52 protein-coding genes (2 of these 52 cut by a window edge) are annotated in these 55,290 nt (G+C 68.7%); 29 read left to right on the top strand and 23 right to left on the bottom strand.

Annotated features, from left to right (window positions below; all coding sequences use genetic code 11):
• The 4 genes from BLT64_RS10655 to BLT64_RS10640 form a co-directional block, all read left to right on the top strand.
• Nucleotides 1-428: the final stretch of a TAXI family TRAP transporter solute-binding subunit gene (locus tag BLT64_RS10655; protein WP_011747009.1), read on the top strand. Its footprint begins 574 nt before the window's first position; the window shows 428 of its 1,002 coding nt (coding positions 575-1,002); the start codon falls outside the window, past its left edge; its stop codon occupies nt 426-428.
• Between the two features lie 82 nt (nt 429-510).
• A complete protein-coding gene (locus BLT64_RS10650; RefSeq protein WP_011747008.1) occupies nt 511-2,577 on the top strand; it encodes a TRAP transporter permease in 2,067 nt (688 codons plus the stop codon).
• Nucleotides 2,578-2,766: 189 nt separating this feature from the next.
• Nucleotides 2,767-4,188 (top strand): alanine/glycine:cation symporter family protein, encoded by a 1,422-nt coding sequence (locus BLT64_RS10645; RefSeq protein ID WP_041530083.1) that lies wholly within the window; start codon nt 2,767-2,769, stop codon nt 4,186-4,188.
• Between the two features lie 366 nt (nt 4,189-4,554).
• Nucleotides 4,555-4,902: a DUF488 domain-containing protein gene (locus BLT64_RS10640; RefSeq protein WP_011747006.1), complete on the top strand. Its 348-nt coding sequence runs from the start codon at nt 4,555-4,557 to the stop codon at nt 4,900-4,902.
• Here BLT64_RS10640 and ggt read toward each other — a convergent pair.
• From ggt to BLT64_RS10605, 7 genes are all read right to left on the bottom strand, one after another.
• Entirely contained in the window at nt 4,896-6,638 is a 1,743-nt protein-coding gene (gene ggt, locus BLT64_RS10635; protein WP_011747005.1) for a gamma-glutamyltransferase, read from the bottom strand. The two genes, BLT64_RS10640 and ggt, sit on opposite strands and share 7 nt — an antisense overlap.
• A 208-nt stretch (nt 6,639-6,846) precedes the next feature.
• Entirely contained in the window at nt 6,847-9,402 is a 2,556-nt protein-coding gene (topA, locus tag BLT64_RS10630) for a type I DNA topoisomerase (RefSeq protein WP_011747004.1), read from the bottom strand.
• A 124-nt stretch (nt 9,403-9,526) separates the two neighbouring features.
• Complete coding sequence (locus BLT64_RS10625; protein WP_011747003.1) at nt 9,527-10,363, bottom strand: ferredoxin--NADP reductase; 837 nt, start codon at nt 10,361-10,363, stop codon at nt 9,527-9,529.
• Nucleotides 10,364-10,416: 53 nt separating this feature from the next.
• Nucleotides 10,417-10,788, bottom strand: a complete 372-nt coding sequence (locus BLT64_RS10620; protein WP_011747002.1) for a DUF934 domain-containing protein — start codon at nt 10,786-10,788, stop codon at nt 10,417-10,419.
• Nucleotides 10,785-11,516 (bottom strand): phosphoadenylyl-sulfate reductase, encoded by a 732-nt coding sequence (locus BLT64_RS10615; RefSeq protein ID WP_011747001.1) that lies wholly within the window; start codon nt 11,514-11,516, stop codon nt 10,785-10,787. Before BLT64_RS10615 ends, BLT64_RS10620 begins: the two co-directional genes overlap by 4 nt.
• Nucleotides 11,509-13,164, bottom strand: a complete 1,656-nt coding sequence (locus tag BLT64_RS10610) for a nitrite/sulfite reductase (RefSeq protein ID WP_011747000.1) — start codon at nt 13,162-13,164, stop codon at nt 11,509-11,511. The genes BLT64_RS10615 and BLT64_RS10610 overlap by 8 nt, the downstream gene beginning before the upstream one ends.
• The gene (locus BLT64_RS10605) at nt 13,157-13,486 is read right to left on the bottom strand and encodes a DUF2849 domain-containing protein (protein ID WP_041529766.1); all 330 of its coding nucleotides are present in this window, start codon (nt 13,484-13,486) and stop codon (nt 13,157-13,159) included. Before BLT64_RS10605 ends, BLT64_RS10610 begins: the two co-directional genes overlap by 8 nt.
• A 122-nt stretch (nt 13,487-13,608) precedes the next feature.
• On the opposite strand from BLT64_RS10605, the gene BLT64_RS10600 reads away from it, so the two are divergent.
• Entirely contained in the window at nt 13,609-14,091 is a 483-nt protein-coding gene (locus BLT64_RS10600; protein WP_011746998.1) for an Lrp/AsnC family transcriptional regulator, read from the top strand.
• A gap of 49 nt (nt 14,092-14,140) precedes the next feature.
• On the opposite strand, the gene BLT64_RS10595 is transcribed toward BLT64_RS10600, so the two are convergent.
• The 5 genes from BLT64_RS10595 to BLT64_RS10575 all read right to left on the bottom strand — a co-directional run bounded on the left by BLT64_RS10595 (nt 14,141) and on the right by BLT64_RS10575 (nt 18,838).
• Nucleotides 14,141-15,244: a pyridoxal phosphate-dependent aminotransferase gene (locus BLT64_RS10595; protein WP_041529765.1), complete on the bottom strand. Its 1,104-nt coding sequence runs from the start codon at nt 15,242-15,244 to the stop codon at nt 14,141-14,143.
• Between the two features lie 83 nt (nt 15,245-15,327).
• Entirely contained in the window at nt 15,328-15,564 is a 237-nt protein-coding gene (locus BLT64_RS10590) for an Lrp/AsnC ligand binding domain-containing protein (protein ID WP_011746996.1), read from the bottom strand.
• Between the two features lie 30 nt (nt 15,565-15,594).
• Nucleotides 15,595-16,971, bottom strand: coding sequence for an MATE family efflux transporter (locus BLT64_RS10585; RefSeq protein ID WP_011746995.1), 1,377 nt, complete (start codon nt 16,969-16,971; stop codon nt 15,595-15,597).
• A 56-nt stretch (nt 16,972-17,027) separates the two neighbouring features.
• Entirely contained in the window at nt 17,028-17,657 is a 630-nt protein-coding gene (locus BLT64_RS10580; RefSeq protein WP_011746994.1) for a L,D-transpeptidase family protein, read from the bottom strand.
• Entirely contained in the window at nt 17,654-18,838 is a 1,185-nt protein-coding gene (locus BLT64_RS10575) for a MalY/PatB family protein (protein ID WP_011746993.1), read from the bottom strand. The genes BLT64_RS10580 and BLT64_RS10575 overlap by 4 nt, the downstream gene beginning before the upstream one ends.
• 90 nt (nt 18,839-18,928) lie before the next feature.
• Here BLT64_RS10575 and def (BLT64_RS10570) point away from each other — a divergent pair, with 90 nt between their 5' ends.
• The 7 genes from def (BLT64_RS10570) to BLT64_RS10540 all read left to right on the top strand — a co-directional run bounded on the left by def (BLT64_RS10570) (nt 18,929) and on the right by BLT64_RS10540 (nt 25,211).
• Nucleotides 18,929-19,450 (top strand): peptide deformylase, encoded by a 522-nt coding sequence (gene def, locus BLT64_RS10570; RefSeq protein WP_011746992.1) that lies wholly within the window; start codon nt 18,929-18,931, stop codon nt 19,448-19,450.
• The gene (locus tag BLT64_RS10565) at nt 19,443-20,000 is read left to right on the top strand and encodes a peptide deformylase (protein ID WP_011746991.1); all 558 of its coding nucleotides are present in this window, start codon (nt 19,443-19,445) and stop codon (nt 19,998-20,000) included. Before def (BLT64_RS10570) ends, BLT64_RS10565 begins: the two co-directional genes overlap by 8 nt.
• Before the next feature lie 283 nt (nt 20,001-20,283).
• Nucleotides 20,284-20,784, top strand: coding sequence for a peptide deformylase (gene def, locus BLT64_RS10560; protein ID WP_011746990.1), 501 nt, complete (start codon nt 20,284-20,286; stop codon nt 20,782-20,784).
• Between the two features lie 304 nt (nt 20,785-21,088).
• A complete protein-coding gene (locus BLT64_RS10555) occupies nt 21,089-22,726 on the top strand; it encodes an alpha/beta hydrolase (RefSeq protein WP_011746989.1) in 1,638 nt (545 codons plus the stop codon).
• Nucleotides 22,711-23,589, top strand: a complete 879-nt coding sequence (locus BLT64_RS10550) for a dienelactone hydrolase family protein (protein WP_011746988.1) — start codon at nt 22,711-22,713, stop codon at nt 23,587-23,589. Before BLT64_RS10555 ends, BLT64_RS10550 begins: the two co-directional genes overlap by 16 nt.
• A gap of 26 nt (nt 23,590-23,615) precedes the next feature.
• The gene (fmt, locus tag BLT64_RS10545; RefSeq protein WP_011746987.1) at nt 23,616-24,509 is read left to right on the top strand and encodes a methionyl-tRNA formyltransferase; all 894 of its coding nucleotides are present in this window, start codon (nt 23,616-23,618) and stop codon (nt 24,507-24,509) included.
• A gap of 153 nt (nt 24,510-24,662) precedes the next feature.
• Nucleotides 24,663-25,211, top strand: a complete 549-nt coding sequence (locus BLT64_RS10540) for an HdeD family acid-resistance protein (RefSeq protein WP_011746986.1) — start codon at nt 24,663-24,665, stop codon at nt 25,209-25,211.
• A gap of 39 nt (nt 25,212-25,250) precedes the next feature.
• Here the strand turns inward: BLT64_RS10540 and hrpB are convergent, their stop codons facing one another.
• Complete coding sequence (gene hrpB, locus BLT64_RS10535) at nt 25,251-27,659, bottom strand: ATP-dependent helicase HrpB (RefSeq protein ID WP_011746985.1); 2,409 nt, start codon at nt 27,657-27,659, stop codon at nt 25,251-25,253.
• 98 nt (nt 27,660-27,757) lie between these two features.
• Between hrpB and BLT64_RS10530 the strand changes: the two genes are divergently transcribed.
• From BLT64_RS10530 to BLT64_RS10505, 6 genes are all read left to right on the top strand, one after another.
• On the top strand, nt 27,758-29,125 hold the full coding sequence (locus BLT64_RS10530) for a YcjX family GTP-binding protein (RefSeq protein ID WP_011746984.1): 1,368 nt from the start codon (nt 27,758-27,760) through the stop codon (nt 29,123-29,125).
• A 9-nt stretch (nt 29,126-29,134) separates the two neighbouring features.
• Nucleotides 29,135-30,244, top strand: a complete 1,110-nt coding sequence (locus tag BLT64_RS10525; protein WP_011746983.1) for a YcjF family protein — start codon at nt 29,135-29,137, stop codon at nt 30,242-30,244.
• Between the two features lie 84 nt (nt 30,245-30,328).
• Entirely contained in the window at nt 30,329-32,380 is a 2,052-nt protein-coding gene (pbpC, locus tag BLT64_RS10520) for a penicillin-binding protein 1C (protein ID WP_011746982.1), read from the top strand.
• Nucleotides 32,381-32,446: 66 nt separating this feature from the next.
• On the top strand, nt 32,447-32,878 hold the full coding sequence (gene arfB, locus BLT64_RS10515; protein WP_011746981.1) for an alternative ribosome rescue aminoacyl-tRNA hydrolase ArfB: 432 nt from the start codon (nt 32,447-32,449) through the stop codon (nt 32,876-32,878).
• Nucleotides 32,875-33,345, top strand: coding sequence for an NUDIX hydrolase (locus tag BLT64_RS10510; protein ID WP_011746980.1), 471 nt, complete (start codon nt 32,875-32,877; stop codon nt 33,343-33,345). Before arfB ends, BLT64_RS10510 begins: the two co-directional genes overlap by 4 nt.
• Nucleotides 33,342-34,766: an inorganic phosphate transporter gene (locus BLT64_RS10505; protein ID WP_011746979.1), complete on the top strand. Its 1,425-nt coding sequence runs from the start codon at nt 33,342-33,344 to the stop codon at nt 34,764-34,766. Before BLT64_RS10510 ends, BLT64_RS10505 begins: the two co-directional genes overlap by 4 nt.
• 10 nt (nt 34,767-34,776) lie before the next feature.
• Here BLT64_RS10505 and BLT64_RS10500 read toward each other — a convergent pair whose 3' ends face one another.
• Nucleotides 34,777-36,438: a thiamine pyrophosphate-binding protein gene (locus BLT64_RS10500; protein WP_011746978.1), complete on the bottom strand. Its 1,662-nt coding sequence runs from the start codon at nt 36,436-36,438 to the stop codon at nt 34,777-34,779.
• 151 nt (nt 36,439-36,589) lie between these two features.
• On the opposite strand from BLT64_RS10500, the gene smpB reads away from it, so the two are divergent.
• From smpB to BLT64_RS10475, 5 genes are all read left to right on the top strand, one after another.
• Nucleotides 36,590-37,060, top strand: coding sequence for an SsrA-binding protein SmpB (smpB, locus tag BLT64_RS10495; protein WP_011746977.1), 471 nt, complete (start codon nt 36,590-36,592; stop codon nt 37,058-37,060).
• 65 nt (nt 37,061-37,125) lie between these two features.
• Nucleotides 37,126-37,986 (top strand): 3-mercaptopyruvate sulfurtransferase, encoded by an 861-nt coding sequence (gene sseA / locus BLT64_RS10490; RefSeq protein ID WP_011746976.1) that lies wholly within the window; start codon nt 37,126-37,128, stop codon nt 37,984-37,986.
• Nucleotides 37,986-39,170: an amino acid aminotransferase gene (locus BLT64_RS10485; RefSeq protein ID WP_011746975.1), complete on the top strand. Its 1,185-nt coding sequence runs from the start codon at nt 37,986-37,988 to the stop codon at nt 39,168-39,170. The genes sseA and BLT64_RS10485 overlap by 1 nt, the downstream gene beginning before the upstream one ends.
• Nucleotides 39,171-39,312: 142 nt before the next feature.
• Nucleotides 39,313-39,759, top strand: a complete 447-nt coding sequence (locus BLT64_RS10480; RefSeq protein ID WP_011746974.1) for a hypothetical protein — start codon at nt 39,313-39,315, stop codon at nt 39,757-39,759.
• The gene (locus BLT64_RS10475) at nt 39,756-40,616 is read left to right on the top strand and encodes a TerB family tellurite resistance protein (protein ID WP_011746973.1); all 861 of its coding nucleotides are present in this window, start codon (nt 39,756-39,758) and stop codon (nt 40,614-40,616) included. Before BLT64_RS10480 ends, BLT64_RS10475 begins: the two co-directional genes overlap by 4 nt.
• Here the strand turns inward: BLT64_RS10475 and BLT64_RS10470 are convergent.
• The 3 genes from BLT64_RS10470 to ubiA form a co-directional block, all read right to left on the bottom strand.
• Entirely contained in the window at nt 40,613-40,939 is a 327-nt protein-coding gene (locus BLT64_RS10470) for a hypothetical protein (protein ID WP_011746972.1), read from the bottom strand. The two genes, BLT64_RS10475 and BLT64_RS10470, sit on opposite strands and share 4 nt — an antisense overlap.
• Before the next feature lie 30 nt (nt 40,940-40,969).
• Nucleotides 40,970-43,240 (bottom strand): OmpA family protein, encoded by a 2,271-nt coding sequence (locus tag BLT64_RS10465; protein ID WP_041530080.1) that lies wholly within the window; start codon nt 43,238-43,240, stop codon nt 40,970-40,972.
• A 62-nt stretch (nt 43,241-43,302) separates the two neighbouring features.
• Nucleotides 43,303-44,274, bottom strand: a complete 972-nt coding sequence (gene ubiA, locus BLT64_RS10460; RefSeq protein ID WP_011746970.1) for a 4-hydroxybenzoate octaprenyltransferase — start codon at nt 44,272-44,274, stop codon at nt 43,303-43,305.
• A 16-nt stretch (nt 44,275-44,290) separates the two neighbouring features.
• Between ubiA and BLT64_RS10455 the strand changes: the two genes are divergently transcribed.
• Both BLT64_RS10455 and BLT64_RS10450 read left to right on the top strand, forming a co-directional pair.
• Nucleotides 44,291-45,010: a 16S rRNA (uracil(1498)-N(3))-methyltransferase gene (locus BLT64_RS10455; RefSeq protein WP_011746969.1), complete on the top strand. Its 720-nt coding sequence runs from the start codon at nt 44,291-44,293 to the stop codon at nt 45,008-45,010.
• Between the two features lie 238 nt (nt 45,011-45,248).
• On the top strand, nt 45,249-45,443 hold the full coding sequence (locus BLT64_RS10450) for a DUF1127 domain-containing protein (protein ID WP_011746968.1): 195 nt from the start codon (nt 45,249-45,251) through the stop codon (nt 45,441-45,443).
• 120 nt (nt 45,444-45,563) lie between these two features.
• Here BLT64_RS10450 and BLT64_RS10445 read toward each other — a convergent pair whose 3' ends face one another.
• Together BLT64_RS10445 and msrA are read right to left on the bottom strand one after the other, a co-directional pair.
• A complete protein-coding gene (locus tag BLT64_RS10445; protein WP_011746967.1) occupies nt 45,564-46,433 on the bottom strand; it encodes a 50S ribosomal protein L11 methyltransferase in 870 nt (289 codons plus the stop codon).
• Nucleotides 46,434-47,018: a peptide-methionine (S)-S-oxide reductase MsrA gene (gene msrA / locus BLT64_RS10440; protein WP_011746966.1), complete on the bottom strand. Its 585-nt coding sequence runs from the start codon at nt 47,016-47,018 to the stop codon at nt 46,434-46,436. It lies immediately after the preceding gene.
• Nucleotides 47,019-47,157: 139 nt separating this feature from the next.
• Between msrA and BLT64_RS10435 the strand changes: the two genes are divergently transcribed.
• On the top strand, nt 47,158-48,141 hold the full coding sequence (locus BLT64_RS10435; RefSeq protein WP_011746965.1) for a P1 family peptidase: 984 nt from the start codon (nt 47,158-47,160) through the stop codon (nt 48,139-48,141).
• Between the two features lie 3 nt (nt 48,142-48,144).
• On the opposite strand, the gene glmS is transcribed toward BLT64_RS10435, so the two are convergent.
• The gene (gene glmS, locus BLT64_RS10430; RefSeq protein WP_011746964.1) at nt 48,145-49,962 is read right to left on the bottom strand and encodes a glutamine--fructose-6-phosphate transaminase (isomerizing); all 1,818 of its coding nucleotides are present in this window, start codon (nt 49,960-49,962) and stop codon (nt 48,145-48,147) included.
• 1 nt (nt 49,963) lies between these two features.
• On the bottom strand, nt 49,964-51,304 hold the full coding sequence (glmU, locus tag BLT64_RS10425; RefSeq protein WP_011746963.1) for a bifunctional UDP-N-acetylglucosamine diphosphorylase/glucosamine-1-phosphate N-acetyltransferase GlmU: 1,341 nt from the start codon (nt 51,302-51,304) through the stop codon (nt 49,964-49,966).
• Between the two features lie 104 nt (nt 51,305-51,408).
• Between glmU and BLT64_RS10420 the strand changes: the two genes are divergently transcribed.
• Nucleotides 51,409-52,083 carry an HAD-IA family hydrolase gene (locus BLT64_RS10420; RefSeq protein WP_011746962.1) on the top strand — a complete coding sequence of 225 codons (675 nt, stop codon included), beginning with the start codon at nt 51,409-51,411 and terminating at the stop codon, nt 52,081-52,083.
• A gap of 59 nt (nt 52,084-52,142) precedes the next feature.
• On the opposite strand, the gene bfr is transcribed toward BLT64_RS10420, so the two are convergent.
• Both bfr and BLT64_RS10410 read right to left on the bottom strand, forming a co-directional pair.
• Nucleotides 52,143-52,628: a bacterioferritin gene (bfr, locus tag BLT64_RS10415; protein ID WP_011746961.1), complete on the bottom strand. Its 486-nt coding sequence runs from the start codon at nt 52,626-52,628 to the stop codon at nt 52,143-52,145.
• Nucleotides 52,576-52,866, bottom strand: a complete 291-nt coding sequence (locus tag BLT64_RS10410) for a (2Fe-2S)-binding protein (RefSeq protein ID WP_011746960.1) — start codon at nt 52,864-52,866, stop codon at nt 52,576-52,578. The genes bfr and BLT64_RS10410 overlap by 53 nt, the downstream gene beginning before the upstream one ends.
• 121 nt (nt 52,867-52,987) lie before the next feature.
• Here BLT64_RS10410 and queA point away from each other — a divergent pair, with 121 nt between their 5' ends.
• Both queA and BLT64_RS10400 read left to right on the top strand, forming a co-directional pair.
• Nucleotides 52,988-54,043 (top strand): tRNA preQ1(34) S-adenosylmethionine ribosyltransferase-isomerase QueA, encoded by a 1,056-nt coding sequence (gene queA, locus BLT64_RS10405; RefSeq protein WP_041529764.1) that lies wholly within the window; start codon nt 52,988-52,990, stop codon nt 54,041-54,043.
• Nucleotides 54,043-55,290, top strand: partial view of an MFS transporter gene (locus tag BLT64_RS10400; protein ID WP_011746958.1) — the 5' portion only. It continues 3 nt past the right edge of the window; only the first 1,248 of its 1,251 coding nucleotides appear in the window; it begins with the start codon at nt 54,043-54,045; its stop codon lies beyond the right edge, outside the window. The genes queA and BLT64_RS10400 overlap by 1 nt, the downstream gene beginning before the upstream one ends.

Genomic DNA, 55,290 nt, shown 5'->3' with positions numbered 1-55,290 from the left:
ACCGGATGCGCGACGGGGCGATGGACGCCTTCTTCTTCGTCGGCGGCTATCCTGCGGGCGCCATCGCCGAGCTGTCCAGCCAGCATGACGTGGTGCTGGTGCCGATCACCGGCCCCGAGGTCGACAAGCTGCGCGAAACCTACAGCTTCTTCGCCACCGACACCGTTCCCGCCGGAACCTATGAAGGGCAGGATGCCGACGTCGCCACGATCTCGGTCGGGGCGCAGCTGGTGACCAGCGCCGACCAGCCCGAGGAACTGATCCACGGCATCACCCAGGCGCTCTACAACGAGAACACGCAAAAGCTGTTCGCCGCCGGCCATGCCAAGGGCAAGCTGATCACGCTGGAAAGCGCGACCGAGGGCGCGGGCATCCCCTTCCATCCGGGCGCCGAGCGTTTCTACAAGGAAGCCGGCAAGCTCGAGTGAGCATGGCCAGAAGCTGACGAAAGGACGCGGCCGGACCCCGGTCCGCGTCCTTTGGCCCTGAACCGAACGGCAGGAAAACCGCATGACCGAGACCCCACCCCCGCTTTCCGACGACGAGCTTCGCGCACTGGAAGAGGAATACGATCCCGAGGCGCGTTTCCGCACCGTGACGCGCCCGATCGCCATCCTGTCCGGGGTCGTCCTGTTCCTGCTCTCGGTCTATCACTTCTACACGGCCGGCTTCGGCATCCCGCGCGCCACCACGCATCGCGGGCTGCATATGGGCGTGTCGCTGTTCATCGTCTATCTCAGCTTTTCCTCGCTGGCGCGCAACCGCCACAAGACGGACGGCTTCGCCGTCCTGGGCGTGCCGGTAACGGACTGGATGCTCGCCATCGGCGGCGCTGTCAGCGCCTTCTATGTGCCATGGATCTATAGCCAGCTGGCCTTCCGCGTCGGCAATCCGCTGCCCATCGACATCGTCATGGGCACCGTGCTGCTGGTGGCGCTGATGGAGGCGGTGCGCCGCTCGATGGGCTGGCCGCTGCCGGTCATCGCAGCGCTGTTCATCGCCTATGCCTATTTCGGCAAGTCGATGCCGGGCATCCTGGTGCATCCCGGCGCGGACTGGGCCAATATCGTCAACCACCTCTACCTGACCTCGCAGGGCATCTACGGCACCGCGCTCGGCGTGATCGCGACCTATGTGTTCCACTTCGTGCTGTTCGGGGTGATGGCGCAGAAGATCGGGCTGGGGCAGCTGTTCATCGACCTGGCCACCGCGCTGGCCGGCCGTTTCGCCGGCGGGCCGGCCAAGGTCTCGGTGGTTTCCTCGGCCATGCTTGGCACGATCTCGGGCTCGTCCATCGCCAATACCGTGACCACCGGCGCCCTGACCATCCCGGCCATGATCAAGATCGGCTTCAAGCGCCACTTCGCCGCCGCGGTCGAGGCCGCCTCCTCGACCGGCGGGCAGATCACGCCGCCGGTGATGGGCGCGGTCGCCTTCCTGATGGTCGAGTATCTGGGCATCCCGCTGCGCACCATCCTGATCGCGGCCGTCGTCCCGGCCTTCATGCATTTCTTCGGCGTGCTGGTCCAGGTGCACCTGGAGGCCAAGCGCCTGGGCATCCGCGGGCTGCGCCAGGAAGAGCTGCCGAAAGCCGCCAAAGTTTTGCGCGAGGGCTGGCTGTCGGTCTTTCCGCTGATCCTGCTGGTCTGGATGCTGATGTCGGGCCGCACGCCCTTCCTGTCGGCCTTCTGGGCCATCGCCGCCTGCATGGTCGTCTACCTGATCCAGCGGGTCATGGCGGCCGGTGCCATCGAGGGCATCAAGGAAACCGCCGCCGGCATCTATGAAGGCTTCGTCGCGGGCGCCCGGCAATCGCTGGCCGTGACCGCGGCCGCGGCGCTTGTCGGCGTGGTGATCGGCGTCGTCACCCTGACCGGTGTCGGCTTCAAGATCGCCTTCATGGTGACCAGCGTGGCGCAGGACTGGGCCACCTCCTTCCATGGGGTGCTGGCGGTGCTGCCGTTCGAACTGTTCACCATCCAGACGCTGACGCTGCTGTTCACGCTGCTGATGACCGCGGTCGTCTGCGTGCTGATGGGATGCGGCGTGCCGACGACAGCGAATTACATCATCATGGTGGCCGTGGCCGCGCCGGTCCTGGGCATGATGAACGTCGAGCCGCTGGTGGCGCATTTCTTCGTGTTCTATTTCGGCGTGCTGGCCGACGTGACCCCGCCGGTCGCCCTGGCGGCCTATGCGGGCGCCGGGATCGCGGGGGCCAACGGCTTCAAGGCCGGGAACACGGCCTTCCGGCTGTCGATGGGCAAGGCGCTGGTGCCTTTCGTCTTCGTCTTCTCGCCCTCGCTCCTGCTGGTCACGCAGTCCTTCACCCTGCCCGACTTCCTGCTGGCCTTTGCAGGCGCGGTGCTGGGCATCGTGGCGCTGTCGGCGGCGATCACCAACTGGCTGCTGGGGCCGCTGCTGCTGGTCGAACGGATGCTGCTGCCCGCCGCGGCGCTGATGATGATCGCGCCGGAGCTCGTCTCGACCCTGATCGGCGCGACGATCCTCGGCGTGGTGCTGCTGCGGCAATATCTCGCGGGGCGCTCCGGCCCCACCCCTGAGCCGGCCACATAAGCCGGGGCCTGTCCCGCCGTCCCGGGCGGCCGGCGCGCGGATCGCGCCCGGCCGCCCGTCATTGATCCCGGCAAAGCCGAAGGGCCGGCGTCCCGAAAGACCATGGGAATTGCCCCGTCACCAAACGCAGGCTTGCCTTTCCAGGCAGGCGTCAACCATATCCATCCCGCCCGAACCGGAGAACCCAAGGTGACGACAGTTATCGGCTTTCTGAACACGATCTTCTGGGGATATGTCCTGATCTACGGCCTTCTTGCCGTCGGGGTCTATTTCACCATCCGGCTGCGCTTCCAGCAGATCCTGCATTTCCGAGAGATGATCCGCTCGATCACCGCCGCCCCTGCGGCAGACCGACAAGGGATTTCCCCGTTCCAGGCGCTTTGCACAAGCCTAGCGTCGCGGGTGGGAACCGGCAACATTGCCGGGGTCGCGGTAGCGCTGGTCCTTGGCGGGCCGGGGGCGATCTTCTGGATGTGGATGGTCGCCCTGGTCGGCATGGCGACCGCCTATGCGGAATCGACGCTGGCCCAGCTCTACAAGGTCAAGGACAGCCGCGAGCCCGACGGCGTCTATCGCGGCGGTCCCGCCTTCTACATCGCGCGCGGCCTTGGCCTGCCCTGGCTTGGCGGCGTGTTCTCGGTCTGCCTGATCCTGTCCTTCGGGCTGGTGTTCAACGCGGTGCAGGCGAACTCGATCGCGGATGCGATGGAGGGGGCCTTCGGCATGCCCAAGCTGGCCACCGGGCTTGCCATCGCCGCGCTGACCGGCGTGGTGATCTTCGGCGGCATCCGGCAGATCGCCACCGTGGCGGAATATGTCGTGCCCTTCATGGCCGGCATCTATCTGCTGGTCGCGATCATCGTCGTGCTGATGAACCTGGGCGCGGTTCCGGGGATGCTCGGCCATATCGTGTCCAACGCCTTCGGCCTGACCGAGGCGGCCGGCGGCATCACGGGCGGCATCGCCGCCGCCATGCTGAACGGGGTGAAGCGCGGGCTGTTCTCGAACGAGGCCGGGATGGGCTCGGCGCCGAACATCGCGGCGGCGGCGACGCCCAACCCGCACCATCCCTCGAGCCAGGGCTTCGTGCAGGCTTTCGGCGTCTTCATCGACACCATCCTGATCTGCACCTGCACCGCGCTGATGATCCTGCTCTCGGGCGTCTATGTGCCGGGAGGCGAGCTGACCGGCACGCAACTGACCCAATCCGCCCTGGCGGACCATATCGGAACCGCCGGCCCGTTGTTTGTCGCGGTGGCGATCTTCTTCTTCGCCTTCACCTCGATCATCGGCAATTACGCCTATTCGGAAATGGCGATGACCTTTCTTGGCATCGGCAACAAGGCCGGGCTTACCGCCCTGCGGTGCCTGGTGCTGGTCATGGTGCTGTGGGGGGCGTTGCAGGCCGTCACGACGGTGTTCGATCTTGCCGATGCCTCGATGGGGCTGATGGCGACGATCAACCTGATCGCCATCGTCGCCCTGTCGGGAACGGTGGTGGCGCTGACGCGGAACTATTTCGCGCAGCGCGAGGAAGGACGCATCCCGAGGTTCAGCATTCGCGAGCATCCCGAAATGGCAAAGGGCGTCGATAGCGATATCTGGTCCTGATCTGGACGCTCGATGAGACAGGCCCGTCGGTTCCGATTGCTGGAACCGTCGAAGGCTGGTCCGACCGTGGTCCGGCGGCAGGGTCGGGAAGGATGGAACCACTTCGACGCCATTCCCGTCCGCGCCCTGCATGGGCGCTGGATCGGCCTTAAGCCGCCTGCGCCGCAATCACGAGATCGCAGCGAATCCCTGTCGGATTGGCCGGCGCTGCCCCGTGCGGCATATCGTGCCATCCCGGTCATGCGGTTTGGTGGATCAGCCGGATAGGCCGCCCCTGCGCCCCCGCGACCATGCCGGTCCCGAAAACGGGACGGACATGGAACCTGACCGCCCGCCCGGGAATTTCCTTGCGAAAGAGGCTTCGCCATGACCGACATCTCTCTTCGCCGCGCCTATGATCCACCCCTGCCGCAAGAGGGCCGCAGGGTGCTGGTGGACCGGCTCTGGCCGCGCGGGATCAGCCGCGAGACGCTGGGGGCGGATCTCTGGCTGAAAGAGATCGCGCCCTCGGACGAGTTGCGGCACTGGTTCGGCCACGACCCCGAGAAATGGCCCGAGTTCCGCCGCCGCTACGGCGCGGAACTGGACGCCAATCCCGGCCCCCTGCACGAGTTGCGGGCGCTGATCCGCAAGGGTCCGGTCACGTTGCTTTATGGCGCGAGGGACACCCAGCACAACAATGCCGTCGCCCTGCGCGACTACCTGGCTCAGTAGCCCAGCGTCGCCGCATCCGGCCGGCGCGGGTCCGAGGCGCCGTAAAGCGTCCCCGTCGCCGGGTCGCGCATGATCGACTGGGTCGAGCCCATCGCCTCCTTGACCGCGACGCCGTGCCCCTTGGCCTGAAGGATGCGTATGGTGTCCAGGCTGATGCCCTCTTCCACGCGCAATTCGTCGGGCAGCCACTGGTGATGGATGCGTGGCGCGGTCGAGGCTTCGGCCACGTTCATGCCGTGGTCGATCATGTTCATGATCACCTGCAACACCGTGGTGATGATGCGCGCACCGCCGGGAGAGCCGGTGACCAGCCAGACCTTGCCGTCCTTCAGCACCATGGTCGGCGTCATCGACGAAAGCGGCCGCTTGCCCGGCTCGACCGCATTGGCATCGCCGCCGACCAGGCCGAAGGCATTGGGCACGCCGGGCTTGGCCGAGAAATCGTCCATCTCGTTGTTCATCAGGACGCCCGTGCCCTCGGCCACCAGCCCCGAGCCATAGTTCAGGTTGATGGTATAGGTGTTCGAGACCGCGCTGCCGTCCTTGTCCACCACCGAGAAATGCGTGGTCTGGTCGGATTCGTAAGGCGCAAGGTCCGCCGGCTTGATCATCACCGAGGGCGTGGCGAAATCGGCGCTGATCTTGCGGCGCATCTCGACCGCGTAATCCTTGCCGGTCAGCGCGGCGACAGGCACATCGACGAAATCCGGGTCGCCCAGATATTCCGAGCGGTCGGCATAGGCCAGCTTCATCGCCTCGGCCATCAGGTGGATGGTCTCGCCCGAGTTCTGCCCCAGCGCACCGATCGGATAGCCCTCCAGCGCATTCAGGATCTGGATCAGGTGCACCCCTCCCGATGAGGGCGGCGGCATCGAGACCACCTCATGGCCGCGATAGGTGCCGCGCACCGGCTCGCGCAGGATGGGCTGGTAGGCCGCCATGTCCTCGACGGTGATCAGCCCGCCCGCTTCCTGCACCGAACGCGCGATGGCCTCGGCCACCTCGCCCTTGTAGAAGCCGTCCGGTCCCTCGGCGGCGATCTTCTTCAGCGTCGCCGCCAGATCGGCCTGCACCAGCCTGTCGCCGGGCCGATAGGCCGCCCCGCCCTCCTTGAAGAAGATCTTCGCACTCGACGGGAATTTCTCCAGATGCTCGCGCTCGGCCTCGATGCTGTCGGCCAGTTCCGGGGTGACGGTGATGCCCTCCTCGGCCAGCCGGATCGCCGGGGCGATGACCTCGGCCCAGTCCATGCTGCCATATCTGTCCAGCGCCAGCTTCATTCCCGCCACGGTCCCCGGCACTCCCGAGGCCGCGCCGCTGTAAAGCGACTTCTCGCTGTCGGCCTCGCCCTTCGCATCCAGGAACATGTCGCGCGAGGCGCCCCGAGGCGCCATTTCGCGATAGTCGATGGCGTGGGTCTGGCCGGTTTCGGCATCATGCACCAGCATGAAGCCGCCGCCGCCGATATTGCCGGCGCGCGGCAGGGTGACGGCCAGCGCAAAGGCCACCGCCACGCCGGCATCGACCGCGTTGCCGCCCCTGGCCATGATGTCGCGGCCGATCTCGGCGGCCAGGCGCTCCTGTGCCGAGACCATGCCGCTTTCCGCCCAGACCGGATGAATCCGGTCCATCACATCGAAGATCGCGGCGTCCTGCGCCGCGGCTGGAACCCCGATGCAGCCTGCCGCCAACACGATGGCCGCCGCACGGCCCATCCCGACGATTCGATCCTTCATGGCGCCCTCCGCTCAACCCTTGCAGGTCGAGCCTATCAGCAGAACGGCCCGGATCAAAAAGCCAAAACCGCGGCGTTGCCCCAGCGTCCTGGCCGCGTCATGAGTATTTAGGGAACGAAGAAGCACGCACTTGCCTTGAAAATCAGGCATCGCACGAGGTCTTCTTCGTTCCTCAAATACTCAAAATGCAACCGCGAAGCCCGGCGCCCTACCCGGCCTTCTTCGCCTTGGCCGCAGCCGGCTTCTTCGCAGCGGGTTTCTTTGCGGCCGGTTTCTTCGCGGCAGCCTTCTTCGCCGGCTTCTTGCCCGATTTCGCGGCTTTCTCGGCGATCAACTCCAGCGCACGCTCAAGCGTGACTGCGCCGGGCTCCAGGTCACGGGGCAGCGTCGCATTGACCTTGCCCCATTTGACGTAAGGGCCATAGCGGCCGCTCATCACCTGCACCGAACCGCCTTCGGGATGCTCGCCCAGTTCCGCCAGCGGCGCGGCCACCGCAGCCCTGCCCCGCACCTGTTTCGAGGCCAGAACCTCGACCGCGCGGTTCATGCCGATGGTAAAGACCTCGTCCACATCCGGCAGGTTGGCGTATTTCGCGCCATGCTTCACATAGGGGCCGTAGCGGCCGATGCCGGCCTCGACCGGAACGCCGTCCTCGGGATGCGAGCCGATCTCGCGCGGCAGCGACAAGAGCGCCAGCGCCCGCTCCAGATCGACCGAGGCCAGGTCCCAGCCCTTGGGGATCGAGGCGCGCGGTGGCTTCGGATTCTCCGCCGTGGCCTCGCCGCGCTGCACATAGGGTCCGAAGCGGCCGTTCTTCAGGCTGATCTCATCGCCATTGTCCACGCCCAGCACGGCATCGCCCACCACTTCGGCATCGGGCGAGCTGATCGGCCGGGTAAAGCGGCAATCGGGATAGTTCGAGCAGCCGATGAAGGCCCCGCCCGAGCGCGCCGTCTTCAGGTGCAGCCGCCCCTTGTGGCAAAGTGGGCATTCGCGCGGGTCCGAGCCATCGGCCCGCGGAGGGTAGAGATGCGGCGCCAGCGCCTCGTCGATAGCGTCGAGCACCTCGGTGATGCGCAACTCGGACGTGCCCTCCAGCGCGGCGGTGAAGTCCCGCCAGAAGCGGCGCAGCACTTCGCGATAGGCACGCTCGCCCGAGGAGATGTCGTCGAGCTCCCCCTCCAGGTTGGCGGTGAAATCGTAGCTGACATAGCGCGGGAAATATTTCAGCAGGAAGATGGTGACCAGCCGGCCCTTGTCCTCGGGGATCAGGCGGTTCTGCTCCTTGCGGACATAGTCGCGGTCCTGAATGGTGGTCACGATGCTGGCATAGGTCGAGGGCCGGCCGATCCCCAGTTCTTCCATGCGCTTGACCAGCGTCGCCTCGGTATAGCGCGGCGGGGCCTGGGTGAAATGCTGCTCGGGCGTGACGGAGCGCTTCTCGGCACGCTCGCCCTCCTCGATCGAGGGCAGGCGGCGGCTGTCCTCGTCCTCCTCGTCGTCTCGACCCTGGTCGTAGACCCGCAGGAACCCGTCGAACAGCATCACCTGCCCGTTGGCGCGCAGGCCCACCTGCCCGTCCGCCGAGCCGATCTCGACCGTGGTGCGCTCCATCCGCGCCGATTCCATCTGGCTGGCGATGGTGCGCTTCCAGATCAGGTCGTAGAGCGCCTTCTGATCCTTGTCCGAAACCGGCAGCCGGTCGGGCGACAGCATCATGTCGGTCGGCCGAATGCATTCATGCGCCTCTTGCGCGTTCTTGGCCTTGTTCTTGTACATGCGCGGCGATTTCGGCAGGTATTCCGCCCCGAAGCGCGCCTTGATCGCGTCGCGTGCCGCCATCACCGCCTCGGGCGCCATGTCGATGCCGTCGGTCCGCATATAGGTGATATGGCCCGCCTCGTAGAGCCGCTGCGCCGCCGACATGCAGGCCCGCGCGCCCAGGCCCAGCTTGCGGCTGGCCTCTTGCTGCAAGGTCGAGGTCATGAAGGGCGGCCAGGGATTGCGGCTCGCGGGCTTGGCAGCAACGCTGGCGACCCTGAGGTCGCGCGAGGTGATCGCGGCCACGGCCAGCTTTGCCTGCTCCTCGCTGGCAATGTCGAAGCGTTCCAGCTTCTTGCCACCGAAGACGGTCATGGTTGCGTCGTATTCGTCGCCGCGCGGTGTCGCCAGCCGGGCATGGACCGACCAGTATTCGCGGGCCTTGAAGGCCTCGATCTCCATCTCGCGATCGACGATTACGCGCAGGGCGACCGATTGCACCCGGCCGGCAGACTTGGCGCCGGGCAGCTTGCGCCACAAGACCGGCGACAGGTTGAAGCCGACCAGATAGTCCAGCGCCCGGCGGGCCAGATAGGCATCGACCAGCGGCTGGTCGATCTGGCGCGGATTGGCCATCGCCTCGGTCACCGCCGCCTTGGTGATGGCGTTGAAGGTGACGCGGCTGACCTCGGCGCCCTTCTTCAGCGCCGGCGCCAGGGTTTCCAGCAGGTGCCAGGAAATCGCCTCGCCCTCGCGGTCGGGGTCGGTGGCCAGGATCAGGTTCGGATCCGCGGCCAGCGCGTCCCGGATCGCCTTGACGTGCTTTTTCGATTCCGAGGCGACTTCCCATTTCATGGCGAAATCCGCCTCGGGATCGACGCTGCCATCCTTGGGCGGCAGGTCGCGCACATGCCCGAACGAGGCCAGAACCGTATAGTCGTCGCCCAGGTATTTGTTGATCGTTTTGGCCTTGGCCGGGGACTCAACGACGACGACGGGCATGAAGATTCCTTCGCTTGATTCGGCGCCGGAACATGGGCATCGCCCGACGAACTGTCAACGCCGGGCTTTTTCCGTTTCGCAAAATACCCCGGGGGGTCCGGGGGTGCGAACCCCCGGAGCGACCTCAGATCCCGTCGCCGACAAAGGCCTTTTCGACCACGAATTCCTTGGGATCGCTGTTGGCGCCCTCGCGCAGGCCGAACCCTTCCAGAACCGTCTTCACATCCGTGTTGAAGGCCAGGCTGCCGCAGATCATGGCGCGGTCATTTGCCGCATCCATGGGCGGCAGGTTCAGGTCGGCGAACACCTTGCCCGAGGTCAGGTTGTCGGTGATCCGGCCCATGTATGGCGTCTCTTCCCGCGTCGTCGTGGGATAATACAGCAGCCGGCTGGCGAATTCCTCGCCGTAAAGCTCGCCCAGAAGCGGATCGTGCCTCAGGTTCTCGACCAGTTCGCGGCCATAGGCCAGCTCGTCGGCGGTGCGGCAGGTGTGCATCATGACGACCTGCTCGTAACGCTCATAGGTCTCGGGGTCGCGCATCAGGCTGGCGAAGGGCGCAATGCCGGTGCCGGTGGCCAAGAACCACATGCGCTTGCCGGGCAGCAACGCGTCCAGCACCAGCGTGCCGACGGGCTTGGGGCGCAGGATGATCTGATCGCCCGGCTGGATGTTCTGCAAGCGCGAGGTCAGCGGCCCGTCCGGCACCTTGATCGAGTAGAATTCCAGTTCCTCGTCCCAGTTGGGCGAGGCGATGGAATAGGCGCGCAGGATCGGCTTGCCGTTGTCGTCCGGCAGCCCGATCATCACGAACTCGCCCGAGCGGAAGCGCAGGCTGGCGGGCCGCGTCACGCGGAACGAGAACAGCCGGTCGGTCCAATGCCTGACCGAGGTCACGGTCTGCGCATCGGGCAGCGTCTTGGCGGGTTTGGCGGCAATGTCCACAGAGAGATCCAGCGTCATTTCGGAGTCCCGGTTTATCTAATGCATGGGGAGGCGGGGCGAAACCCCGGGTTTCAGCCGGCGAGCCGCGACCGATGGTCCCAGTCCTGCCAGTCGGCGCGATAGAGCCATTGCTCCTGCGGCTGGCGAGCGGCAAGCGCGGCGGGGATGCGCACCTCGTCGAAGCCGACCCGGCGGGCCATGGCATACTGGTCCGAGATCAGCCCGCCCACGGCGCGCAGCCGGCCCTTGTAGCCCTTTTCGCGCAGGATGCGGGCCAGCGAAAAGCCGCGCCCGTCCGTCATCGCCGGAAACTCGATGGCGATCAGCTCATGGTCCAGATAGTCGCCCAGCGAGGCCGGATCGGTATCCGGCGCCAGGCTGACCGGCTCGGCCCCGTCATCGGGGTGGAAGCCGTCATCGCGGACAAGGAAGAAATCGCTCATGCCTTCGCTCCTGCGCGGACCATGCGCCCGCCGATGAAATGAATGCCGCATTCGGTCTTCTGGCTGCCCCGCCAGCGGCCGGCGCGCGGATCCTCGCCCGGTTTGATCGGCGAGGTGCAGGGCGCGCAGCCGATCGAGGCGTAGCCCTTGGCCACCAGGGGATGGCGCGGCAGGTTGTTCTCGGCCATGTAGTCCTGGACGTCCTGAGGACGCCAGTGGGCCAGCGGGTTGATGCGCAACCGCGAGGGCGGCTCGGATTCGAAGAACTCCAGCTGCTGGCGCTCGCCGCCCTGGAACCGCTTGCGGCCGGTGATCCAGGCATCGAATTTCGACAGTTCGCGCTCCAGCGGAACGGTCTTGCGGAAATCGCAGCAGGCGTCGGTGTTGAACTGGTGCAGGGTGCCGTCCGGGTCGTTCAGCGCCACTTCGCGCTCGGTGGCGCGGATCACCCGAACGTCGGTCAGCCCCAGCTTCTGGGTCACGTCCAGCTGGTAGTCCAGCGTCTCCTGGAACAGCATCATCGTGTCGATGAACAGCACCGGCGTCCCCGGCGCCACCACCGAGACCATGTGCAGAAGCACCACCGATTCCGCCCCGAAGGACGACACCAGCGTGGTCGAGCCCAGGTCGGGGTCGCGCAATGCACGCCGCAGCACCTCGGTCGCGGCGTGGTGGCGATAGCGGTCGTTCAGCCGCGCCGCGCGGGCATCCAGCGTCTGGTCAAGCATCGGCCGGATACAGCGCCGCCTTGAACGGAGCCACTCCCAGACGGCGATAGGCGTCGATGAAGCGCTCCTCGGGCGATTCGCGCAGTTCCAGATAGGCATCGATCAGCCGGTCGATGGCCGGCACGACCTCTTCGGCCGGGAAGCCCGCACCGGCGCGCTGGCCGATGGCCGGGATGTCGTAGCCGTCGCCGCCCAGCGTGATCTGGTAGTTCTCGACCCCCGCACGGTCCAGGCCCAGGATGCCGATATGGCCCAGGTGGTGGTGGCCGCAGGCGTTGATGCAGCCCGAGATGCGGATGTTGAACTGGCCGATCTCTTCCTCGAGGCCGCGGGCGCGGAAATGCGCCGCGATGTCCTGGGCGATCGGGATCGAGCGGGCGGTGGCCAGCGTGCAATAGTCCATGCCCGGGCAAGCGACGATATCGCTGATCAGGCCCGCATTCGCGGTGGCGAGGCCGGCGGCCTTCAGCTCCTGATAGACCGCGAACAGGTCGGACTTGTGGACATGCGGCAGCACCACGTTCTGCTCGTGGCTGATGCGCAGGTCGTGATGGCCGAAACGCTCGGCCAGGTCGGCCAGCAGGCGCATCTGTTCCGCCGAGGCATCGCCCGGCGTCTGGCCCGGCGCCTTGAAGGTCACGGTGACGCTGGCATAGCCCTCTTGCTTGTGGGCCGACAGGTTGGTGTCGGTCCAGCTACGGAAGACCGGGTCGGCGGCGCGGCGCTGTTCGTAGTCGCCCTCGGGCTCGTTGCGGAAGGCGGGCGGGGCGTAGAGGCTTTTCAGCGCCGCCAGCAGGTCCTGGTCGACGCCGGTAAAGGCTTCGCGGCGACGCAGGAACTCGGCCTCGATCTCCTCGCGCATCACGTCGAGGCCACGCTCGGCCACGGTGATCTTGATGCGGGCCTTGTACTTGTTGTCGCGGCGGCCCGAGAGGTTGTAGGCCGCGATGATCGCCTCGACATAGGGCAGCAGGTCGGCCTCGGGCAGGAACTCGCGCACCACCTGGCCCAGAAGCGGCGTGCGGCCCAACCCGCCGCCGATCCAGACCTGATAGCCCAGCTCGCCCTTGTCGTTCCCAACCAGCCGCAGGCCGATGTCATGGGCAGCGATGACGGCGCGGTCCTTCTTGCCGCCCGAGACGGCGATCTTGAACTTGCGCGGCAGGAACTGGAATTCGCCGTGGTCGGTGGACCATTGCCGCAGCAATTCGGCATAGGGACGCGGATCGGCGACCTCGTCGGCGGCGGCGCCAGCAAAGGCGTCCGTCGTCACGTTGCGGATCGTGTTGCCCGAGGTCTGGATGGCGTGCAGGCCGACATCGGCCAGCGCATCCAGCATGTCGGGGATATCGACCAGCTTCGGCCAGTTGTACTGGATGTTCTGCCGCGTGGTCCAATGGCCGTAGCCCTTGTCCCATTTCTCGGCCAGAAGCGCCAGGGTGCGCATCTGGTCGGGGCTGATGGTGCCATAGGGAATGGCCACCCGCAGCATATAGGCATGCAGTTGCAGATAGACGCCGTTCATCAGGCGCAGCGGACGGAACTCGTCCTCGGTCAGGCTGCCGTCCAGCCGGCGCTCGACCTGCTGGCGGAACTGCTGGGCGCGGTGGCGCAGATATTCGTTGTGCTGGGGACGCGCGTCAAACATTGCTGGCCTCGAATTCGGCTTGCTTGCCATGGAAGTAGTTGGAGGGCCCCCGGCGGCGGAACGCCTCGCGGAAATGCGTCGGCTGGGGGCGGCCGTCGGGGCCGCGCCTGGCCTCGGCCAGATAGGGACCGACGACGATATTGGCCTGCGCGATGGCGTCGAGCAGGGCCAGTTCGGCGATGGCCTCGTCCTCGAACAGCTCGGCCTCTCGCGGGTCGGCCGTCCAGGCACCGTCGCGCATCCACACGCAATGGCCCATGCGCAGGTCATTCGCGGTGATGACGGCGGGGGTCGCGGGGGATGGGGTGAAGCCTTTGGACATGGCCTTTGCCTTTCGTTTCCTGTGGTATCTATATAGAAAAAAATCCCCCATATTGACGAGTAGGGCGGAAAAATAAGAAACATCTTCGCATGTCAGCGCGACAGCAAGGACCAGGTTTCACGATGAGCGACAACAGACAAACACCCATCCGGCTGGACGATACCGACCGCAAAATCCTGTCCCTGCTGCAAGAGGACGCCACCCTGTCGCTGGACGACATCGCAGCCCGAGTCGGCGCCTCCAAGACCCCGGTCTGGAACCGGATTCGCAAGCTGCGCGAGGCGGGGGTGATCCGTGGGCAGGTGGCCTTGCTGGATCCCGATGCGCTGGGGCTCGACGCCTGTTTCTTCGTGCTGATCCGCACCAGCGAGCACGACCCGGAATGGGCGCGGCGCTTCCTGGCCGCCGTGCGCGCCCGGCCCGAGGTGATCGAGGCGCATCGGCTGGCCGGCGACATCGACTATATCCTCAAGGTGCGGGTGCGCAACGCGCGCGCCTATGACCGCTTCTACCAGGCGCTGATCTCGGAGGTGAAGATCCACAACGTCACCGCGCTGCTCTCGATGGAGGAGCTGAAGGCGACCACGGCGCTTCCCCTGGATTGACCTGCCCCGGCGGCACGGTCCTTTGAGTATTTTCAGAACGAAGAAGCCGTCAGGCCAGTGTCCCGATCGCCTTGGGCAGCGCCTCGGCGAAGGCGGCGAGTTCCGGCGCGGGGCCGCAAGAGACGCGGATGCAGCGGTTCATCGGGGCCGCGCCCGGCATGCGGACGAAAACGCCCTGTTGCGCCAACCCGTCCAGCAGGGCCTGGGCAAAGGCGCCATCGCGGCCGCAATCGATGGCGACGAAATTCGTGGCCGAGGGCAAGGCGGCCAGCCCGTTCATGCGGGCGATGTCGCCGATACGGTCGCGGGCGGCAGCGACCTCGGCCCGGATATGGGTCAGCCAGTCCCGATCCCCGAGCGCCGCCAGCGCGCCGACCTGGCCGATGCGGTTGATGCCGAAATGGTTGCGGATGCGGTCAAAGCCGGCGATCAGTTCGGCCGGGCCGATGGCATAGCCGATCCGCGCGCCCGCCATGGCATGGGCCTTGGAAAAGGTGCGGAAACGGATGACGCGCGCATCCTCGGGATCGATGCGCGGGATGGCGTCTTCCGGGGCGAATTCGGCATAGGCCTCGTCCAGCACCAGCAGGCTGCCCTGCGGCAGATCGTCCAGCATGGCCTCGATCCGCGCGCCGGAATGCCAGCTGCCCATCGGGTTGTCGGGATTGGCCAGATAGACCAGCCGCGCCCCGGTCTCGCACGCCGCGGCGACCAGCGCATCGGGATCCTCGGCATCCTCGCGATAAGGCACCTTCACCAGCCGGCCGCCGAAGCCCGCGACATGATAGTTGAAGGTCGGATAGGCCCCGTCCGAGGTCACCACCGCCTCGCCCGGCGCGACCATCAGCCGGACCAGCAGGCCCAGGAGCCCGTCGATCCCCTCGCCGACCATGACGTTCTGCGGCGCGACGCCGTGATGCCCGGCCAGCGCATGGCGCAGGTCATGGCTGTCGGGATCGGCGTATTTCCATGCCTCGGCCGCCGCCCGCTCCATGGCCTCGACCGCACGGGGCGAGGGGCCGAAGCCGTTCTCGTTGGCCCCCAGACGGGCACGGAACGGCGCGCCGCGGCGACGCTCCAGCGTCTCGGGGCCGGTGAAGGGAACCGTGGCGGGCAGCGCGGCGGCGATCGGGGCGAAGCGAAAGCGGGTCATGCCGCCACAGAAACCGCAAAGCCGGCCCGCGCGCAAGGGCATCCGCTGCCCGCACCGCTTTCGTCACCCATGCCGCTGAGCGCCTAGAACGCCTTGAAGGTCATCGTGGTCAGCGTCCGCACGATATGCGGGATGTCGAACAGCTTTTCAGAGAGGTAATGCCCGACATCCTGGTCCTCGGGCACATAGATCTTGGCCAGCAGGTCGTAGTCGCCCGAGGTCGAGTAAAGTTCGCTGACGATCTCTCGGTCGTAGATGGCGTCGGCGACCTCGTAGGTCTTGCCGGGCGAACAACGGAACTGGACGAAAACCGGGCGCATGACGGGCCTCCTGACTTCTGCGCGGCCAAACTAGACCGCCGGCGCCTCGCCGGTCCAGTCCCCGCGCGCAAGCCCGCGCCAGAAGCGGTGCATCAGCAGCGCAGCAGCGCAGGTCAGCCCCGCGACCAGGCCCAGCCACAGGCCGGCCGGGCCGATCCCCGCCACGAAGGCCAGGCCGTAGGCCACCGGGATGCCGACCAGCCAGTAGCTTACCGCCGCGATCACCATGGGCACCCGGGTATCCTGCACCCCGCGCAGCAGCCCCAGCCCGATCACCTGCATCGCATCCGTCAGCTGGAACAACCCGGCATAGAACAGCAGGCCCGCCGCGATCCCGATGATGGCCGGGGTCTCGGGGTGGGCGGCGTCAAGGTAGAGGCCGACGAGTTGGCGCGGGAACAGCTCGAACGCCGCCATCGCCAGCGCGGCGATGACCGCCGAGACCGCCGTGACCGTCACGCCGGCATCGCGCATCCAGCGGCCGTCGCCCCGGCCCCTCGCCTGCCCGATGCGCACGGTGGCGGCATTCGACATGCCCAGATGCAGCATGAAGGTGATCGAGGCGAGTTGCAGCGCGATGCCATGCGCCGCCAGCTCGCGCGTGCCGATCCAGCCCATCATCACGTTCGAGCCGACGAACAGCCCGCCCTCGGCCACCATGGTCAGGCCGATGGGCAGGCCCAGCATGAAGACCGCCCGCATCCCGGGCCAGTCCGGGCGCCAGAAGCGCTGGAACAGCCGGTATTTGCGCGCCGAGGGCAGCCAGGCCGCATAGGCGGCGATGGCCAGAAGCTGGCTGAACTGCACCGCGATGGCGGCGATGGCGGCACCGCGCACCCCCAGCGCCGGAGCGCCCAGGTTGCCGAAGATCAGCACCCAGTTCAGGAAGATCACCAGCGGCAGCCCGGCCAGCGTGATCCACAGCACCACCTGCGGCCGCTCCATCGCGGCCAGATAGCTGTTGAGCGTCAACTGGCACAGCATCGCGATCAGGCCGAAGCCGGCGATGCGCAGGTAGTCCTGCGCCAGCCGCGCCACCGCCGGTTCCTGTCCGATGGCCAGCAGGATCGGCTCGGAATGCCACATGGCGGGGACGACCGCCACGGCAAAGGCAAGCGACAGCCACAGCGCCATGCGGGCCGAACGGCGCACCTCGACCTCGTCGCCGCGGGCGATGGCGGTCGCGATCAGCCCCATGACGCCGATGCCGAAGCCCATGCCCAGGAAGAACAGGATGTTGAAGAACGACACCGCGATGACCAGCGCCGCCAGTTCCGTGACGCCATACCAGCCAACCATGATGGTATCGGCGACGTGAATGGCCATTCGTGCCAGATGGCTGCCCACGAGCGGCAGTCCAAGCGCGAGAGTCGCGCGCAGATGGGGGGCATAGCGGTTGAACGTCATGGCCCTGCCTTATCCTTGGGCACAGGCCGCGGCAAGTGTGGCCGAAAGGCCGCGATTCAGGGCAGAATCTCGACCTCGGTGCCGATGCGGGCATGGGCGAAGATCTCTTCGATCTCGGCATTGTCGACGGCGATGCAGCCGGCGGTCCAGTCGCCCTTGACGCGATAGCCGTCGGGCACCTGGTTCGGCTGGCCGTGGATCATGATGTCGCCGCCGGGGCTGAGGCCCAGCCGGCGCGCCGCCTCGCGGTGGTGCTTCTGCGGATAGTCGATGCCCAGCGACAGGTGATAGGCGCTCTGCCGGTTCAGGCGGTCGATGCGGAAGATGCCCTCGGGCGTGCGGCCGTCGCCCTCGCGGCTCTTGTCCCCCTCGGGCGAAAAGCCCAGCGCGATGCGAAAGGTCCGGGGCGGGCCGCTTTCCTGATAGACGGTCATGCGGCGGGCGGATTTCTCGACCAGGATGCGCCGGACGGGCGAGGCGATGGGCGCTTCCGGCTGCACCGGCGGTCGCTGGAAGATCGGCGGCAGGGTGATGCGCGGCAGCCGGAACTCGGGCAGACCCGGCCAGTGCCAGCCCGCCGCCGGCGGCTGCGGTAGCGGCGTGGGCTGCGGCGCCCAGAGCATCCACAGCCCCCAGAGCACCGCCGCGAGGCAAAGCGCCGAGAAGATCCCGCCCAGCCGCTTCATTGCAGGTCGCGGAACGCCTCTTGCAACCGCGCAACCGCCTCGGCCACGCGGGCGCGGGGCGTGGCGATGTTGAAGCGCAGGAAGTCCTCGCCCCCGGTGCCGAAGGTGCCGCCGTGGTTCGCGGCAATGCGGGCGCCCTGCTCGACGCGGCGGGTGAACTCGGCCCGCTCCATCCCGGTTCCCGAGAAATCGACCCAGGCGAGGTAGGTCGCCTGCAAGGGCATCGAACGAATGCCGGGAATCGCGTTCACCCCCTGGTCGAACAGCCGCCGGTTGCCGTCCAGATAGCCGGTCAGCGCATCGACCCAGGCCGCGCCCTCGGGTGAATAGGCGGCGGCGACCATGCCCGGCCCGAACAGCCCGGGCGAGATGCCCAGAGCCATCAGCCGGGTCTGCAGGCGCTTGCGCAGCCCTTCGTCGGCCACGATCAGGTTGCCGATATGGGCGCCGGCGATGTTGAAGGTCTTGGTTGCGGCGGTCAGCGTCACCAGGCGCGGCACGGCCTCGGGCACGGCGACCGCCAGCACGGAATGGCGCGGGCTGCCGGGCATGACCAGATCGTGATGGATCTCGTCCGAGACCAGGATCAGGTCATGGGCAGCGCAGAAATCGGCGACCTGCCGCAATTCCTCGGCGGTCCAGACCCTTCCGCCGGGGTTGTGGGGCGAACACAGGATCAGCATCCGCTCGCGCCCGGTCAGCAACTGCTGCCAGCCCTCCCAGTCCATGCGATACTGCCCGTCATGGATGGCCAGCGGGAACTCGGCCACCTCGCGGCCGGACGCGCGGATGACGCGGGCGAAGGCGTGATAGACCGGGGTCATGACGATCACCCGGTCGCCCGGCTGGGTGAAGGCATCGACGCAGATCGCCGTGCCGTTGACAAGCCCGTGCGCCGAGAGGATCCATTCCGGCTGGACCTCCCAGCCATGACGGTTCGCCATCCACCAGCGGATCGCCTCGACATAGGCCGGATTGGCGCCGGGATAGCCATAGACGCCATGCGCCGCGATCCGCTCGACCGCGCGCTGGACCGGGGCCGGCGGGCGGAAGTCCATGTCCGCGACCCACATCGCGATCCCGTCCCCGGGCGAGACGCCATAGACCGCCTGCATGTCGTCCCACTTGTTGCAGCCGGTGCCGGTGCGGTCGATGATCTCGTCGAAATCGGGCTGGGCCATGTTTCCCTCGTTTTCCGTTCGGGCGCTTTCTGTTCGCAGGCAGCATAGCGGCTTGTTGCGCAAGGCCAAGGCTTGCCCTAGATCACGGTCATGACATTGCGCAGCATCATCCTCCACCCCGATCCGCGGCTGAAGAAGATTTGCGAGCCCGTGGCCCGCATCACCCCCGAGATCGAGACGCTGGCCGCCGACATGCTGGCCACCATGTATGACGCGCCGGGCGTGGGCCTGGCCGCGCCGCAGGTGGGCGTGCTGTCGCGGCTTTATGTCATGGACTGCGAAAAGGACCCCGAGGCGCCGCGCAATCCGATCGTCATGGTCAACCCCGAGGTGACATGGACCTCGGAAGCGCTGAACACCTATGAGGAAGGCTGCCTGTCGATCCCCGAGCAATATGCCGACGTGACGCGCCCCGCCGAGGTCAGGGTGCGCTGGCTGGGCCTTGACGGCAAGACGCATGAGCGCGAATTCGAGGGGCTCTGGGCCACCTGCGCCCAGCACGAGATCGACCATCTCGACGGCAGGCTGTTCATCGACCATCTCGGCCCGATCAAGCGGCAGATGATCACCCGCAAGATGGTCAAGCTGAAGCGCGAGCGCGGCCGTGCCTGAGCCCCTGTCGGGCGAGGACGCCGCGCAGGCGCCCAAGGGGCCGGACCCCGCCGGGCTTGCCGCGCAGGGGCGCGTCCGCCCGATCCTGATCCATCCCGACCCGGCGCTGCGCGTCATCTGCGAGCCGGTCGGACGGCTGGGCTGGGACGAGATCGCCCGGCTTGCCGCCGATCTGCTGGCGACAATGTATGACGCAGGCGGCCGCGGCCTTGCCGCGCCGCAGATCGGCGAGGGCTGGCGCATCTTCGTCATGGACCACGGCTGGAAGGAAGGCACCCCCCTGCCCCGCGTGGTCATGGACCCCCAGATCGCACCCTTGGGCGGCGAGGTCGGGACCATGGAGGAAGCCTGCCTTTCGATCCCCGGCCGGCCGGTTTCGGTGACGCGGCCGGTCACCATTTCGATGCGCTGCTTCGATCTGACCGGCACGCTGCAACTCCTGACCCTGACCGGGATCGAGGCCCGCATCGCCCAGCACGAAACGGATCATCTCGACGGCCGGCTGATCCTCGACGCACCGAAGGGCCCGGAAGATTCCGACGCGCGTTAAGCCTGCCTTAGACTTTTCGCGCTAAGCCGGGGCAAATGCCCCTGCGAGGAGTTGTCGCTTGTCCGTCCTGTCTGCAATCCTGTGCTTTCTTGCCGGTCTTGGGCTGGGAAGGCTGCTGGCCCCTGTCCGCGCGCAGCGAAGGGATGATCCTTGCAATCCCGGGCCAGGCCAAGGCCCCGCGATCCATATGCGGCGCGATGGCAGGCGGGCGGAAAGCCCGGGCCGGATTTACCTTCATTCGCCACCGTGATAGCCGGGCGGGCATTCCTGACAAGGCCGCCCGATGACCGTCCGCCCCTTCCTGCCCTATGCCGACCGCCGGCTGCACCTGCCGGCCGAGCCGGTCCCCGCGATCACCGAGACCGTGCGGATGATCTGGGACGACATGATCGACACGATGGAGGCGATGCCGGGCGTCGGCCTGGCCGCTCCGCAGATCGGCATCATGCAGCGGCTGGCGGTGGTGGACGCCTCGGAAAAGCGCGGCCAGGCGGTGCGCATGGCCAATCCCGAGGTGCTGCATGCCAGCGTGCAATTGCGCGCCCATGAGGAGGCGAGCCCGAACCTGCCCGGCGTCTCGGCCCGGATCGAGCGGCCGCGCGCCGTCACCGTGCGCTTCCTGAACGCCGATGGCGAGATCGAGGAACGGGATTTCGTCGGCCTCTGGGCGACCTCGGTGCAGCATCAGATCGACCATCTGAACGGCCGGCTCTATGTCGATTACCTCTCGCCCCTGCGCCGCAAGATGCTGGTGGCGAAATCGGCCAAGTTCGCGCGGCGCTGAACCGGCCTCGCTCGCGGGATGCGGACCGCGCGAACGGCCCGCCCAAGGGCCGGATCGGTCGGTATGCCGGGGGCGGATACCCCCATGCCCGCGGCGGATGGGCTCCACGTATCGCTGACCGTGGCGATCGGCCTGATCCGAAGCCTTTTCTTTGCCGCGGCGGCCCCTTAACCTCGGCCGCGAACGGGGTGGAAGCGGGCCTTGCGGGTGGCCCATGGCCTTCCGCATCCCGCAGCCGATGCCCCGTTCTCGCTGAAACCCGCCCGCCGCTCGCGCGGGCATAGCCTCGGACGATAGGCCACAGATGTTTTCCGTGCTGCCCCTTCTTGCCGGCCTGTTGTTCCTTGCGGCCTCGCTCACCCCCTCGCTGATCCCGCGCGACTGGCTGATGCAGGGCGTGCTGGCCGGGGTCTCGATGGCGGCGGGCTATGTGATGACCCAGTTCCTGCTGGCGCTGTGGCGCGCGCTGGAGCTGCCGGTGATGAAGGGCCGGCCCGCGCGCATCGCCCATGCCGTTCTGGCCGTTCCTGTGCTGGTGCTGCTGGGTCGCGGGGTGATCCTGTCGGGCACCTGGCAGAACAGCATCCGCGCCCGCATGGGCATGCCGGACCTGGAGGTCAACAACACCGCCAAGATGCTGGCCCTGGCGCTGGCGGTGTTCCTGGTGCTGTTCGTGATCGGCAAGGCGATCCAGGCGCTGTTCGACCTGCTGCGGCTGCGGCTGGCGCGCTATATCCCGGTGCGCAGCGCCAATGTGCTGGGCCTGCTTCTGGCGGCGCTGATCGTGATCACGCTGACCCGCGACGGGGTGGTGAACTGGGCGATGCGCATCGCCGACAGCTCCTATGCCGCGGCCCAGCACCTGACCGACCCGAATGTCGCCCCGCCCGGCGAGCCGTGGCAATCGGGCTCGGTCGCGTCGGGCATCGACTGGGAGCTGATGGGCAAGCCGGGGCGCGACTTCGTGCTGGGCGGGCCGCGCGCCCGCGCCATCTCGGGCTTCACCGGCCGACCCGCCAGGGAGCCGCTGCGCATCTATGTCGGCCTGGCGCAGGACAAGGATCCCGACACCCGCGCCAAGGTGGCGCTGGACGAGATGCTGCGTGTGGGCGCCTTCGACCGCAAGGTGCTGGTGCTGGCAAGCCCGACCGGCACCGGCTGGATGGACCCGGCCAGCTACGATGCGCTGGAATACATGCATGGCGGCGACGTGGCGACGGTCGCGGTGCAATATTCCTATCTGCAAAGCCCGCTGGCCCTGATCTTCGAGACCGAAGCCGGCCTGGACCAGACCACGGCGCTGATGCGCGCGGTCTATGACCATTGGCGCCACCTGCCCCCGGATCGGCGGCCCCGGCTTTATCTGCACGGCATATCGCTGGGCGCCTGGTCGTCGATGTATGCCTTCAACCCGTTCCAGATGATGAACGAGCCGGTCGCCGGCGCCTTCTGGGTCGGACCGCCCTTCCCCTCGACGCTGTGGCGGCAGGCCAATGACGCGCGCCAGCCCGGCAGCCGCTTCGTCCTGCCCGAGCTGGATGAGGACGAGGTGATCCGCTATGCCAGCCAATACGCGCCGCCCGACCGCTCGGGCCGGGAATGGGGGCGGCTGCGCATCCTGTTCCTGCAATATGGCAGCGATCCCATCGTGTTCTACGACCCGGCCTCGCTGTGGCGGGCACCGGAATGGATGCGCGAGGCGCCGGCGCCCGATGTCTCGCCCCGGCTGCGCTTCACCCCGGTGGTGACGCAGCTGCAACTGGCGGTGGACATGCTGGTCTCGACCTCGGCTCCGCCGGGCTTCGGCCACACCTATCACGCCCGCGACTATATCGACGGCTGGGTCGCGGTCACCGCGCCCGAAGGCTGGACGGCGGCCGACACCGAACGGCTCAAGGCGATCTGCGGCCAGGACGGAAAGCTCGGATGCGCAAACGGCTGATCCTTTTGCTGGCGATGCTGGGGCTGGTGGCCCTGGCGCTGGGGCTGAACACGGCGCGCAACTACGCCGGCTGGCAGCCCGCGACCGACACCCCGGCCGAACGGCTGGCCCGGCTGGAGCCGCATTGGCGCCTCCTGCGGCCCGACGGCCCCGGCCCGCACCCCGCCGCGGTGCTGCTGTCGGGCTGCGACGGGGTGCATGACAACATGGACTATTGGGCCCGGCAATTCGTGGCCATGGGCCGGGCGGCGCTGATCCTCGACAGCCATGCGCCCCGGCTGCTGGACAAGGCGCAGGCCTGGCGCGCGCTCTGCGCCGGCCAGGTGCTGCCGGGGGCCGAGCGTGCCGGCGACCTGGCCGTGGCGCTGGCCGCGCTGCGCGGGATGCCGGGCATCGACGCCTCGGACGTGGCTCTGCTCGGCGCCTCGCATGGCGGCTGGACGGTGATGGAACTTCTGCGCCAACTCGGCGAGGACGAGCCGCCGCCGGGCCTGACCGCATGGCCCGCCCCGCCCGACAGCCTGGCCGCGCCGCTTGGTCCGGTCGTGCTGCTCTATCCCTATTGCGGCCTCTTGAACGGCGCGGCCAAGGGACCGTGGCCCGGCCATGTGCAGGGGCTGATGCTGCTGGCCGAGCTGGATTCGATCACCGATTCCGCCGATTGCCGCCAGATGGGCGAGGATCTGATTGCGCAGGGCGCCCGCCTGACCGTCACCACCTATCCCGGCATCAACCACGGCTTCGACCAGCGCGAGCGCTCGTCGCTCTCGCCGCTGGAATTCGACGCAAAGGCGCGGGCGCGGGCCACCCGCGACATCCGCGCCTTCATGCAGGGTTTTGCCGCGCCCGCGGCCGGGATATGAGGCCGCAAGGACAACGGAGGGCAGCGATGCGCGTCATCTTCATGGGCACACCCGATTTCTCGGTTCCCGCGCTGCGGGCCATCGCCGCGCGCCATCAGGTCGTCGCGGTCTATTCCCAGCCGCCGCGCGCGGCAGGGCGCGGGCAGAAGCCCCGCCCCTCGCCCGTCCATCGCGCCGCCGAGGAACTGGGCCTGCCCGTCCGCACGCCCGAGCGGCTGAAATCGCCGCAGGACCAAGGGGATTTCGCCGCGCTGCAAGCCGATGTGGCAGTGGTGGTGGCTTACGGCCTGATCCTGCCGCAGCCGGTGCTGGAGGCGCCGTGGCTGGGCTGCCTGAACATCCACGCCTCGCTTTTGCCGCGCTGGCGCGGCGCGGCGCCGATCCATCGGGCGATCATGGCCGGCGATGCGGAAACCGGCGTCGCCATCATGCAGATGGAGGCGGGGCTGGATACCGGCCCGGTCCTGGCCGAGGCGCGCACCACCATCGGCGCCGAGGACACCACCGCCGACCTGCACGACCGGCTGGCCGAGATGGGCGCGGCGCTGATCGTCGAGACGTTGCACCGCCTGCCCCTGCCCGCCGAACCGCAACCGGCCGAGGGCGTGACCTATGCGCAAAAGATCGACAAGGCCGAGGCGCGGATCGACTGGGGCCGACCGGCGGCGCAGGTGGACCGGCAGATCCGCGGCCTCTCGCCCTTTCCCGGCGCCTGGTGCCTGATCGGGGGCGAGCGGGTGAAACTGCTGCGCTCGCGCCTCGCCGCCGGTTCGGGTGCGCCGGGCCGGGTGCTGTCGGGCTTTACCATCGCCTGCGGCGAGGGTGCCGTCGAGGTGCTGGAGGCCCAGCGCGAGGGCAAGCGCCCGATGCCGGCGGCCGAGATCCTGCGCGGCATGGCCCTGCCCGATCGGCTCGATTGACGGCATTGTAGCAAATTCGCCACAAGTTTCGGTCGAGGGCAGGCGCGCAGGCCGTTCCGCTCAACCCCATGTTAACCTTTCCCTGCCAGACCGGATCCGAAGGCTTTTCGATCCGGCGATCCTGAAATGGGCCTGAAAAGGGAAACGACTATCATGGAAAACCTGATCCGTGTGATGGCCGATCATTGGTGGGTGCCGCTGCTCCGCGGCATCGCGGCGATCCTGTTCGGCCTGATGGCGCTGATCTGGCCGGGGCTGACCGTCTATGCCCTGCTGCTGGTCTTTGGCGTCTATGCGATCTTCGACGGGGTAATGTCGACCGTCGTGGCCTTCCGGCGCAAATCCTCGGACGACCGCTGGTGGGCCTGGGCTTTGGATGGCGCGCTGTCGATCCTCATCGGCCTGATGGCGCTGTTCTGGCCCGAGGCGACGGCGCTGGCCTTCATCATCTGGATGGCCGCCTGGGGCGTGGTCGCGGGCGTCTTTCGCATCATCGCCGCGATCCGGCTGCGGCACGAGATCGAGGGCGAATGGGCGCTTGGGCTCAGCGGGCTGTTGCTGGTGGCCTGGGGCGTGCTGCTGGCTCTGGTGCCGGCGGCCGGTCTGCTCAGCATCGCCTGGCTCATCGGGCTGTTCGCCCTGCTGATCGGCGTGGTGATGATCGTGCTGGCCTTCCGGCTGAAAGGCTTGCGGACCGCCTAGGCCGTGCGGCCGCATGAGTATTTGGAAACGGTGAAAGGGTCAGGTTCCGCGCGGCTTGGCCCTTGTGGTCGGGTCGGCCTCCAGCGGGTTTTCCGGCCAGGGATGGCGCGGATAGCGGCCGCGCATGTCCTTGCGGACCTCGCCATAGCCGCCCGCCCAGAAGCCCGGCAGGTCGGTCGTCACCGCGATGGGCTTGCCGCCGGGCGACAGCATGGTGATGCGCAGCGGCCGGCCGCCGACAACCGGATGCCGCGCCAGGCCGAAAAGCTCTTGCAGCTTCAGTTCGACCGAAGGCGTCTCGTGGTCGTAGTCGATAGGCACCTTGCGGCCCAGGGGCGTGACGAAATGCGCTGGCGTCGCCTGGTCCAGCCGGCGCTGGCCGTCCCAGCCGATGCGCGCCTTCAGCGCCTCGGTCAGATCCAGCGCACGCAGGTCGGCCAAGGTCCGCACCTTGCCCAGGTAAGGCAGCAGCCAGTTCGCGTCGGCAAGCAGGCTCGCGTCATCGACCGGACCCAATTCCGGGATCAGCGCCATCCGCGCCCGCAACCGCGCGGCGCCGGGGGTCCAGGTCAGCCCGTTGGCCCGCAGCCCTTCGAAGGCGGCGCGGGCTAGCGCCCGCGGGTCGGGATCGTTCAGCGCCCGGTCGGCCAGCGCCAGCGCGCCAAGGCGTTCCTGCCGGCGGGCAAGGATGCGGTTGTCGCGGCGGGACCATTCCACCACCTCGACGGTCTCGATACGGTCGGGGAACAGGGCGCGGATCTCGTCCTCATCGACGGCCACCGCCATGCGGATGCGGGCCTCTCGCGCATCGCCGTCAAGATCGGTCGCGACGATCAGCCGCTGCGCGGCCAAGGCGTCGCCTTCGGGCAGCACCGCGCCCTTGCCACCCGACAGAACGTGGCGCGGCTGGTCGCCCTTGCGGCGCAGCCCGATGCGGTCGGGATAGGCCAGCGCCGCCATGGCGCCAGGCGACAGGCCGACGCCCTCGTCCGCCATGCGGCGCAGGCGTTTTGCCTCGTCGCGGATGCGGTGCAGGACGCCGGGATTGACCGGCCAGGGGTAGCGGTCCTGATAGGCCCGCAGGTCGCGGATCGCCGCCAGCCGTAGGGCCAGGTCGGCGGGGGCGCCGGTCAGCGGGTCGCGCTCGGCCATCAGCGCCGCCAGATCGGCGGCGTCGCGCCCCGCCGTGACCAGCATATGCGCCAGCCGCGGATGCAGCGGCAGCGGCGCCAGCCGCCGGCCATGCGGGGTGATGCGGTTCTCCGCATCCAGCGCGCCCAGGTCGCGCAAAAGCGCCCGCGCCTCGGCCAGCGCGGCCTCGGGCGGCGGGGTCAGGAAGGCAAGGTCGCGCCCGTCCGAACCCCAGATCGCCAGTTCCAGCGCCAGCCCGGCAAGGTCGGCCACCGCGATCTCGGGCGGGGCGAAGGCCGGCAGCGCGCCTTCTTCGGCCCGCGCCCACATGCGATAGCAGATGCCCGGCGCGACGCGGCCCGCGCGGCCCCGGCGCTGCTCGGCCTCGGCGCGGCTGACGCGTTCGGTCACCAGCCGCGACATGCCCGAGCCGGGATCGAAGCGCGCCCGCCGCGCACGGCCGGCATCGACCACCACCCGCACCTCGGGAATGGTCAGCGAGGTCTCGGCGATCGAGGTCGCAAGCACGATCCGCCGTCGCCCGCCCGGGGGTTGCAGGGCCGCGCGCTGCGCCTTGAAATCCATGGCGCCGTAAAGCGGCAGCACCTCGGCATCCAGGTCCAGCATGGCCAGGACGCGGCGGATCTCGCCCTCGCCCGGCAGGAAGGCCAGGATGGTGCCGCCCGTCCCGCGCGTCGCCGCCTCGGCATCGGCGATCAGCCGCGCCGCCTCGGGGACCAGCCGGGCGCCCGCGGGCAGGGGCCGGTCCAGCCAGCGCGTCTCGACCGGAAAGGCGCGGCCTTCCGAGCGGATCACCGGGGCGCCGTCCATCAGCGCCGCGACCGGCTCGGCATCCAGCGTCGCCGACATCACCAGCAGCGCCAGGTCGGGGCGCAGCGCCGAGCGCGCTTCCCATGTCAGGGCCAGGCCCAGGTCGGCATTCAGGCTGCGCTCGTGGAATTCGTCGAAGATCACGCAGCCGATGCCCGAAAGCTCGGGGTCGGACTGGATCATGCGGGTCAGGATGCCCTCGGTCACCACCTCGATGCGGGTGCCCGCCACCGCCTCGCCGCGGATGCGATAGCCGACGGTCCGGCCCAGGGGCTCGCCCAGCGTCTCGGCCATGCGCTCGGCCGCGGCGCGGGCGGCAAGGCGGCGCGGCTCCAGCATGAGGATGCGGCCGGGGACCGCGGGCAGCAGCGCCAAGGGCACGCGGGTCGTCTTGCCCGCCCCCGGCGGCGCCATCAGCACGGCGCGGCCATGCGCGGCCAGCGCGGCGGTCAGTTCGGGCAATACGGCGTCGATGGGCAGCTGCATTCCCGCCTTATGGCAAAGCGTCGTCGGGGCGAAAAGGGCTGCCTCTACACATCCGCCGCCGGCCTGCCTATCTTGACCCGGCCAAAGCGAGGGACGGAATGGGTATCGCCGACGATCTGATGCAGGGCCTGGGAATGTCCGACCCGGTGATCCGGCTTGGGGTGACGGGGCTGTCGCGGGCCGGCAAGACCGTGTTCATCACCTCGCTGGTGGCGAATCTGCTGGATCGCGGGCGCATGGCGGCGCTGCGGGCCGCCGCTGACGGCTCGCTGAAGGCGGCGTGGTTGCAGCCGCAGCCCGACGACACCGTGCCGCGCTTCGACTACGAACGGCATCTGGCGGCGATGACCGGCCCCGACCCGCATTGGCCCGAGGGCACGCGCCATGTCAGCCAGCTGCGCCTGTCGCTGCGCATCCAGCCGCGCGGGCTGATCGCCGGCTGGCGCGGCCAGCAGGTGCTGCACCTGGACATCGTGGACTATCCGGGCGAATGGCTCCTGGACCTGCGGCTGATGGACAAGGATTTCGACCAATGGTCGCAAGAGGTGCTGGACCGCATGGCCGGCCGCCCCGGCGCCGAGGATTTCCGCATCGCGCTGGCCGCGACCGATCCCGCGCGCTTTGACGAAACCGCCGCGCAGGCGCTGGCCGAGGCCTATACCCGGCACCTGCATATGGCGCGCGAGGCGGGCTGGTCGGACTGCACCCCCGGCCGCTTCCTGATGCCGGGCGAACTCGACGGCTCGCCGGCGCTGACCTTCACGCCGCTGCCGCACGAGATGCGGGCGACGCCCTTGGGGCGCGAATTCGCGCGCCGCTTCGGAGCCTACAAGGCGCGGGTGGTGAAGCCGTTCTTTCGCGACCATTTCGCCCGCATCGACCGGCAGGTGGTGCTGATGGACGTGCTGGGCGCGATCCATGCCGGCCCGCCGGCGGTCGAGGACATGCGCCGCGCCATGGCCGACATCCTGACCGCCTTTCGCCCCGGCCGGGCCGGCTGGCTTGCGCAGTTGCTGGGTTCGCGCCGGGTGGGGCGCATCCTGTTCGCCGCGACCAAGGCCGACCATCTGCACCACATCCAGCATCCGCGCCTGACCGCGATCACCGCCGCCATGCTGCGCGAGGCCCGCGACCGCGCCGACTTCTCGGGCGCGCGGACCGAGGCCATGTCCATCGCCTCGCTGCGCACCACCACCGAAGAGATGATCCGGCAGGATGGCGAGGAACTGCCCGCCGTGCGCGGCACGCTGATGGACGGGCGGCAGGCGGCCTTCTATCCGGGCGAGCTGCCGGCCAATCCGGCCGAGCTGCTGGTCCCGGCAAGCCAGGGCGCGACGCGCTGGCTGGATGGCGATTATGCGATCATGGATTTCGCCCCGGCGCCCGGCACGCTGCGGCCGGGCGACGGGCCGCCGCATATCCGCCTGGACCGAGCGGCCGAGTTCCTGATCGGCGACAGGCTATAGGAGAGCGCCATGGCTGAACCTCCGAAACGGCGCGGGCCGGTGCTGATGGAAATGGGCGCGGAACCCCAGGCGCCGCGCTCCGAGCCCATGCCGGAGCCCCGCACCGACCAGCGCGACCGCAAGGCGCCGCGGGCCGAGTGGCGAGAGGGCGAACCCGCGCCCTCGCCCGCCGATGCGCCGATGATCGACGACGGGCTGGCCCCGCCGCTGCCGCAACCGCGCACCATGCAGCTTGTCGCGCGGCTGGTCGGGCGCGGGCCGTCGCGGCTGACGCGCTTCTTCATCAATACCGGCGTGGCGCTGTTCACCTTCCTTTTGTCGGTGGCGGCGCTGCGATATCTGACGGATCTGCTGAACAGCTATCCGCTGCTCGGCTGGATCGGCATCGCGCTGATGGTGCTGTTCTGCATCGCGGCGCTGGGGATGGCCTGGCGCGAATACCGCGCCTGGTCGCGCTTTGCCGCCATCGACGGCATCAACCGCGATGCCGGGGCGGCGCTGGCATCGGGCGACCTGAAGGCGGCGCAGCATGTGGTCGGGCGGATGGAGAGCCTTTACCGCGCCCGGCCGGAGCTGGAATGGGGCCTGACCCGGCTGCGCGAGCGCAAGGGCGACGCCTATGATGCCCAGACGCTGATCGCGCTGGCCGAGACCGAGTTGCTGGCGGCCCTGGACCAGCAGGCCCGGCGCGAGATCGAGGCCGCCGCCCGCACCGTCGCCGCCGCCACCGCACTGATCCCGCTGGCGCTGGCCGATGTGATCGCGGCCCTGGCGGCGAACCTGCGGATGATCCGCCGCATGGCCGAGATCTATGGCGGCCGCGCCGGCGCCGTGGGCGGCTGGCGGCTGGCGCGCACGGTGATGACGCATCTGATCGCCACCGGCGCGGTCGCGGCCGGGGACGACCTGATCCACACCGTCGCCGGGGGCGGGCTGCTGGCCAAGGTCTCGAAGCGCTTCGGCGAGGGTGTTGTGAACGGCGCGCTGACCGCCCGGGTCGGCATCGCGGCGATGGAGGTCTGCCGGCCCCTGCCCTTCATCCATCAGCCCCGGCCCAAGGTCGGCAACCTGATCGCCCGCGGGTTGAAGGGGCTGTTCGGCGAGGACGAGGCGAAGTAGGCGCGGATCGCGCGGTCGCATGAGTATTTGGGGAACGAAGAAGGTGAGGTTCTTTCCCGGCCGCATCTGGCGTATTGATCGGGCATGAGATCGCGCCGCTTCGCCCTGTCGCTGATGGCTGCCGTTCTGGTCCTGGGCATCGGGGCCGGGGCGCGGGATCGGTTCGACGATTGGGTCGATGCGACGGCGCTGCCGCGGCTGGAGGTGCCGGTGGGGGCCGAGGTCGTCGCGCGGGACGGCACCCTCTTGCGGGCGTTCCAGGTCGCGGACGGGCGCTGGCGGCTGGATGCGGGGCCGGTCGATCCGCTGTTTCTCGACATGCTCCTGCTGTGGGAGGACCGGCGGTTTCCGGGCCATTCCGGCATCGATGCACGGGCGCTGCTGCGCGCGGGCGTGCAGGCGCTGCGGCATGGCCGCGTGGTCTCGGGCGGCTCGACCCTGACCATGCAGGCCGCCCGGCTGATCGAGGACGGGCCGACCGGGCAATGGGCCGGCAAGGGGCGGCAGATGCGGTTGGCCCTGGCGCTGGAGCGGCGGCTGGGCAAGCGCGAGATCATGGAGCTTTACCTGCGCCTCGCCCCCTATGGCGCCAATGTCGAGGGCATCCGCGCCGCCAGCCTGCAATGGTTCGGCAAGGAGCCGCGGCGGCTGACGCCGGCGCAGGCCGCGCTGCTGGTTGCGCTGCCGCAATCGCCCGAGACGCGGCGGCCGGATCGTTTCCCCGAGAGGGCCACGGCCGCGCGCGACCGGGTGCTGGCGCGGGCGGCGCGGGCCGGGCTGATTTCGGATGCCGATGCGCGGGCGGCGATGGCCGAGCCGGTGCCGCGCGTTCGCCGGGCCTTTCCGGCGCTGGCGCCGCTGCTGGCCGCGCGGCTGGTGCGCGAGCATCCCGGCGCCTTGCGGATCGAGACCACCATCGATGCGCGCCTGCAGCGCCGGGCCGAGGAACTGGCCTCGCGCGCCGTGCGCGGCGCCGGGCGGCGGCTGTCGGCGGCGGTGGTGCTGGCAGATCACCGCAACGGCGAGATCCTGGCCGAGGTCGGCGCGGCGGACTGGACCGATGGCGCATCCGCCGGCTTCGTCGACATGGCGCGGGCCTGGCGCAGCCCCGGATCGACGTTGAAGCCCTTTGTCTACGGGCTGGCCTTCGACGACGGGCTGGCGCATCCCGAGACGCTGATCGAGGACCGGCCGACCGTCTTCGGCCGCTGGCAGCCGCAGAACTTCGACCATCATTTCCGCGGCACCGTCAGCCTGAAGAACGCGCTGATCTGGTCGCTGAACATCCCGGTGGTGAAGCTGGCCGATGCCGTGGGGCCGAACCGCGTCACGCAGGCGCTGCGCCGGGGCGGGGTGGAACTGCGCCTGCCCGGCGAGGTGCCGGGGCTGGCCGTCGTGCTGGGCGGTGCGGGCGTGACGCTGGAGGGGCTGGCCGAGGGCTATGCGGCGCTGGCCCGCGGCGGGCGGGGCATCACGCTGTCGGCCCTGCCGGGTGGGGGCGAGGAGCGGCCGGCGCCGATGTTCGGCCCGGTCGCCGCCTGGCAGGTCGGCAATATCCTCGGCCAGAACCCCGCCCCACAGGGCGTTCGGCAACGCGTGCTGGCCTACAAGACCGGCACCTCCTACGGGCATCGGGACGCGCTGGCGGTGGGGTTCGACGGCGCGCGGGTGGGCGCGGTCTGGCTGGGGCGGCCGGACGGGACGCCTGTGCCCGGCGCCTTTGGCGGCGATCTGGCGGCGCCGGTGCTGTTCGACCTGTTCGACGCGCTGCCCTCGGTTGCGCTGCCGCCGCCTCCGCCGCAGACGCTCACGCTGCCCAACAGCGCCCTGCCCCTGCCCTTGCGCCGCTTTGCCCCGGCGGGCACGGCCAGCGCCATGGCGGCCCGCCCCGCCGGCCCGGACGCGCTGCGCCTGACCTATCCGCCCGACGGCGCCGAGATCGACGCACGGGGACCGCTGACCGCCAAGGCGCGGGGCGGGCGCGGGCCATGGACCTTTCTTCTGAACGGCGCGCCCGCCGCCATCGCCCAGCCGCAGCCCCTGGCCAGCCTGCCCAATCCCGGTCCGGGCTTTGCCGAATTGACGGTGGTGGATGCGGATGGGGCCTCGGCGACTGCGGCAATCCGGCTGCACTGACGCAATTTGCGCGTTTCGTGATTCGCTTGATCTTTTCTTAACCGGGATTTGCGACATATTCGCACCATGCTGCGCATCAACGACCAGATCGCCATCGAGGAATGGGAACTGTCCGAACAGTTCACCCGGTCCCAGGGACCGGGCGGGCAGAACGTGAACAAGGTCGAGACGGCGGTCGAGCTGCGCTTCGAGGCCGAGCGTTCGCCGCATCTGGCCCCGCCGGTCAAGGCGCGGCTGAAGCGGCTGGCCGGGCGGCGCTGGACACAGGACGGCGCCGTGCTGATCCGGGCCGAGGAAACCCGCAGCCAGGCCCGCAACCGCGAGTTGGCGCGCGAACGGCTGGCCGAACTGATCCGCCAGGCGCTGGTGGCGCCGCGCAAGCGCATCCCGACCCGTCCGACGCTGGGCAGCCAGCGCCGCCGGCTGGCCGCCAAGACCCAGCGCGGCGAGGTCAAGGCGACGCGTGGCCGCATCCGCGATGCGGAGGACCCGGCATGATCATCGAGTTCCGCGAAAGGCTGGCGCGGCTGATCGGCCGCCGCCCGCCCGACATGCAGGTCGCCGCGCTGTGCCTGAACGAGACGACCGGCGACGTGCTGCTGGTGACCAGCCGCGGCACCGGGCGCTGGATCGTGCCCAAGGGCTGGCCCATGCCCGGCCGCAGCCTGGCCGACGCCGCCCGGCAGGAAGCATGGGAGGAAGCCGGCGTCGTCGGCCGCGTCACCGAGACCGAGATCGGCCGCTATCACTATGACAAGGACCAGGATCGCGGCTTCGCCATCCCGGTCGAGGTGCGGGTCTTTCCGCTTTACGTCGACAGGCTGGAACGGGAGTTCCCCGAGGCGCATGAGCGCAAGCGCCGCTGGTTCACCCCCGAGGACGCCGCCCGCATGGTCGCCGAGACCGGGCTGAAGCAGCTTCTGCGCCGCCTGCCCGCAGCCAAGCACCGGCCGGCGCCCGAATGAGGCGCGAACCCCGCGAATACCGCACGCTGGACAAGGATCTGAGCCGCGTCACCAATGCCGAGCGCGCAGGGCTGCATTCTGCGCGCCCGCTCATGCGGCTGGGACTGGCGCTGATCTTCATCGCCGCCGCCAGCTATGTTGGCACCGGCTTTCTGGCGGATCAGCCCGCCCTTGGCATCCTGGCGGCCAGCATCGCGGTCGCGGCCTATCTGGCGCTGTCGATCGGCGGCAACGACGTGGCGAACGCGCTGGGGCCGGCAGTGGGCGCGGGCGCCATCGGCATGACCGCCGGCCTGCTGCTGATGGCCGCGATGGAGGTGCTGGGCGCGGTCATCGCCGGCAGCGCGGTAACCGCCACGCTGACCGAGGGGCTGGTCGGCAGCACGCTGGGCGAGGGCGAGGCGACGGCGCGGATGATGCTGGCCGCGCTGCTGGCGGCGGGCAGCTGGATCAGCCTTGCCACATGGCTCGGCGCGCCGGTCAGCACCACGCATTCCGTGGTCGGCGCCATCGCCGGCGCAGGGATGGCGACCTTTGGCGCCGGCGCGGTGAACTGGCCGGCCATGGCGATGATCGCCTTTGGCTGGATCGCCTCGCCACTGGTCTCCGGCCTGATCGCGGCCGGGCTGATGGTGCTGCTGCGCATGCTCGTGCTGGATCGCGAGGATCGCATCGCCGCCGCCCGCACCTGGATGCCGGTGATCGTCGGGCTGGCCTCGGCCATGCTGGCGGGGGTGGCGGAACTGGCCTGGCACGGCTCGGGGCTGGCGGCGAATGCGGTGCTGGTGCTGGTCTGCGGCGGGCTCGGCTGGCTTTATACCCGGCGGCGCATCGACCGCCAGACGCGCGGCATGGGTGGCGGGCGTCTGGCGATGAAGCAGTTGCTGGCGGTGCCGCTGATTGCCGCGGCGCTGGTCATGGGCTTTGCCCATGGCGCCAACGACGTCTCGAACGTGGCGGCGCCCCTGACCATCATCCTCGACAGTCTGTCGGCGGGGGGCGACGACGACCTGCGCGCCCGGCTGGTGCTGCTTCTGGGCGGCCTTGGCATCGCGCTGGGTATCCTGCTGTTCGGGCGGCGGCTGGTGCATATGGTCGGCAGCCGCATCACCCGGCTGAACGCCTCGCGCGCGCTTTGCGTCTCGCTGGCGACGGCGGCGACGGTGCTGTGGGCCTCGCTGCTCGGGCTGCCGGTCTCGACCACGCATGTCGCGGTGGGCGGCGTGTTCGGCGTCGGCTTCTATCGCGAATGGCGCGACCGCCGGCTGGCGGCCAGCCACGCCCCCCTGCCCGCCGAGGAACGCCGCCGCCGCCATCTGGTGCGCCGATCCTACATGCGCATGATCCTGGGCGCCTGGCTGGTGACTGTGCCCGCCGCCGCCACGCTGGCCGCGGCGCTGGTCCGAATCGTCGGGCTCTAGATCGTCAGGTCTAGGCCCGGCGCAACCCGGCCGCGCCCGCCGCGCGGGTTTCGGCAAGGGTGGCCCCCGTGCTCAGCGCCTCGGGGTCGAGCATCAACTCCAGCACCGCCAGCCTGCCCGCCGCCTGCGCCCGGGCGAAGGCATCTGCGAAGTCCTCCTGCCGGGTTACCGTCTCGCCATGGCCGCCATAGGCCCGGGCCAGCGCGACGAAATCGGGATTGGCCAGCGCCGTGCCCGAGACACGACCGGGATAGCTGCGCTCCTGATGCATGCGGATGGTGCCGTAATGGCCGTTATTCGCCACGATGACGATGACGGCGGCACCATGCTGGGCGGCGGTGGAAAGCTCGTTCACCGTCATTTGCAGGCAGCCGTCGCCGGCCATGCAAACCACGCTGCGGCCGGGATGCTCCAGCTTGGCGGCGATGGCGGCGGGCAGGCCGTAGCCCATCGAGCCCGAGGTCGGCGCCAGTTGCGTGCCCCAGCGGCGAAAGCGGTAATAGCGATGGACGAAGGCCGCATAGTTCCCGGCGCCGTTGGTGATGATCGCATCCGGCGGCAGATGGTCGGACAGCCAGCGCACCACCGCCTCCATCCGCACGGCGCCGGGGGTGGGGCGCGGCTGCTGCCAGGCCTCGTATGCCGCGCGCAGCCCGGCGGTCCAGCCGTCCCAGCGCCGCGGCACCGGCAAGGCGGCCAGCGCCGCAACCACCACGCGCGGGTCCGCCGCCAGCCCCGGATCGGGCCGCCACAGACGCCCCAGCTCGTCGGGCGAGGGGTGGACATGGATCACCCGGGCATGCGGGCGCACCGGGTCCATCAGCTCGTAGCCGCGCGTCAGCGTGTCGCCCAGCCGCGAGCCCAGCGAAAGCACGCAATCCGCCTGCGAAAGCGCCTGCCCCAGCGCCGGGTTCATGCCGACGCCCAGGTCGCCGACATAGTTCGGATGCGCATTGTCGATATGCCCCTGGCGGCGGAAGGGCACCGCGACGGGCAGGCCCCAGCTTTCGGCAAAGCGCGCCAGGTCGTCGGCGGCCGCCTGCGACCACAGCGTCCCGCCGGGCACGACCAGCGGACGTTCGGCCCCGGCCAGCGCCTGCGCGACGGCCTCGACCGATTCCGCGGCCACAGCGGCCAGCGGCGCAGCGGGCGGCGGCAGGTCCGGCACCTCGGCCCGGGCCGAGATCATGTCCTCGGGCAGCGCCAGCACCACGGGGCCGGGTCGGCCCGACATGGCAAGATGAAAGGCGCGGGAGACATATTCCGGTATGCGCTCGGTCTGGTCGATCTCGGCCACCCATTTCGCCAGCGGGCCGAACATGGCGCGGTAATCGACCTCCTGAAAGGCGTCGCGGTCACGGTCGGCGCGGGCGATCTGGCCGACGAACAGGATCATCGGCGTGCCATCCTGCCGCGCCACATGCACCCCGGCGCTGGCATTGGTGGCGCCGGGGCCGCGGGTGACGAAACCCACGCCGGGCCGTCCTGTCAGCTTGCCATGCGCCTCGGCCATCATCGCGGCGCCGCCCTCGTGCCGGCAGACGACGTTCCGGATGCCGGATGCGTAAAGCCCGTCCAGCACCGCCAGAAAGCTTTCGCCGGGGACCGAGAACACCCGCCCGACCCCGTTCGTCTTCAGCGCATCGACCAGAATCTGCCCACCGTGCCGCATCGCCGTCCCTCCGCTGCCCTTCTTTCCGGGCAGTCTGGGCCAGCTTGCATCGAACTGGCAAGATGCGCCGGTCGATCAGGGCCGATCATGCCGCCGCCATCCGTGCTCCGGCCTTTACAGCCCCGCGCGCCCGCCCTATCTCTGCCCGATCATGGCCACGAAATCCGACCCGAACTACAAGATCATCGCCGAGAACCGCCGGGCGCGCTTCGATTACTTCATCGAAAGCGATCTCGAGGTCGGCATCGTGCTGACCGGGTCCGAGGTGAAAAGCCTGCGCACCGGCCAGTCCAACATCGCCGAAAGCTATGCCTCGGTCGAGAATGGCGAGCTGTGGCTGATCAACGCCTATATCGCCGCCTACAAGCAGGCCGGCGTCTTTGGCCATGAGGAGCGGCGGCGGCGCAAGTTGCTGGTCTCGCGCAAGGAACTGGCGCGGTTGTGGCAGGCCATCGGGCGCGAGGGCATGACGCTGGTGCCGCTGGTCATGTATTTCAACGACCGCGGCAAGGTGAAGCTGAAGATCGGCGTCGCCAAGGGCAAGAAGGTCGCCGACAAGCGCGAAACCGCCGCCAAGCGCGACTGGAACCGGCAGAAACAGCGTTTGCTGAAGCAGGGTTAAGCCTTGCCGCCCCGCGCGGCTGCGGTTACATCGGTGTCGTTTCTGCGCGCGCGGGAGGAAGGCCGATGTCCACCGATTCCGACGATCCGAAAGTGCTGGTCTCGACCGACTGGCTCGCCGCCCATCTGAGCGATCCCGACCTGCGCGTCATCGACGCCACCTGGTTCCTGGAGCCCGGCCGCGATGCGCGGGCCGAATACATGGCCGCTCATATCCCCGGCGCCCGCTTCTTCGACATCGACGAGATCGCGGACAAGCGCAGCGAACTGCCGCATATGGCGCCCCAGCCCGAGATGTTCATCAGCCGCATGCGCGCCATGGGCATCGGCGACGGCCATCAGGTCGTGATCTACGACAATTCGCCCGTGCGCTCGGCGGCGCGGGTCTGGTGGACCTTCAAGCTGATGGGCAAGCAGGACGTGGCGGTGCTGGACGGCGGCTTCGGCAAATGGCTGGCCGAGGGCCGCGAGATCGAGGACATGCCGCCGATCCTGCGCGACCGCCACATCACCGTGCAACGCCAGGCGGCGCTGGTGCGCGACGTGACCCAGGTCGCCGCGGCCAGCAAGCTGGGCGACCATGAGATCGTCGATGCGCGCTCGGCCGAACGCTTCCGCGGCGAGGCGACCGAACCGCGGGCCGGCCTGCGCTCGGGCCACATCCCCGGCTCGAAAAGCCTGCCCTTCGGCCGGCTCTACGACCAGGACGGCACGCTGAAATCACCCGATGCGCTGCGCGCCGAATTCGAGGCCGCCGGCGTGGACCTGTCGAAACCCGTCATCACCACCTGCGGCTCGGGGGTGACGGCGGCCGTGCTGTTCCTGGCGCTTGAACGCATCGGGCACCGGGACCATTCGCTTTATGACGGAAGCTGGGCCGAATGGGGCAGCTTCCCCGACCTTAAAATCGCAACCGGAGACGCGTGATGCTGGGCAATCTGAAACCGCAGGCCCCCGACAAGATCCTGGCCCTGATGGGCGAATTCAGGGCCGATCCCCGCCAGGGCAAGATCGACCTGGGCGTGGGGGTCTACAAGGATGCCACCGGCCACACCCCGATCATGCGGGCCGTCCACGCCGCCGAGCAGCGCATGCTGGAAACCGAGACCACCAAGACCTATGCCGGCCTCTCGGGCGAGCCCGAGTTCCAAAAGGCCATGGGCGAGCTGATCCTGGGCGACGGACTGAAATCCGAGACCACCGCGACGCTGGCGACGGTCGGCGGCACCGGCGCCCTCCGGCAGGCGCTGGAACTGGCGCGCATGGCGAACCCGGACCTGCGGGTCTTCGTCAGCGATCCGACCTGGCCGAACCATGTCTCGATCATGAATTTCATGGGCCTGCCGGTGCAGACCTATCGCTATTTCGATGCCGAGACCCGCGGCGTCGATTTCGAGGGCATGAAGGCCGACCTCGCCGCCGCGAAAAAGGGCGACATGGTGCTGCTGCACGGCTGCTGCCACAACCCGACCGGCGCCAACCTGACGCTGGATCAATGGGCCGAGATCGCCTCGATCCTGGAAAAGACCGGCGCGCTGCCGCTGATCGACCTGGCCTATCAGGGCTTCGGCGACGGGCTGGAAGAGGACGCGGCCGGCACCCGGCTGATCGCCTCGCGCATCCCCGAGGTGCTGATCGCGGCCTCGTGCAGCAAGAACTTCGGCATCTACCGCGAACGCACCGGCTGCCTGCTGGCGCTTTGCGCCGATGCGGCGACCAGGGAGCTGGCGCAGGGCGCCATGGCCTTCCTGAACCGCCAGACCTATTCCTTCCCGCCCTTCCACGGCGCCAAGATCGTCTCGACCGTGCTGACCACGCCCGAACTGCGCGCCGACTGGATGGCCGAGCTGGAAGCGGTGCGCAGCGGCATGCTGCGCCTGCGCGAGCAATTGGCGGGCGAGTTGCGCGATCTCAGCGGTTCGGACCGTTTCGGCTTCGTGGCCGAGCATCGCGGCATGTTCTCGCGCCTGGGCGCCACGCCCGAACAGGTCAAGCGCATCAAGGAAGAGTTCGGCATCTACATGGTGGGCGATTCGCGCATCAACATCGCCGGGCTGAACGACAACACCATCCCGATCCTGGCCCGCGCTATCATCGAGGTGGGGGTCTAAGCCACCGCAAGGGCGCCGGAGACGGCGCCCTTTTTCGTTCCGACCTGTCGACCAGGACAGGCCAGGTGCGACGACAATCCAGTTGCGAGACGCGAACCTGCTGCCTAGAACTAGCGCGTAAGTGGTTGTTCAAGAGGTTGCAATGTCAGAGAGTTTCGTTCCGTCCAGCCTGGACGAGGCCATCGAATTCTGCCAGTCGGCGATGCCGCTGCGAAAGATCAAGGACTTTCTGGACCGCACCGCCCTGTCTGCCGACCTCAAGGCGCTGCTTTACGATCTGGCGCAATTCACCGTGAAGGTCGGAGAGGTCGTGGTCGCCATCGGGCGGCGCATGATCAGCATCGCCATGTGGCTGGCGCAGACGATTCCCAATACCGCTCTTGGCGTGACCGTCGCGCTGGCGTTGACAGCGGTAATAGGAACGGTGCCGGTCATGGGGGGCTTTCTCGCCGTAGCATTGCAGAAACTGCTGCTGCTGATCGGCCTCACGGCAGGCGCGATCGAGGATCTTCGCCAGCACGCGATGAAAGATGCGATCGACCGCATGGCCCGGCAGTTCGCGGCCTTCAACGGCGGGGTCGTGGCATGACGACGGAACAGGACCAGATCGGCGAATTCGACGACGTGAAACGCGTCATCGCCAACGACCTGAAATTCAAGGCCCGGCTGGGCATCCGTGAGGATGCCTTTGCTTCGGTGAAGCTTGGCAAGACCATCGGCAGCCTGTCGGACCTGGGCGGCGCCGCGGCTACCGGGGCCGGTATCGCGCAATCGGGCATGGTCGCATCGACCTTCTTTGCCAAGTCGGGATTGATGGCCGCTCTGGGCATCGGAGGTGCGGCGGCGACTCCGGTGGGTTGGGTCATCGCCGCGGCGCTCGCCAGCGGTGGCGCCTATTACGGGGTGACGAGGCTGTTCAAGGGCTACGAGGATTCCCGCGTCGATGTGGTCCCCCGGTTCCTGAACACCCCCATCGACCTGCTGGGCGCCTCGATGCTGGACCTGATGGGTTCGCTGTCCCTGAAGGTCGCGGCGATGGACGGGCAGGTCGATCCGCGCGAGGTCGCGGTCATCCGCGATTATTTCGTGGATGACTGGGGTTACGATGCCGATTATGTCGATCATGCGCTATCGGTGCTGCAAGCCAATGCCGACAAGTCCCGGCTGGCCGAGATGACCCAGGCGCTGGCCGAATTCGTCCATGCCAATCCCGACTGCAAGTTCACCGCCATCCAGCAGGAGATCAAGGTGCTGCTGCATGAGATCGCCCAGGCCGACGGCAAGCTGGACGAGCGCGAGGACATGGCCATCGAGCGCATCCTGCGGGCGCTGGACGAACAGAATTCGATCCGCGCCTCGATCGGTCGCGCAGCCTCGGGGACGGTTGCGGCGGCATCCTCGGCGGCGGGCTGGATCGGCAGCAGGTTCGGCCTGGGCAAGACCTAACGCTTCAGCTTACGGTCGATATATTCCCGCAATTCCTCGATCTCGGTCAGGCTTTCGCGCAGTTGCCCCTGCGCGGCACGCAACTCGGCCTCGGTGGTCGAGAGCCGGGCAACCAGATCGGCCTCGCGCGTCTCAAGCTCGTCCACGGCGCGGTCACGGGCCTCCTCGGCCTCGTGCAACTGCTGGGCCATGCTCTCCAGTTCGCCCATCTCGGCGCGGGTGACGCGCGACAGGCGATGGATCAGCCAGCTTGCGAACCAGCCCAGCATGAAGGCGGCGAACAGGATGATCGCGGTGGCGACGATGAATTCGGTGCGGTTCATGCGAAGGGCTTCAGGGCAAGGGGTTGCGGATCACGGCGCCGAGGCCGGTTCGGGACGCGGCAGGGGGCGGTTCACATGCAGCGCAGCGCGCGCGGGCATCGTCGCCGCCTCGATGGCGGCGCCGACCAGCGCCTCCTGCACCGCGCGGGTGGCGGCTTCGGCAGGCTCGACCAGTTCCGCAGCCTCCGGCAGCAGGCTCGCGGCCGGCAGGGTCGCGGCCCGCAGCGCCGGCAGTTCCGGCAGCGCGGCCTCTTGCGCGGGCCGGCTGGCGACGCGCGACGGATCGATCCCCGACACCAGCAGCCGGACGGGCTCGGTCGCGGCGAACAGCGCCGCCTCGGGGTCCGTGGGCACGCCCAGGGCGGGACCGATGGCGGCGGTCGCGGCATGCAGCGCCGCGGCCGTGACCCGCGCCGCCACCACCTCGGGACTGTCGGTGACGCCCTTGACCAGTTCGGCGGGGGCCGGAGCTTCGGTCACGACCGGATCGTCGGCCAGCAACAGGAACTCGATGCGTCGGTTGGCCTCGCGCCCGGCATCGGTGTCGTTATCGGCGATGGGCTGGCTCTCGCCATATCCCTTGGCGGTCATGTTGGCGGTGTCGATGCCCGCCGCGGTCATCGCCGCCAGCACCGCCTGAGCCCGGGCGCGCGAAAGCTCGGCATTGAACCCCTCGGAGCCCTGCGAATCGGTATGGCCGCCGATCTCGATGCGGAAATCCGCGCATAGCTTCATCGTCTCGGCCAGCCGTTCCAGCGTCGGCCCCGGATCGCCCGCGATGACGGATTTGTTCGGCTCGAAGCCGATCTCGGACTGCTGCATCGCCGCATTCAGCCGGTCCACGCATTCGATGCCCGAGGGCAGGCCCAGGAGCGGATCCATGCGCCGGTCGTAACGGATCGCCAGCTCATAGCGCGCGCCGGCGCCCAGCCGCTGCGCCAGCCGCGCCGCCGCCATGTCCGAGGCGGTCTGGCTGCCCGAGACGCCGCTGATCCGCACCAGATCCCGCGTCACCTTGGCCTCGCCCCGCGCCAGCCCGTCCAGCGCCTCGAGCGCGGCGATGGCGCGCAGCGTCCAGCCCTCGGGGACCGAGACATCGCTGCGCAGCGCGCTGTCCACCTGGCCAAAGCGTGCCCGTGCCAGGCTTTCCACGGCGTCGCGCATGCGCTCGTCGGTGATGCGGCCGCGCAGGCTGACGCCGCCAGGATCGACCAGGGCAGAGAACTCGGCCGGCCCCGCCTCGGCCTCGCCGGGTTTCTCATGCCGGGCGGCCAGCGTGAAGGCCGGGGGCAGCGCCGCTTCCAGCCGACCCACCGCCTCGTCGAATTGCGCCGCCTCGACATCGGCGGGGGCGAACAGCGCCACATCCGTGTCCGAGATGGTGACCGACCCCGCGCCCAGCGCCTTGATGGCGCGGATGGCCGGGACGGCGGCATCGGCCCAGCGGGGCGAAGGCGCGCCAAGCCCCAGCGTGCATTGCGGCTGGTCCGGCACGCCGGCATCGCGCCCGGCCTCGAGGATGCGGTCGCGGGCGGTTTCGGTATCGGCGGCGCAGGCATCGAAGCGGGTGCCGGTCGCATCCTTGACGAAACGCAGGGTAAAGGGCGCGATCACCGGCCGCGGCGCGGTGATGTCGGCGGTCAGCGTCACGCTCGCCGGCTTGGCACGCTGCAGCGCCGTCTCCAGATCGCGTTTCTCGCGCGGGCTGTCGGCTATGGCGCGGATCGAGACCTCGCCGGCCGCGATCGAGACCTTGGCGCGCTTGGCCAGTTGCGCGGCCTTAAGGCCGAAGGCAAAGGCGTCCTCCCAGCCATCGGGGACCGGATAGTCGGCGCCTTCCATCAGGTCCGAGACCTGGGGCGCGCCGGTCTGGCGCTTCAGCCGCTCGACCAGCGCGACGCGGTCCAGGCTGGCAGGCACGAGGCCGATGATCGAAATGCTCTGGTCGTTGCGCAGAAGCTCGATCTCGAAGGCCGGGGTGGCCAGCTCGGCGCTGGCGGCGACCTGCATCTTGTCGATCACCCGGCCCGAATCGACCACGGTTTCGGCCCGGGCACGGGCGCGGAAACGCTGCACCTCGTCCGGGGCGATGCCTTCGAGCTGGACCTGCAAGCCGTCGGTCCTGACCTGCACCCAGTCGTAATCGGCCAGCGCCGCGCGCAGATCCTCGGCCGAGCGGGTCTCGACGAAATCGGCGGCCGCACGCGCGCCCAGAAAGGACAGGCCGGCCGCCGCCGCAAGGGCGATCAGGCTGGCGGCAAGGACAGGAGCCCGACGCGCGGGTCGCTGGGGATTGGCCATCCGGGGAACCTTCGGGCTGTTTCCGACCCGCCGCATGTAATCCCTGCGCCGACTTTTCGCAATCAGACCAGCCCCGCCAAGGCGAGAAACAGCGCAACCACCAGCCCGGCATCGCGGTTCGAGCGGAAAAGCCGCAGGCAGCCGGCACCGTCCGCCATGTCGAATTGCCGCAACTGCCAGGCCAGATGCGCAGCGAAACCCGCGACGCCCAGCAGGCCCAGCGTCAGGCCCAGCCCCTCGGGCGCCGCCGCCATCACCGCCAGTCCCAGCAGCAGCACCGAGGCGGTGCCAAAGCCCGCCAGCCAGCGCGGCGTGTCGCGCCCGAACAGCCGGGCGGTGGACTTGACGCCGATCAGCGCGTCGTCCTCGGCGTCCTGATGGGCATAGATCGTGTCGTAGAAGATCGTCCAGGCGATGCCTGCAAGGTAGGCCAGCACCGGCGCCGGGGCCAGGTTGCCCATATGCGCCGCCCAGGCCAGCAGCACGCCCCAGTTGAAGGCGAGGCCCAGGAACAGCTGCGGCCACCAGGTGAAACGCTTGGCGAAAGGATAGATCGCCACCAGCAGAAGCGAGGCCACGCCCAGCGCGATGGCCGCACCGCCCAGCGTCAGCAGGATGGCGAAGCCGGCCAGCGACTGGGCGACCAGCCAGACCATCGCCCCCCGGACCGTCACCTGCCCCGAGGGGATCGGCCGCGAGCGGGTGCGTGCCACCTTGTCGTCGATGTCGCGGTCTGTGATGTCGTTCCAGGTGCAGCCGGCGCCGCGCATCAGCACTGCGCCCACGCCGCAGGCCACGGCGATCCACAGATCGCGCCAGCCGGGGCTGCCCGCGATCATCGCCAGCCCGATGCCCCACCAGCAGGGCAGCAGCAAAAGCCAGGTGCCGATCGGCCGGTCGGCGCGGGACAGGCGTAGCCACGGCCTCCAATCGGGCGGTGCGTAGCGGTCCACCCAATTGTCCGGCGGCGCGTCGGCGACGGTGCTTGGGCCCTCTGGCGTCGGCCCCTCTGGCGTCCGGTGGTCGGTCTGCATTAGGCTGCGCCCCATCATGGCGAAAATCAGACTGTTCATAGATCACCCATTGGCCGAAGGACAAGGCATCGAGCTGAATGCCGACCAGTCGCATTACCTTTCCTCGGTCATGCGGCAGGGTGCCGGGGACGAGATCCTGGTCTTCAACGGGCAGGACGGCGAATGGCTGGCGCGGATCGAGCGCATCGCCAAGCGGGGCGGCGCGCTGGAGGCGCTGCGGCAGACCGCGCCACAGTTGAACCCGCCCGACCTGTGGCTGGTCTTTGCCCCGATCAAGAAGGCGCGCACCGATTTCATCGTGGAAAAGGCGGCCGAGATGGGCGCCGCCCGCATCCTGCCGGTGCAGACCGACCACACCAATTCCGAACGCATCCGCCAGGACCGCTTGCAGGCCCATGCCGTCGAGGCGGCCGAGCAATGCGGCGGCACCCATGTCCCCGAGGTCTGCGACCTGGTGCCGCTGTCGCGGCTGCTGGACGGCTGGGATGCCGGCCGGCGCATCCTGTGGGCGGACGAGGCACTGGCGGGGCCGGCACAGGTGCTGTCCGGCCTGCCGCGCGGGCCTTGGGCAATTCTCATCGGCCCCGAGGGCGGCTGGTCCGAATCGGAGCGCAAGCGCCTTTCGGCCATGGATTGCGTCACGCGCATCGCCCTGGGGCCGCGAATCCTGCGCGCCGACACCGCTGCCGTGGCGTCACTGGCGCTGTGGCAGGCCAGCCTGGGCGACTGGCGCTGAACGATCCGGTTTGAATTGTGCAATCTTCCTGCGGGAAAGCGACCCCGCGCGGGAGAATTTTGCGATGCAGCGTCATTTCCGGCCGCTTGCCGCAAAAAGTTAAGAATTCCGGTCCCTTATGCACGCGCTGCATGGCAGAGATGCCGGTTTGTCCGTGGTTTTCGCAAACTGCCCGGCCTATATGCTTTTGCATCAACGAAGCGCCCGATGAGCGGGCAATGATCTCAAGGTGAAAACTATGTCGGCGATTGACACGAACCGCATCCATGGCGGGGCGGGCTCTCTCGGTATTGGCTCGAAAATCTGGGCGGCCCTGTCCGCTTGGAACGATGCGCGCGTGACCCGCAATGCGCTGAGCCGTCTTACGGATCGCGAGCTGGACGATATCGGTCTGTGCCGCGGCGATATCGAACAGATTGCGCGCGCCCGCTAAGCAGCGGTTGAAGACGCGAAATCGGCTGCGTGGGAAACCGTGGCAGACCCTTTTCCAGCCCTGACCGGGCAAGACGACCAGGCGGCCCCGCAAGGCCGCCTTTAGTATTTTCAGCGCCCCTCAGCCGCGCCTGACGACCAGGGTGGACCATTCGCCCATATCGTCGCGCCGCTCCAGCGTCAGCCCGCCTGCCGCATAGGCCGCGATTACTTCCTCGGCCTGGGTGGCCAGGATGCCCGACAGGATCGCCCTGCCGCCCGACGCAAGATGACGTGCCATATCCGGCACCAGGTCGATCAGCGGCTGCTTCAGGATATTGGCGAAAACCAGGTCGAAAGGCGCCGCGTTCTCGATCAGCGGATGGTCGAAGCCGACCGCCTCGACACATTCGACGCGCCCGTCCAGCCCGTTGGCGATGACATTGGCGCGGGCCACGTCCACCGCCTGCGGGTCGATGTCACCCGCCAGCACGATCACCGGGAACGACCGCGCCGCCGCCATGGCCAGAACCGCCGTGCCGCAGCCGATGTCGACGATGCGCCGTGGCTCGACGCCCTCGGCGATCAGCCGGTCCAGCGCCAGCAGGCAACCCTTGGTCGTGGCGTGATGGCCGGTGCCGAAGGCCATCGCCGCCTCGATCAGCAGCGCCTCGGCGCCCGCGGGCACCTTGTCGACATCATGGCCGCCATGGACGAAGAAGCGTCCGGCCTCGACCGGCGAAAGCTCGCGCCGGACATGGGCCACCCAATCCACCTCCGGCAGTTCCGAGACCACGAAGGGCTCGGCGTTCCAGGCCGCAGCCAGAAGCGCCAGGGCCACGTCGTCGGGGGCCTCGGTGAAGTAAAGCCCTACCTCCCAGCGGTTCGAGCCATCCTCGATCTCGAAGACGCCGCTGCCGACGGGCTCGGGGGTCAGATCCTCGCCCGCCTCGGCAAGCGCCTCGGCCGCCTCGCGTCCGATGGTGTGGGTCAGCGCGGTCCAGGTCGCCATTCAATATCCCTCGGCTATGTCGGTCAGGGGTGCTTTGACACCCGTGCCGCGCAAGCCGCAATAGCCATCTGGATAACGGTCGAGATATTGCTGGTGATCGTCCTCGGCCCGCCAGAACGGACCGGCGGGAAGGATCTGCGTGGTGATGTCGGGATAGCCCTGCACGGCCAGCCGGTTGCCGTAATCGGCCTTGGAAAGCTCCGCCGCCGCCTTCTGGCTGTCGTTGAACACCATGATCAGCGAGCGGTATTGCGAGCCCACGTCGTTGCCCTGGCGGTTGCCCTGGGTCGGGTCGTGGTTTTCCCAGAAGATCTGCAACAGCCGCTCATAGCTGACGCGCGAGCTGTCATAGACCACGTGCACCACCTCGGCATGGCCGGTGCCGCCGGCGCAGACCTGCTTGTAGCTGGGATTCTCGGTCGTGCCGCCGGCAAAGCCGACCTCGGTCAGCCAGACGCCCTCCTGCTGCCAGAACAGCCGTTCGACGCCCCAGTAACAGCCCATGCCGAAGATCGCCTGATCGTATCCTTTCGGCATTTCGGCATCGAGCGGGCGGCCGAAGATCCTGTGAATGGGGGCATTCATGGTTGCGTCCTTTCGCATGTCCTGCCGCATTAGGTAGGCGCGGCGGCATCGTCCTGCAACGCCGGAATGCGGGCGCGGGTTGCAGCCGGCGGGTCGCGTCGTGCAGATTGCAGGCCGATCCCCCTTGCAGGAGGCCCCGATGCGACCCGGACCGCGAAACCTGATCACCGACGTGCCCGGCCTGCGGGTCGGCAATGCCCGCGACGACGCCCTGCGATCGGGTGCGACGGTGCTGCTTTGCGAGACGCCCTTTGCCTGCGGCTTCAACGTCATGGGCGGCGCGCCCGGCACGCGCGAGACCGAGCTGCTGGCCCCCGACAAGCTGGTCGGCGGGGTCGATGCGCTGGTGCTGTCGGGCGGCTCGGCCTTTGGGCTTGCCGCCTGCGACGGCGTCTCGGACGGGTTGCGCGCCATGGGCCGCGGCTTCCAGATCGGGCCGGTGCGCGTGCCCATCGTGCCCGGCGCCATCGTCTTCGACCTGCTGAACGGCGGCGACAAGGATTGGGACGCCAACCCCTATCCCGCGCTTGGCCGCGCGGCACTGGCGGCGGCCGGCGCCGATTTCGCGCTTGGCAGCGAGGGCGCGGGAACGGGCGCGCTAACGCATCGCTGGAAGGGCGGGCTCGGCTCGGCCTCGGCGATGCTGGAGGACGGCATCACCGTCGGCGCGCTGGTGGTGGTGAATGCGCTGGGATCGGTGACGGCGGGCGAGACCCGGCAATTCTGGGCCGCGCCGTGGGAGCTTGCGGGCGAATTCGGCGGGCTGGGCCTGTCCGGCCCCTACCCCGCCGGCGACGAGCCCAACCCGGCGAAGCGGCTGGGCGAGGCCACGACCATCGCCATCGTCGCGACCGACGCGGCGCTGGACAAGGCCGGGCTGACGCGGCTGGCGACGGCGGCGCAGGACGGCATGGCCCGCGCCATCGTACCCAGCCACACGCCTTTCGACGGCGATCTGGTCTTTGCCGTCTCGACCGGCGCGAAGCCCCTGCCCGATCCGGCGCTGACGCCGTTCCGGCTGGGCCATGCCGCGGCCTGCACGCTGGCCCGCGCCATTGCGCGCGGCATCCATGCGGCAAGCCCGCGGCCGGGCGACCTGCAACCCTGCTGGCGCGAGGGATAGGCCCTATTCCACCGTCACCGATTTCGCCAGGTTGCGCGGCTGGTCCACATCCGTGCCCTTGGCGACCGCCGTGTGATAGGCCAGATACTGCATCGGCACGGCATAGAGGATCGGCTGGAACAGCCCGCCGCCCGGCGGCATGGCCAGCCTGGCGTGAATGCCGTGACCGCCCGTCTCCAGCCCCTCGGGATCCGAGATCAGCAGCACCTGCCCGTGCCGCGCCATGACCTCCTGCATGTTCGAGACGGTCTTTTCGAACAGCGCGTCGCGCGGGGCCAGCACCACCACCGGCACGTTGCGGTCGATCAGCGCGATGGGGCCGTGCTTCAACTCGCCCGAGGCATAGCCCTCGGCATGGATGTAGCTGAGTTCCTTGAGCTTCAGCGCCCCCTCCAGGGCCACCGGGTAAAGCGCGCCGCGGCCCAGATACAGCACGTCCTGCGCCTCGGCCAGCCAGCCGGCCAGGCGGCGGCATTCGTCGCTGACCGTCAGCGCCTGGTTCAGCAGCCCCGGCAGCGCGCGCAGATCGGCAAGATGCGCCGCCAGTTCGGAATCCGTCAGCCGGCCGCGATCCCGCGCCGCCTTCAGCGCCAGCACCGCCAGGACCGCAAGCTGGCAGGTGAAGGCCTTGGACGAGGCCACGCCGACCTCGATCCCGGCCAGCGTTGGCAGGGCGATATCGGCATCCCTCGCGATGGCCGAGGTGCCCACGTTGACCACCCCCACGGTGCGGGCCACCTTGTCGCGAGCGTAATGCAGCGCGGCGAGCGTATCCGCCGTCTCGCCCGACTGGCTGACGAAGATCGCCCAGCTTGCCGGCGAAAGCGGCGGCTCGCGATAGCGGAACTCGGAGGCCACATCCAGGTCGCAGGGCAGGCCCGCCAGCGATTCGAACCAGTAGCGCGCGACATGGGCGGCATAGAAGGCGGTGCCGCAGCCGACCAGCGTCAGCCGGTCCACGTCGCGGAAATCCAGCGCCTCGGGCAGCACGATCCGGTCGCCCTTGATATAGTGGTTCAGCGCATCGCCCAGCACCACCGGCTGCTCGGCGATCTCCTTGGCCATGAAATGCCGATAGCCGCCCTTGTCGATGCGGGTCGCGCCCACGTCGATCTGCTGGATCTCGCGATTGGCGGGGCGGCCCTCGGCGTCGAAGATCTCGGCGCCCGAACGGCGGATGACGGCATGGTCGCCATCCTCCAGATAGGTGATCCGGTCGGTAAAGGGCGCCAGCGCGATGGCATCCGAACCCAGGAACATCTCGCCCTCGCCATGGCCGACGGCCAGGGGGCTGCCCTTGCGGGCGGCGATCATCAGGTCGGGCTCGCCCTCGAACAGGAAGGCCAGCGCAAAGGCGCCGTCGAGCCGCGCCAGCACCGCCCGCGCCGCCTCGACGGGGGCAAGGCCCTGCCCCATGTGCCAGGCGGTCAGCAGCGCCACCGTCTCGGTATCGGTCTGCGATTCCGGCTGCATCCCCAGTCGCGTCACCTCGTCGCGCAATTCGCGGAAATTCTCGATGATGCCGTTATGGACCACGGCCACCGGCCCGCGGCGATGCGGATGGGCGTTGGCCTCGGTCGCGGCGCCATGGGTCGCCCAGCGGGTATGGCCGATGCCGGCGTGACCTGCCAGCGGCTCGTGCACCAGCCGGTCGGACAGGTTCACCAGCTTGCCCACGGCACGGCGGCGATCCAGATGCCCCGAGGCATCCACCGTCGCCACCCCGGCGCTGTCATAGCCGCGATATTCCAGCCGCTTCAGCGCCTCGACCAGCTGCGGCGAAACCTCGTGATCGCCCAGAATTCCGATGATGCCGCACATGTCAGTTCCCTTTCTTCTGGCGCAACGCCTGCATCAGCCGCGTGGCAAGCCCCGGCTTCACGACCTGCTTGGCGCGTCCCAGCGCCAACGCATCGTCCGGCACGTCCTCGGTGATGACCGAGCCCGAGCCGGTCATCGCCCGCGCCCCCACGCGCACCGGCGCGACCAGCATGGTGTCCGAGCCGATGAAGGCATGCGCCCCGATCTCGGTCCGGTGCTTGCTGACGCCGTCATAGTTGCAGGTCACGGTGCCGGCGCCGATATTCGTGGCCTCGCCGACATGGGCATCGCCCAGATAGGTCAGGTGGCCGACCTTGGCGCCCTCGTCCAGCACGCTGTTCTTGATCTCGACGAAATTGCCGACATGAACGTCGCCGCCCAGTTCCGCACCGGGCCGCAGCCGGGCAAAGGGGCCGACCGTGGCGCCGGCGCTGACATGGCAACCCTCCAGATGGCAGAAGGGCAGGATCTCGGCGCCGCTTTCCACCGTCACCCCGGGGCCGAAGACCACGTTCTGCCCGATCACCGCATCACGGCCGATGCAGGTGTCGAGCGCGAACCAGACCGTCGCCGGATCTGTCATGGTGACGCCGTCCTCCAGCGCGCGGGCTCGGGCGCGGACCTGGAAGGCGGCCTCGGCGGCGGCCAGTTCGGCGCGGGTGTTGATGCCCAGCGTCTCGGCTTCGTCGCAGGTCACGACCTCGACCCGGTGTCCGGCGGCGCGCGCGAGTTCGGGAATGTCGGTCAGGTAATATTCGCCGGCGGCATTGCGGTTGCCGATCATCGGCAAGAATTCGCGCAACAGCGCCGCATCCGCCGCCAGGACGCCGGAATTGACCAGCCGGATCGCGCGCGTCGCCTCGTCGGCATCCTTGTATTCGACGATCCGCTCCAGCCCCTCGGGGCCGGTGACGAGACGGCCGTAGCGACCGGGATCGGAGGCCTCGAAGCCCAGCACCACCACGTCGGCGGGATGGGCGGCAAGGCTTGCCAGCGTCTCTTGCCCGATGAAGGGCGTGTCGCCGTAAAGCACGATCACCCGGCCCTCGAAACCCTCCAGTTGCGGCAGGGCCTGGCTGACGGCATGGCCGGTGCCAAGCTGCTGTTCCTGCAGGGCGATTTTCGCCTCTGGGTTGAGTTTCGCCACCGCCTTGGCCACCGCCTCGGCGCCATGGCCGGCGACGACGACGACCGCCTCGGGCTCCAGCGTCCGGCCCGTGGAAAGCGCGTGGCCGACCAGCGGCACGCCCCCCAGACGGTGCAGCACCTTTGGCAGGTCCGACTGCATGCGGCTGCCCTGCCCGGCAGCCAGCACGATCAGCGCGACGGGTTTCTCGGTCATCTCTGCCCTCTTGCCTGTTCCTTATCCTTGCGGGGCGTTCTACCTAGAGGGCAACGGTGGGGAAAGACCCCGAAGCATCAAACATCTTGACGGAAGGTTACAGCATGGCAGGAACGGTGGTCTTCGATCTGGACGGCACGCTGGCCGACACCTCGGGCGACCTGATCGCGGCGGCGAATGCCTGCTTTCAGGCGCGCGGCCTGGGCCCGCTGCTGGACCCGGTCGAGGATGCGCTGATCGCCTTTCACGGCGGGCGGGCCATGCTGCGGGCGGGCTATGGCCGCCTGCCCGCCGACCGGCTGCTGCCGCCCGGCGCCGAGGACGAGGACTATCCCCGCCTGCTGGTGCATTACGGCAAGGCCATAGCCGTGCATACGCGGCTTTATCCCGGCACCGAGGCCGCGCTGGAGCAACTGGCGGCAGCCGGTCACCGGCTTGCGGTCTGCACCAACAAGCCCGCCGCCCTGGCCGAGACATTGCTGCGCCAACTGGGCATCCGCGACCGCTTCGCCGCGATGATCGGCGCCGACACGCTGCCGGTGCGCAAGCCCGATCCCCGCCCCTATGCCGCCGCGGTCGAGGCAGCGGGCGGGACGGTGGCGCGATCCTTCCTGGTCGGCGATACCGAAACCGACCGCAAGACCGCAGCCGCCGCCGGTGTGCGGGTGGCGCTGGTCGCCTTCGGCCCCGAGGGAGAGGCGCTGCGCCGCCTGGCGCCCGAGGCGATGCTGGCGCATTTCGACGACTTGCCGGGCCTGGCCGCCGACTGGCTGGCCTGAGCCAAAATCAAAGGGGGCCGCGAAGGGCCCCCTGACAAGCGGATCTGCCGCGACAAGCCCTACTCGGCCTCGTCGGCGGATTTGGCGTTGAGCTGGCCATAATTCTGCGCGCCGATTTCCTCGTAGAGACCCAGCTGGGTTTCCAGGAAGTCGATATGCCCTTCCTCATCGGTCAGCAGCGCGTCGAACAGGTTCTTGCTGACGTAATCGCCGACCTTGTCGCAATATTCCCGCGCCTCGATGTAAAGGGTGCGGGCGTCGTGTTCGGCCGCCAGATCGGATTCCAGCGTTTCCTTGAGGTTCTGGCCGATCCGCAGCGGGTCCAGCTTCTGCAGGTTGGGATGGCCTTCCAGGAAGATGATTCGCTGGATCAGCCGATCCGCGTGATGCATCTCCTCGATGGATTCGGCGCGCGACTTGTCGGCGACCTTGCCGTAACCCCAGTCTTCTTGCAGCCGATAGTGCAGCCAATACTGGCTGACCGCGGTGAGTTCAGACCGTAGCGCTGCGTTGAGATACTCGATGACCTTTGCGTCGCCCTTCATGGCTTACCCCTGTGCGGTTGGCTTTCAGCCCCCTGAGAATGGGGGGCACAGCCAGATTATCGCATCCGCGCATGGTGTCCAGAAACAAAGGCATACAGCCCCCGCAATCGGCACGCTTGCCGAGTGCGTGGTAGATCTTGCCGGGGGTGATGATCGTCTCGGGGTCCGCGGCACGCATCCAGTCAATGGCAGCCTTGATGTCGTAGTCCGAGATCTGGGTGCAGTGGCAGACGATCATTTACTCACCTTCGGTTGGACAAAACTTACCCATTTCCTCGGATAAGTAAAGCCTGAGTTTTTCACTTTGTGATGACCTCCCGCCTTGACGCTTCCCAATGGCCCGGACAGAACCTAAGCCCATGAAGCTGGACGATTTCGACTTTCACCTGCCCGAGACATTGATCGCGACGCGCCCGGCGCGGCCGCGTTCCTCGGCGCGGCTGCTGCTGGCGCAGGGCGATTCGATTCGCGACCTGCATGTGCGCGACCTGGCGGATCTGCTGGGTTCGGGCGACCTGCTGGTGCTGAACGACACCAAGGTCATCCCGGCGCGGCTGAACGGCACCCGCGCCCGCCAGACCCCGCAGGGCGAGGCGGTGGCAAAGGTCGAGGTCACGCTGCTGGAGCCCGTCGCCCATGGCTGGAAGGCGCTGGCGAAGCCGCTGCGCAAGCTGAAGCCGGGCGAGGTGATCCGCTTCGGCAGCGCGCTGTCCGCCGAGGTGGCCGAGATCGCCGGGGGCGAGCTGACCCTGCGCTTCGACGCCACGGGCGAGGCGTTCGACGCCGCGCTGGCGCAGGTCGGCGCCATGCCGCTGCCGCCCTATATCGCCGCGCTGCGCGCCCCGGACGAGGCCGACCGCCAGGACTACCAGACCGTCTGGGCACGCAATTCCGGCGCCGTCGCCGCCCCCACCGCCAGCCTGCATTTCGACGGCGAGTTGCTGGACGGGCTGGCGGCCAGGGGCGTGCGCTTCACCCATGTCACCCTGCATGTCGGCGCCGGCACCTTCCTGCCGGTCAAGGTCGAGGACGTGACCACCCACAAGATGCACGGCGAATGGGGCGAGGTCACGCCCGAGGCGGCGGCGGCGATCAACGCCACCCGCGCCGCGGGCGGGCGGGTGATCCCCGTCGGCACCACGGCGCTGCGGCTGATCGAATCGGCGGCTGCCGAGGACGGCACCGTCCATCCCTTCCAGGGCGTTACCGAAATCTTCATCTATCCCGGCTATCGCTTTCGCGTGACGGATGCGCTGATGACCAATTTCCACCTGCCGAAATCGACCCTGCTGATGCTGGTCAGCGCCCTGATGGGCCAGGACCGGATCCGCGGGATCTATCGCCATGCGGTGGAATCGGGCTATCGCTTCTTCAGCTATGGCGACGCCTCCCTGCTGATTCCGAAGGACCCGTGATGCTTACCGTGCTGCGCACCACCTGGCCGTTGCTTCTGGGCATCCTGCTCTTGATGGTCGGGAACGGGATGCAAGGCACGCTCCTGGGCATTCGCGGCAAGATCGAGGGCATATCGACCACCCAGATGTCGGTGGTCATGTCGGCCTATTTCGGCGGCTTCCTGCTGGGCTCGCGCGTGGTGCCCGAACTGATCCGCCAGGTCGGCCATGTGCGGGTCTTCGCGGCGCTCGGCTCGCTGATCTCGTCGGTGCTGATCCTTTACGCGGCCGCGCCGCACTGGATCTCATGGTCGCTGATGCGGCTCCTGATCGGGTTCTGCTTCTCGGGGGTCTACATCACCGCGGAAAGCTGGCTGAACGCCGGCACCACCAACGAGAACCGCGGCCAGGCCATGTCGGCCTACATGATCATGCAGATGCTGGGCATCATTTCGGCCCAGTTCCTGATGAACACGGCCGATCCGGCGGGCTATCTGCTGTTCGTGATTCCCTCGGTGCTGGTCAGCGTCTCGTTCCTGCCGATCCTGCTTTCGACGCAGCCCGCGCCGCAATTCGCGACCCTGAAGCGCATGAGCTTCGGCAGCCTGTTCCGCGTCTCGCCGCTGGGCTGCATCGGCATATTCCTGATGGGCGGGGTGTTTTCGGCGCTGTTCGGCATGGCCTCGGTCTGGGGCTCGACCAAGGGGCTTTCGGTGCGAGAGATCTCGGCCTTCGTTGCCGCGATCTATGCCGGCGGGCTCTTGCTGCAATATCCGATCGGCTGGCTTTCGGACCATGGCGACCGGCGCTTCATCGTGCTGGGGCTGTCGGTGCTGGGTGCTGCGGTCAGCCTGGCGACGGTGACGCTGCAGCCGGACATCTGGGGCCTGCTGCTGGCGGCGGCGCTGATCGGCGGCGTGGCCAATCCGGTCTATTCGCTGCTCTTGGCCTATACCAACGACTTCCTGGACAGCAGCGACATGGCCGCCGCCTCGGCCGGGCTTCTGTTCATCAATGGCGTGGGCGCCATGGCCGGGCCGTTGATCACCGGCTGGCTGATGTCGCTGCTGGGGCCGGACGGGTTCTGGGTCTATATCGGCCTGCTGCTGGCGGTGCTGGCCTTCTATGCCGGCTGGCGCCGCACCCGCCGCCCGGCCGCCCCGGTGGCGGATCAGCAAAGCTTTGCGGTCATCGCCCCCTCGGCCACGCCCGTCGCGGTCGAGGCGGCGCTGGAAACCGCCAGTTCCGACGACGGCGACAAACCCGCC

The organism is Paracoccus denitrificans, assembly GCF_900100045.1.
GTDB classification, from domain to species: domain Bacteria; phylum Pseudomonadota; class Alphaproteobacteria; order Rhodobacterales; family Rhodobacteraceae; genus Paracoccus; species Paracoccus denitrificans.
The sequence above is the reverse complement of the archived record's forward strand: the minus strand, read 5'-3'. Positions and strand labels throughout refer to the sequence as shown.

What these genes read in the sequence shown, in the direction of transcription:
- BLT64_RS10585 (WP_011746995.1), bottom strand. Translation starts at nt 16,971, where the DNA reads ATGACGTTCAACCGCTATGCCCCCCATCTGCGCGCGACTCTCGCGCTT.
- BLT64_RS10410 (WP_011746960.1), bottom strand. Translation starts at nt 52,866, where the DNA reads ATGATCGTCTGCCACTGCACCCAGATCTCGGACTACGACATCAAGGCT.
- BLT64_RS10605 (WP_041529766.1), bottom strand. Translation starts at nt 13,486, where the DNA reads ATGTCCAAAGGCTTCACCCCATCCCCCGCGACCCCCGCCGTCATCACC.
- hrpB (WP_011746985.1), bottom strand. Translation starts at nt 27,659, where the DNA reads ATGCAGCTGCCCATCGACGCCGTATTGCCCGAACTGACCGCCGCGCTG.
- BLT64_RS10580 (WP_011746994.1), bottom strand. Translation starts at nt 17,657, where the DNA reads ATGAAGCGGCTGGGCGGGATCTTCTCGGCGCTTTGCCTCGCGGCGGTG.
- BLT64_RS10550 (WP_011746988.1), top strand. Translation starts at nt 22,711, where the DNA reads ATGCGCAAACGGCTGATCCTTTTGCTGGCGATGCTGGGGCTGGTGGCC.
- pbpC (WP_011746982.1), top strand. Translation starts at nt 30,329, where the DNA reads ATGAGATCGCGCCGCTTCGCCCTGTCGCTGATGGCTGCCGTTCTGGTC.
- BLT64_RS10445 (WP_011746967.1), bottom strand. Translation starts at nt 46,433, where the DNA reads ATGGCGACCTGGACCGCGCTGACCCACACCATCGGACGCGAGGCGGCC.
- BLT64_RS10540 (WP_011746986.1), top strand. Translation starts at nt 24,663, where the DNA reads ATGGAAAACCTGATCCGTGTGATGGCCGATCATTGGTGGGTGCCGCTG.
- BLT64_RS10455 (WP_011746969.1), top strand. Translation starts at nt 44,291, where the DNA reads ATGGCGAAAATCAGACTGTTCATAGATCACCCATTGGCCGAAGGACAA.
- BLT64_RS10615 (WP_011747001.1), bottom strand. Translation starts at nt 11,516, where the DNA reads ATGCTTGACCAGACGCTGGATGCCCGCGCGGCGCGGCTGAACGACCGC.
- ubiA (WP_011746970.1), bottom strand. Translation starts at nt 44,274, where the DNA reads ATGCAGACCGACCACCGGACGCCAGAGGGGCCGACGCCAGAGGGCCCA.
- glmS (WP_011746964.1), bottom strand. Translation starts at nt 49,962, where the DNA reads ATGTGCGGCATCATCGGAATTCTGGGCGATCACGAGGTTTCGCCGCAG.
- BLT64_RS10505 (WP_011746979.1), top strand. Translation starts at nt 33,342, where the DNA reads ATGAGGCGCGAACCCCGCGAATACCGCACGCTGGACAAGGATCTGAGC.
- BLT64_RS10625 (WP_011747003.1), bottom strand. Translation starts at nt 10,363, where the DNA reads ATGACGCTGGATCTCTCTGTGGACATTGCCGCCAAACCCGCCAAGACG.
- BLT64_RS10485 (WP_011746975.1), top strand. Translation starts at nt 37,986, where the DNA reads ATGCTGGGCAATCTGAAACCGCAGGCCCCCGACAAGATCCTGGCCCTG.
- topA (WP_011747004.1), bottom strand. Translation starts at nt 9,402, where the DNA reads ATGCCCGTCGTCGTCGTTGAGTCCCCGGCCAAGGCCAAAACGATCAAC.
- BLT64_RS10640 (WP_011747006.1), top strand. Translation starts at nt 4,555, where the DNA reads ATGACCGACATCTCTCTTCGCCGCGCCTATGATCCACCCCTGCCGCAA.
- def (WP_011746992.1), top strand. Translation starts at nt 18,929, where the DNA reads ATGACATTGCGCAGCATCATCCTCCACCCCGATCCGCGGCTGAAGAAG.
- arfB (WP_011746981.1), top strand. Translation starts at nt 32,447, where the DNA reads ATGCTGCGCATCAACGACCAGATCGCCATCGAGGAATGGGAACTGTCC.
- BLT64_RS10510 (WP_011746980.1), top strand. Translation starts at nt 32,875, where the DNA reads ATGATCATCGAGTTCCGCGAAAGGCTGGCGCGGCTGATCGGCCGCCGC.
- BLT64_RS10465 (WP_041530080.1), bottom strand. Translation starts at nt 43,240, where the DNA reads ATGGCCAATCCCCAGCGACCCGCGCGTCGGGCTCCTGTCCTTGCCGCC.
- BLT64_RS10590 (WP_011746996.1), bottom strand. Translation starts at nt 15,564, where the DNA reads ATGCGCCCGGTTTTCGTCCAGTTCCGTTGTTCGCCCGGCAAGACCTAC.
- BLT64_RS10525 (WP_011746983.1), top strand. Translation starts at nt 29,135, where the DNA reads ATGGCTGAACCTCCGAAACGGCGCGGGCCGGTGCTGATGGAAATGGGC.
- BLT64_RS10530 (WP_011746984.1), top strand. Translation starts at nt 27,758, where the DNA reads ATGGGTATCGCCGACGATCTGATGCAGGGCCTGGGAATGTCCGACCCG.
- BLT64_RS10470 (WP_011746972.1), bottom strand. Translation starts at nt 40,939, where the DNA reads ATGAACCGCACCGAATTCATCGTCGCCACCGCGATCATCCTGTTCGCC.
- BLT64_RS10450 (WP_011746968.1), top strand. Translation starts at nt 45,249, where the DNA reads ATGTCGGCGATTGACACGAACCGCATCCATGGCGGGGCGGGCTCTCTC.
- BLT64_RS10480 (WP_011746974.1), top strand. Translation starts at nt 39,313, where the DNA reads ATGTCAGAGAGTTTCGTTCCGTCCAGCCTGGACGAGGCCATCGAATTC.
- glmU (WP_011746963.1), bottom strand. Translation starts at nt 51,304, where the DNA reads ATGACCGAGAAACCCGTCGCGCTGATCGTGCTGGCTGCCGGGCAGGGC.
- BLT64_RS10475 (WP_011746973.1), top strand. Translation starts at nt 39,756, where the DNA reads ATGACGACGGAACAGGACCAGATCGGCGAATTCGACGACGTGAAACGC.
- BLT64_RS10650 (WP_011747008.1), top strand. Translation starts at nt 511, where the DNA reads ATGACCGAGACCCCACCCCCGCTTTCCGACGACGAGCTTCGCGCACTG.
- msrA (WP_011746966.1), bottom strand. Translation starts at nt 47,018, where the DNA reads ATGAATGCCCCCATTCACAGGATCTTCGGCCGCCCGCTCGATGCCGAA.
- BLT64_RS10620 (WP_011747002.1), bottom strand. Translation starts at nt 10,788, where the DNA reads ATGAGCGATTTCTTCCTTGTCCGCGATGACGGCTTCCACCCCGATGAC.
- BLT64_RS10500 (WP_011746978.1), bottom strand. Translation starts at nt 36,438, where the DNA reads ATGCGGCACGGTGGGCAGATTCTGGTCGATGCGCTGAAGACGAACGGG.
- bfr (WP_011746961.1), bottom strand. Translation starts at nt 52,628, where the DNA reads ATGAAGGGCGACGCAAAGGTCATCGAGTATCTCAACGCAGCGCTACGG.
- BLT64_RS10600 (WP_011746998.1), top strand. Translation starts at nt 13,609, where the DNA reads ATGAGCGACAACAGACAAACACCCATCCGGCTGGACGATACCGACCGC.
- def (WP_011746990.1), top strand. Translation starts at nt 20,284, where the DNA reads ATGACCGTCCGCCCCTTCCTGCCCTATGCCGACCGCCGGCTGCACCTG.
- BLT64_RS10435 (WP_011746965.1), top strand. Translation starts at nt 47,158, where the DNA reads ATGCGACCCGGACCGCGAAACCTGATCACCGACGTGCCCGGCCTGCGG.
- ggt (WP_011747005.1), bottom strand. Translation starts at nt 6,638, where the DNA reads ATGAAGGATCGAATCGTCGGGATGGGCCGTGCGGCGGCCATCGTGTTG.
- BLT64_RS10420 (WP_011746962.1), top strand. Translation starts at nt 51,409, where the DNA reads ATGGCAGGAACGGTGGTCTTCGATCTGGACGGCACGCTGGCCGACACC.
- queA (WP_041529764.1), top strand. Translation starts at nt 52,988, where the DNA reads ATGAAGCTGGACGATTTCGACTTTCACCTGCCCGAGACATTGATCGCG.
- smpB (WP_011746977.1), top strand. Translation starts at nt 36,590, where the DNA reads ATGGCCACGAAATCCGACCCGAACTACAAGATCATCGCCGAGAACCGC.
- BLT64_RS10610 (WP_011747000.1), bottom strand. Translation starts at nt 13,164, where the DNA reads ATGTTTGACGCGCGTCCCCAGCACAACGAATATCTGCGCCACCGCGCC.
- BLT64_RS10595 (WP_041529765.1), bottom strand. Translation starts at nt 15,244, where the DNA reads ATGACCCGCTTTCGCTTCGCCCCGATCGCCGCCGCGCTGCCCGCCACG.
- fmt (WP_011746987.1), top strand. Translation starts at nt 23,616, where the DNA reads ATGCGCGTCATCTTCATGGGCACACCCGATTTCTCGGTTCCCGCGCTG.
- BLT64_RS10555 (WP_011746989.1), top strand. Translation starts at nt 21,089, where the DNA reads ATGTTTTCCGTGCTGCCCCTTCTTGCCGGCCTGTTGTTCCTTGCGGCC.
- BLT64_RS10575 (WP_011746993.1), bottom strand. Translation starts at nt 18,838, where the DNA reads ATGGCCCAGCCCGATTTCGACGAGATCATCGACCGCACCGGCACCGGC.
- sseA (WP_011746976.1), top strand. Translation starts at nt 37,126, where the DNA reads ATGTCCACCGATTCCGACGATCCGAAAGTGCTGGTCTCGACCGACTGG.